Annotated in this window: 63 protein-coding genes (1 of these 63 cut by a window edge); 44 read left to right on the plus strand and 19 right to left on the minus strand. The window is 71.6% G+C overall.

Translation table 11 applies throughout. The annotated features are described in order from the left end of the window. Positions 1-1,204: 1,204 nt before the first annotated feature. Together ACFVS6_RS36035 and ACFVS6_RS36040 are read left to right on the plus strand one after the other, a co-directional pair. Positions 1,205-1,669 carry a replication/maintenance protein RepL gene (locus ACFVS6_RS36035; protein WP_389710763.1) on the plus strand — a complete coding sequence of 155 codons (465 nt, stop codon included), beginning with the start codon at positions 1,205-1,207 and terminating at the stop codon, positions 1,667-1,669. Next, complete coding sequence (locus ACFVS6_RS36040; protein WP_376343095.1) at positions 1,666-2,139, plus strand: helix-turn-helix transcriptional regulator; 474 nt, start codon at positions 1,666-1,668, stop codon at positions 2,137-2,139. Before ACFVS6_RS36035 ends, ACFVS6_RS36040 begins: the two co-directional genes overlap by 4 nt. A 364-nt stretch (positions 2,140-2,503) precedes the next feature. On the opposite strand, the gene ACFVS6_RS36045 is transcribed toward ACFVS6_RS36040, so the two are convergent. Beyond that, on the minus strand, positions 2,504-3,352 hold the full coding sequence (locus ACFVS6_RS36045) for a hypothetical protein (protein WP_389710764.1): 849 nt from the start codon (positions 3,350-3,352) through the stop codon (positions 2,504-2,506). A gap of 50 nt (positions 3,353-3,402) precedes the next feature. Between ACFVS6_RS36045 and ACFVS6_RS36050 the strand changes: the two genes are divergently transcribed. The 3 genes from ACFVS6_RS36050 to ACFVS6_RS36060 all read left to right on the plus strand — a co-directional run bounded on the left by ACFVS6_RS36050 (position 3,403) and on the right by ACFVS6_RS36060 (position 4,989). Beyond that, a complete protein-coding gene (locus tag ACFVS6_RS36050) occupies positions 3,403-3,966 on the plus strand; it encodes a hypothetical protein (protein WP_389710765.1) in 564 nt (187 codons plus the stop codon). 100 nt (positions 3,967-4,066) lie between these two features. Beyond that, positions 4,067-4,366: a hypothetical protein gene (locus tag ACFVS6_RS36055; RefSeq protein ID WP_389710766.1), complete on the plus strand. Its 300-nt coding sequence runs from the start codon at positions 4,067-4,069 to the stop codon at positions 4,364-4,366. A gap of 119 nt (positions 4,367-4,485) precedes the next feature. Continuing rightward, positions 4,486-4,989: a hypothetical protein gene (locus tag ACFVS6_RS36060; protein WP_389710767.1), complete on the plus strand. Its 504-nt coding sequence runs from the start codon at positions 4,486-4,488 to the stop codon at positions 4,987-4,989. Between the two features lie 109 nt (positions 4,990-5,098). On the opposite strand, the gene ACFVS6_RS36065 is transcribed toward ACFVS6_RS36060, so the two are convergent. From ACFVS6_RS36065 to ACFVS6_RS36120, 12 genes are all read right to left on the minus strand, one after another. Further along, positions 5,099-5,359 carry a hypothetical protein gene (locus ACFVS6_RS36065; protein WP_389710768.1) on the minus strand — a complete coding sequence of 87 codons (261 nt, stop codon included), beginning with the start codon at positions 5,357-5,359 and terminating at the stop codon, positions 5,099-5,101. Continuing rightward, the gene (locus ACFVS6_RS36070; RefSeq protein ID WP_389710825.1) at positions 5,356-5,661 is read right to left on the minus strand and encodes a DUF6247 family protein; all 306 of its coding nucleotides are present in this window, start codon (positions 5,659-5,661) and stop codon (positions 5,356-5,358) included. The genes ACFVS6_RS36065 and ACFVS6_RS36070 overlap by 4 nt, the downstream gene beginning before the upstream one ends. Before the next feature lie 77 nt (positions 5,662-5,738). Beyond that, on the minus strand, positions 5,739-6,221 hold the full coding sequence (locus ACFVS6_RS36075; protein ID WP_389710769.1) for a hypothetical protein: 483 nt from the start codon (positions 6,219-6,221) through the stop codon (positions 5,739-5,741). A gap of 14 nt (positions 6,222-6,235) precedes the next feature. Beyond that, complete coding sequence (gene tpg, locus ACFVS6_RS36080) at positions 6,236-6,790, minus strand: telomere-protecting terminal protein Tpg (protein WP_389710770.1); 555 nt, start codon at positions 6,788-6,790, stop codon at positions 6,236-6,238. Between the two features lie 3 nt (positions 6,791-6,793). Then, positions 6,794-8,911: a telomere-associated protein Tap gene (gene tap / locus ACFVS6_RS36085; RefSeq protein WP_389710771.1), complete on the minus strand. Its 2,118-nt coding sequence runs from the start codon at positions 8,909-8,911 to the stop codon at positions 6,794-6,796. 199 nt (positions 8,912-9,110) lie between these two features. After that, positions 9,111-9,914: a DciA family protein gene (locus ACFVS6_RS36090; protein ID WP_389710772.1), complete on the minus strand. Its 804-nt coding sequence runs from the start codon at positions 9,912-9,914 to the stop codon at positions 9,111-9,113. After that, positions 9,911-12,118: a hypothetical protein gene (locus ACFVS6_RS36095; RefSeq protein WP_389710773.1), complete on the minus strand. Its 2,208-nt coding sequence runs from the start codon at positions 12,116-12,118 to the stop codon at positions 9,911-9,913. Before ACFVS6_RS36095 ends, ACFVS6_RS36090 begins: the two co-directional genes overlap by 4 nt. A 983-nt stretch (positions 12,119-13,101) precedes the next feature. Beyond that, the gene (locus ACFVS6_RS36100) at positions 13,102-14,331 is read right to left on the minus strand and encodes an XRE family transcriptional regulator (protein ID WP_389710774.1); all 1,230 of its coding nucleotides are present in this window, start codon (positions 14,329-14,331) and stop codon (positions 13,102-13,104) included. Between the two features lie 198 nt (positions 14,332-14,529). Beyond that, entirely contained in the window at positions 14,530-14,682 is a 153-nt protein-coding gene (locus tag ACFVS6_RS36105) for a hypothetical protein (RefSeq protein WP_389710775.1), read from the minus strand. A 5-nt stretch (positions 14,683-14,687) separates the two neighbouring features. Further along, positions 14,688-15,014, minus strand: coding sequence for a hypothetical protein (locus ACFVS6_RS36110; protein WP_389710776.1), 327 nt, complete (start codon positions 15,012-15,014; stop codon positions 14,688-14,690). A gap of 79 nt (positions 15,015-15,093) precedes the next feature. Beyond that, complete coding sequence (locus ACFVS6_RS36115; protein ID WP_389710777.1) at positions 15,094-15,654, minus strand: UTRA domain-containing protein; 561 nt, start codon at positions 15,652-15,654, stop codon at positions 15,094-15,096. 81 nt (positions 15,655-15,735) lie between these two features. After that, on the minus strand, positions 15,736-16,545 hold the full coding sequence (locus tag ACFVS6_RS36120; RefSeq protein WP_389710778.1) for a GntR family transcriptional regulator: 810 nt from the start codon (positions 16,543-16,545) through the stop codon (positions 15,736-15,738). A gap of 500 nt (positions 16,546-17,045) precedes the next feature. On the opposite strand from ACFVS6_RS36120, the gene ACFVS6_RS36125 reads away from it, so the two are divergent. The 26 genes from ACFVS6_RS36125 to ACFVS6_RS36250 all read left to right on the plus strand — a co-directional run bounded on the left by ACFVS6_RS36125 (position 17,046) and on the right by ACFVS6_RS36250 (position 36,037). Continuing rightward, positions 17,046-17,891 (plus strand): hypothetical protein, encoded by an 846-nt coding sequence (locus tag ACFVS6_RS36125; protein WP_389710779.1) that lies wholly within the window; start codon positions 17,046-17,048, stop codon positions 17,889-17,891. A 169-nt stretch (positions 17,892-18,060) separates the two neighbouring features. Further along, a complete protein-coding gene (locus ACFVS6_RS36130; protein WP_389710780.1) occupies positions 18,061-18,339 on the plus strand; it encodes a hypothetical protein in 279 nt (92 codons plus the stop codon). 5 nt (positions 18,340-18,344) lie between these two features. Beyond that, entirely contained in the window at positions 18,345-18,614 is a 270-nt protein-coding gene (locus ACFVS6_RS36135; RefSeq protein WP_389710781.1) for a WhiB family transcriptional regulator, read from the plus strand. 285 nt (positions 18,615-18,899) lie between these two features. Continuing rightward, positions 18,900-19,094 carry a DUF5999 family protein gene (locus ACFVS6_RS36140; RefSeq protein ID WP_389710826.1) on the plus strand — a complete coding sequence of 65 codons (195 nt, stop codon included), beginning with the start codon at positions 18,900-18,902 and terminating at the stop codon, positions 19,092-19,094. 95 nt (positions 19,095-19,189) lie between these two features. After that, positions 19,190-19,366 carry a hypothetical protein gene (locus ACFVS6_RS36145; protein WP_389710782.1) on the plus strand — a complete coding sequence of 59 codons (177 nt, stop codon included), beginning with the start codon at positions 19,190-19,192 and terminating at the stop codon, positions 19,364-19,366. A gap of 185 nt (positions 19,367-19,551) precedes the next feature. After that, the gene (locus ACFVS6_RS36150) at positions 19,552-21,774 is read left to right on the plus strand and encodes a hypothetical protein (protein WP_389710783.1); all 2,223 of its coding nucleotides are present in this window, start codon (positions 19,552-19,554) and stop codon (positions 21,772-21,774) included. A 314-nt stretch (positions 21,775-22,088) separates the two neighbouring features. Next, positions 22,089-22,604, plus strand: coding sequence for a hypothetical protein (locus ACFVS6_RS36155; protein WP_389710784.1), 516 nt, complete (start codon positions 22,089-22,091; stop codon positions 22,602-22,604). A gap of 46 nt (positions 22,605-22,650) precedes the next feature. Then, a complete protein-coding gene (locus ACFVS6_RS36160) occupies positions 22,651-23,241 on the plus strand; it encodes a hypothetical protein (protein WP_389710785.1) in 591 nt (196 codons plus the stop codon). Between the two features lie 139 nt (positions 23,242-23,380). After that, positions 23,381-25,273 carry a hypothetical protein gene (locus ACFVS6_RS36165; RefSeq protein WP_389710786.1) on the plus strand — a complete coding sequence of 631 codons (1,893 nt, stop codon included), beginning with the start codon at positions 23,381-23,383 and terminating at the stop codon, positions 25,271-25,273. Positions 25,274-25,294: 21 nt separating this feature from the next. Further along, positions 25,295-25,675, plus strand: coding sequence for a hypothetical protein (locus tag ACFVS6_RS36170; protein ID WP_389710787.1), 381 nt, complete (start codon positions 25,295-25,297; stop codon positions 25,673-25,675). Positions 25,676-25,782: 107 nt separating this feature from the next. After that, positions 25,783-28,113: a hypothetical protein gene (locus ACFVS6_RS36175; protein ID WP_389710788.1), complete on the plus strand. Its 2,331-nt coding sequence runs from the start codon at positions 25,783-25,785 to the stop codon at positions 28,111-28,113. Between the two features lie 345 nt (positions 28,114-28,458). Further along, complete coding sequence (locus ACFVS6_RS36180) at positions 28,459-28,926, plus strand: RRQRL motif-containing zinc-binding protein (protein ID WP_389710789.1); 468 nt, start codon at positions 28,459-28,461, stop codon at positions 28,924-28,926. Between the two features lie 28 nt (positions 28,927-28,954). Next, a complete protein-coding gene (locus ACFVS6_RS36185) occupies positions 28,955-29,269 on the plus strand; it encodes a hypothetical protein (RefSeq protein ID WP_389710790.1) in 315 nt (104 codons plus the stop codon). A 111-nt stretch (positions 29,270-29,380) separates the two neighbouring features. Continuing rightward, the gene (locus ACFVS6_RS36190; protein WP_389710791.1) at positions 29,381-29,962 is read left to right on the plus strand and encodes a hypothetical protein; all 582 of its coding nucleotides are present in this window, start codon (positions 29,381-29,383) and stop codon (positions 29,960-29,962) included. Then, entirely contained in the window at positions 29,959-30,132 is a 174-nt protein-coding gene (locus ACFVS6_RS36195) for a pRL2-8 (RefSeq protein WP_389710792.1), read from the plus strand. The genes ACFVS6_RS36190 and ACFVS6_RS36195 overlap by 4 nt, the downstream gene beginning before the upstream one ends. Positions 30,133-30,226: 94 nt before the next feature. Then, entirely contained in the window at positions 30,227-31,189 is a 963-nt protein-coding gene (locus ACFVS6_RS36200) for an AAA family ATPase (protein WP_389710793.1), read from the plus strand. Positions 31,190-31,281: 92 nt separating this feature from the next. Next, complete coding sequence (locus tag ACFVS6_RS36205) at positions 31,282-32,127, plus strand: hypothetical protein (protein WP_389710794.1); 846 nt, start codon at positions 31,282-31,284, stop codon at positions 32,125-32,127. A gap of 89 nt (positions 32,128-32,216) precedes the next feature. Continuing rightward, entirely contained in the window at positions 32,217-32,492 is a 276-nt protein-coding gene (locus tag ACFVS6_RS36210; RefSeq protein ID WP_389710795.1) for a hypothetical protein, read from the plus strand. An 88-nt stretch (positions 32,493-32,580) separates the two neighbouring features. Then, a complete protein-coding gene (locus ACFVS6_RS36215) occupies positions 32,581-33,258 on the plus strand; it encodes a GGDEF domain-containing protein (protein WP_389710796.1) in 678 nt (225 codons plus the stop codon). Continuing rightward, complete coding sequence (locus tag ACFVS6_RS36220) at positions 33,255-33,695, plus strand: hypothetical protein (protein ID WP_389710797.1); 441 nt, start codon at positions 33,255-33,257, stop codon at positions 33,693-33,695. The genes ACFVS6_RS36215 and ACFVS6_RS36220 overlap by 4 nt, the downstream gene beginning before the upstream one ends. Beyond that, positions 33,692-33,970, plus strand: coding sequence for a hypothetical protein (locus ACFVS6_RS36225; RefSeq protein WP_389710798.1), 279 nt, complete (start codon positions 33,692-33,694; stop codon positions 33,968-33,970). Before ACFVS6_RS36220 ends, ACFVS6_RS36225 begins: the two co-directional genes overlap by 4 nt. 23 nt (positions 33,971-33,993) lie before the next feature. After that, positions 33,994-34,200, plus strand: coding sequence for a hypothetical protein (locus tag ACFVS6_RS36230; protein ID WP_389710799.1), 207 nt, complete (start codon positions 33,994-33,996; stop codon positions 34,198-34,200). Further along, positions 34,200-34,682, plus strand: a complete 483-nt coding sequence (locus ACFVS6_RS36235; RefSeq protein ID WP_389710800.1) for a hypothetical protein — start codon at positions 34,200-34,202, stop codon at positions 34,680-34,682. Before ACFVS6_RS36230 ends, ACFVS6_RS36235 begins: the two co-directional genes overlap by 1 nt. Further along, a complete protein-coding gene (locus tag ACFVS6_RS36240; RefSeq protein WP_389710827.1) occupies positions 34,682-34,861 on the plus strand; it encodes a hypothetical protein in 180 nt (59 codons plus the stop codon). Before ACFVS6_RS36235 ends, ACFVS6_RS36240 begins: the two co-directional genes overlap by 1 nt. Before the next feature lie 22 nt (positions 34,862-34,883). Beyond that, positions 34,884-35,348 (plus strand): NUDIX domain-containing protein, encoded by a 465-nt coding sequence (locus ACFVS6_RS36245; RefSeq protein ID WP_389710801.1) that lies wholly within the window; start codon positions 34,884-34,886, stop codon positions 35,346-35,348. Continuing rightward, a complete protein-coding gene (locus tag ACFVS6_RS36250) occupies positions 35,345-36,037 on the plus strand; it encodes a hypothetical protein (RefSeq protein WP_389710802.1) in 693 nt (230 codons plus the stop codon). The genes ACFVS6_RS36245 and ACFVS6_RS36250 overlap by 4 nt, the downstream gene beginning before the upstream one ends. A gap of 140 nt (positions 36,038-36,177) precedes the next feature. On the opposite strand, the gene ACFVS6_RS36255 is transcribed toward ACFVS6_RS36250, so the two are convergent. From ACFVS6_RS36255 to ACFVS6_RS36265, 3 genes are all read right to left on the minus strand, one after another. Continuing rightward, positions 36,178-37,086, minus strand: a complete 909-nt coding sequence (locus ACFVS6_RS36255) for a ParA family protein (RefSeq protein ID WP_389710803.1) — start codon at positions 37,084-37,086, stop codon at positions 36,178-36,180. A 43-nt stretch (positions 37,087-37,129) separates the two neighbouring features. Then, positions 37,130-38,629, minus strand: a complete 1,500-nt coding sequence (locus ACFVS6_RS36260; protein WP_389710804.1) for a ParB/RepB/Spo0J family partition protein — start codon at positions 38,627-38,629, stop codon at positions 37,130-37,132. Between the two features lie 112 nt (positions 38,630-38,741). Further along, entirely contained in the window at positions 38,742-39,047 is a 306-nt protein-coding gene (locus tag ACFVS6_RS36265; RefSeq protein WP_389710805.1) for a hypothetical protein, read from the minus strand. Between the two features lie 333 nt (positions 39,048-39,380). Between ACFVS6_RS36265 and mobF the strand changes: the two genes are divergently transcribed. Together mobF and ACFVS6_RS36275 are read left to right on the plus strand one after the other, a co-directional pair. Next, the gene (mobF, locus tag ACFVS6_RS36270; protein WP_389710806.1) at positions 39,381-41,285 is read left to right on the plus strand and encodes a MobF family relaxase; all 1,905 of its coding nucleotides are present in this window, start codon (positions 39,381-39,383) and stop codon (positions 41,283-41,285) included. Positions 41,286-41,409: 124 nt separating this feature from the next. Further along, positions 41,410-41,607, plus strand: a complete 198-nt coding sequence (locus ACFVS6_RS36275; protein WP_389710807.1) for a hypothetical protein — start codon at positions 41,410-41,412, stop codon at positions 41,605-41,607. Between the two features lie 1,086 nt (positions 41,608-42,693). Here the strand turns inward: ACFVS6_RS36275 and ACFVS6_RS36280 are convergent. Next, positions 42,694-43,125 carry a hypothetical protein gene (locus ACFVS6_RS36280; RefSeq protein WP_389710808.1) on the minus strand — a complete coding sequence of 144 codons (432 nt, stop codon included), beginning with the start codon at positions 43,123-43,125 and terminating at the stop codon, positions 42,694-42,696. A gap of 706 nt (positions 43,126-43,831) precedes the next feature. Between ACFVS6_RS36280 and ACFVS6_RS36285 the strand changes: the two genes are divergently transcribed. The 5 genes from ACFVS6_RS36285 (at position 43,832) to ACFVS6_RS36305 (ending at position 47,727) form a co-directional block, all read left to right on the plus strand. Continuing rightward, positions 43,832-45,229 (plus strand): replication-relaxation family protein, encoded by a 1,398-nt coding sequence (locus tag ACFVS6_RS36285; RefSeq protein WP_389710809.1) that lies wholly within the window; start codon positions 43,832-43,834, stop codon positions 45,227-45,229. 130 nt (positions 45,230-45,359) lie between these two features. Next, on the plus strand, positions 45,360-46,022 hold the full coding sequence (locus ACFVS6_RS36290; RefSeq protein ID WP_389710810.1) for a DUF402 domain-containing protein: 663 nt from the start codon (positions 45,360-45,362) through the stop codon (positions 46,020-46,022). Between the two features lie 322 nt (positions 46,023-46,344). Then, entirely contained in the window at positions 46,345-46,629 is a 285-nt protein-coding gene (locus tag ACFVS6_RS36295; RefSeq protein WP_389710811.1) for a hypothetical protein, read from the plus strand. Positions 46,630-46,738: 109 nt separating this feature from the next. After that, positions 46,739-47,041 carry a hypothetical protein gene (locus tag ACFVS6_RS36300; RefSeq protein ID WP_389710812.1) on the plus strand — a complete coding sequence of 101 codons (303 nt, stop codon included), beginning with the start codon at positions 46,739-46,741 and terminating at the stop codon, positions 47,039-47,041. A gap of 74 nt (positions 47,042-47,115) precedes the next feature. Further along, on the plus strand, positions 47,116-47,727 hold the full coding sequence (locus ACFVS6_RS36305) for a hypothetical protein (RefSeq protein WP_389710813.1): 612 nt from the start codon (positions 47,116-47,118) through the stop codon (positions 47,725-47,727). 10 nt (positions 47,728-47,737) lie between these two features. Here ACFVS6_RS36305 and ACFVS6_RS36310 read toward each other — a convergent pair whose 3' ends face one another. Then, positions 47,738-48,259: a DUF6233 domain-containing protein gene (locus ACFVS6_RS36310; protein ID WP_389710828.1), complete on the minus strand. Its 522-nt coding sequence runs from the start codon at positions 48,257-48,259 to the stop codon at positions 47,738-47,740. A gap of 107 nt (positions 48,260-48,366) precedes the next feature. Next, positions 48,367-48,987 carry a hypothetical protein gene (locus tag ACFVS6_RS36315; RefSeq protein WP_389710814.1) on the minus strand — a complete coding sequence of 207 codons (621 nt, stop codon included), beginning with the start codon at positions 48,985-48,987 and terminating at the stop codon, positions 48,367-48,369. Positions 48,988-49,202: 215 nt separating this feature from the next. Between ACFVS6_RS36315 and ACFVS6_RS36320 the strand changes: the two genes are divergently transcribed. The 6 genes from ACFVS6_RS36320 to ACFVS6_RS36345 form a co-directional block, all read left to right on the plus strand. Further along, the gene (locus ACFVS6_RS36320) at positions 49,203-51,059 is read left to right on the plus strand and encodes a pRL2-11 (RefSeq protein WP_389710815.1); all 1,857 of its coding nucleotides are present in this window, start codon (positions 49,203-49,205) and stop codon (positions 51,057-51,059) included. 133 nt (positions 51,060-51,192) lie between these two features. Continuing rightward, positions 51,193-52,005: a hypothetical protein gene (locus ACFVS6_RS36325; protein ID WP_389710816.1), complete on the plus strand. Its 813-nt coding sequence runs from the start codon at positions 51,193-51,195 to the stop codon at positions 52,003-52,005. Positions 52,006-52,228: 223 nt separating this feature from the next. After that, positions 52,229-52,483 (plus strand): hypothetical protein, encoded by a 255-nt coding sequence (locus ACFVS6_RS36330; RefSeq protein WP_389710817.1) that lies wholly within the window; start codon positions 52,229-52,231, stop codon positions 52,481-52,483. After that, entirely contained in the window at positions 52,452-52,979 is a 528-nt protein-coding gene (locus tag ACFVS6_RS36335) for a DUF6879 family protein (RefSeq protein WP_389710818.1), read from the plus strand. Before ACFVS6_RS36330 ends, ACFVS6_RS36335 begins: the two co-directional genes overlap by 32 nt. A gap of 32 nt (positions 52,980-53,011) precedes the next feature. Further along, a complete protein-coding gene (locus tag ACFVS6_RS36340; RefSeq protein ID WP_389710819.1) occupies positions 53,012-53,857 on the plus strand; it encodes a helix-turn-helix domain-containing protein in 846 nt (281 codons plus the stop codon). Positions 53,858-53,957: 100 nt separating this feature from the next. Beyond that, positions 53,958-54,040: the start of a hypothetical protein gene (locus ACFVS6_RS36345; protein WP_389710820.1), read on the plus strand. 106 nt of this gene lie beyond the right edge of the window; 83 of the gene's 189 nt are visible here — the first part of the coding sequence; its start codon is at positions 53,958-53,960; the stop codon falls past the right edge of the window.

Raw genomic sequence — 54,040 nt, forward strand, 5'->3', positions numbered from 1 at the left:
GCGGGATACGGGGCGGCAAGCCGCCCCGTAGAGCGCGAATTGCGCAAGCGCAATTCGGATTCCCGCGCAAGCGCGGGAATGGAATTCCGCGAGCGGAATTCCCGAAGGGAATGCAATTCGCGCAAGCGCGAATTGCAGGCGACCGCGCAAGCGCGATCACCCAGGCTGGCTACGAGGGGAGGTGCATCACGTGCGGGACTGTGTAGCGTTTGGGGTTACTACCCACCACCCCCGCAATGAGGGTGACGGACCGTCGGCCCGATCGGGTGCCGGCCCCACCGCAGTGACGGGCTCCGCTACGCTCCACCCTGACCACCCCTCACCCTCGAAATGGGCCGCTTACGTTCACCAATACCCCGCCAGCATACATGCCAATCCGCGATGGCGGAACGGATCGGGGCGGCGCATCACCCGAGCGAGCGAACACACAGCCAACGTGATGCATCAAGCGATGCGGCTGTGTAGCGTTTGGGCTCAGGCTGCACCACCCCGGGCCCCGCCCAAAAACTCACCGAATGAATTTAGATTGCGCGGCCCTGAATAGCTTAGCCACAGAACGGAAGCCCGATATGGGAATGCCGAGATTCGGCATGCGGAGGTACATGAGCCGTTCGGCCGCCAGGCCGTACGGCGGAACCCCCACCGGCACCGGCCACGCCTGCATGCTTTTGAGCGTCACGGCCGGTACAAACCGAGACGCAGCTCCGTTGGTGCCGCCTACGGTCCGCACCCGGTCCGCGGAGCCGCACGCGAAGCCGCCTCAGCCCCGTCCAGGAGCCGACGCGCAGCAGCTGGCGGGCCGCCGGCGGATCGGTCCGCGGCCTCCCCCGCCGGGCCGCAGCCTCGCTGCTGCGTGGAGCGGCTGGAGGGTGCAGCGCAGCCCGTAGGGGGCGCGCCTCTAAAGATCAGATAGACGCGAACCCCTGACCTGCGGAAACGCGAAAGTTATATGCCGCAGCACGCATAGATCTCGGTCGTTCGACCCGAGATCTATGCGCCCTAGCCGACTAGATCTCTCCTGGCTAGAGACACGCCCACGGCATGCATGGATCTCCTGCATAACATCGCAGATCTGCTATGTTATGCGGCATCAACGATCATGAAGGAGGGGCCCGTGGCCCAGCCCTTGCGGCGCAGCGCACAGGCGCCGGCGAAGACGTCTCGGCTGGCCCCTGCACCGCCTCCGTCCGATGCTGTCAACGGCATGGAGTCCGCGAACCTGCTGCTGAAGCGGTTCGAGCAGCTTGCCGAGGGCGGGACCTTTACCAAGGACGCTCCCCGTCGGCCGTACGTCTTCTACGGCACCCAGCACCTGAGCATGTCCCAGGTGATCGAGGACAACCTGTGGAAGTTCAAGCTCTCCGGGATGTCCCGCGACGTCCTGGACCACATGAAGACCAACCACGACGCCGAGGCCCTGGTGGAGATGACCCAGAGCGAGCTCGCCGGGAAGTTCGGCGTCTCGCAGTCGAAGGTCTCCCGGGCGATCACTCAGCTCAGCCACCACAACTTCACCTGGAAGGAGCGCCGGGGCGTCTACCGCCTCCACCCGCTCTACGCTTACCGGTGGGGCAGCGACAAGCAGCGGCGGCTGGTGAGGTCGCTCGGAAAGACGCTGCTGGCCCACGAGATCGTCATCCCGACTGTGAGGAACGAGGCCACGCGATGAGCTCCGCCCCTGTCCCTGGTTTCCACAACCCGGAGATCTTCGAGGTCCTGCCGAACGCCTGCCTGTCGCCGACGGCCCGCGATGTCTTCGACGTCCTGACCGCCCGCCAAGAGCCCGGCGGCGTGGTCCGCATCCGGCAGCAGGACATCGCCGAACGGCTCGGACTGACCCAGTCCGTTGTCTCTCGCGCAATCGGTCAGCTGCGGGACAAGGGCATCCTCAGCGAGCGCCAGCGCAAAGGCGAGGTATTGATCCACCCGCTGCTGGCCGGCTACGAGTCGCTGGCCCACATGGTCAACCACCTCAAGGCCCCCGACACGTTCGTGTGGCCGCTGAACTTCCCCACCGGCGACATCCGGCCCCCGCGGGCCCGAGACGCCCGCACGGGCACCGGCTTCGATCCAGACCCGGACGGCGGCGAGGACGCGCCTGCCCCCGAAGCCCGCCCCACTCTCCGGCTAGCCGGCTGAACCGCCGCCGCACATCGCGCACCACCACGGCGCCCCCCGACCGGGAGGGCGCCGTCGCCGTTTCCGGCCGGGCGCACCCGGGCCGGTAGCAGCAGGTGAACCGGACCGTTCCAGATTTCTGGAACAGCCTGCTGCTCTCCCTTGCTCGCAGAGCAGCACGACGGTGCTGCACGCAGCAGATGTCGCCGCTGCACCGGCGGGGCCTGCCTGCTACCCGTGCAGCACCCTTGTCCCGCCCGGCCCATGTAAATGCTGCGCTGCACCCCGAACACGGCCGTGCTGCACCCGACGTCCACCACCAGGAGCACGAGCAGCACCGAGCAGCAGCACGTGCAGCACGGAGCAGCAGCACCAGGAGCAGCGGCTACAGCACGGTGCCGGACAGGGCCCGGCGGTCCCCGGACATGGCGTAGCGGCGGGCCGCGAGGTCGTGGTCGAGGGGCTCGCCGATCTGGTCGCACAGCAGGGCCAGGACGTCGGCGGCCTCGGTGTCGGAGAGGTACGCCGGGGCGACTTCGAGCATCAGCTCCCCGATCGCATGGCTACTGGCGGCGAGGTCGTCGACGACCTGGCGCAGCGCGGCGACGGTCGGGTCCGCCGGCGGACCGGGCGGCCGCGGTGGCGGGGCGGTGCGGACGTCGCGGACGGCTTGGCGGACCACGGCGCGCACCGTGGCGGTGTCGAGGGCCTGGAGGCCGCTGTGGGCGAGCGCGGCAAGTCGGCGGGTGATGATCTCCGCGACGGTGTCCGTACGGCCGGAGACGGCGATCAGGGCCCGCTGGGAGAGGCCGTAGTCGAGCGTGGCCGCGGCGCCGGGGGCGGTGTCTCGCGTGCGAGACGTCTCGGGGCCGGCGGTGACCGCGCCGTGGATCGCGGTGAGCGCGCGGGCTACGTCGAGGAGCCGGTACGCCTGGGCGTGGCTGATGCCGAACTCCGCGGCGCAGTACGACTCCCAGCTGCGGTGCCCCAGGGGGAGCCAGACGCGGGCGGCGTGCGCGTCGTGCACCCGGGCGGCGAGGACCGCCACGGAGCGCCGGACGTCGTCCATCGCCTCGCGCAGCCCGGCCGTCATCTCCTGGGCGCGGGCCTCGCTCAGCGGCGGCCGCGCCGGTTCGGCGCCGTGCTCCTGGTCCTCGTGCTGCTCGCCCACAAATCCATCGTCCTCCGGGTCGGCGAGCAGCACCAGGGCGTGCGGGAGCACGGACGCGGGCACAGGCCGGCGCCCCGGCGGTACGCAGGCCGGGCGGGATCGTTGGGCCCGGTATGGAGCTGCCGGAGCGGGTCGAGGTGCTGTCGGACGCGGCGTGCGAGGTGTGGGAGGCCGTGGCCAAGGACGGGTGGTCGCCGTCGGCGACGTCGGACACGCTGGCCACCGTGGACGCCTTGGTCGACGCGCTCGCCCGGCTCGGGCCGGAGTTCGCCGAGGTGCTGGCACCCGCGCTCGCCGCGACCGTGGCGGCCCGCGCCCTCTTGGCGGGGTGCGAGGACGGCCAGGAGGTCACCGGCCTGCGGGGCGCGCCCCGGACGGTGGCGGGTCCGGCGTCGGCGGGGCGGCACACCGTTCCAGAATTCTGGATCGCCCGGAACATGGTGGTGGCGGAGCAGCTGTGGTGGGGCGAGCAGGAAGGCCGGGGCGGGCCGCTCGCGGACATGTTCGCCGCGCTGCCGCCCCGCGCCATGGAGGAGGCGGTCACCCGGCGCTTGGACGGCGAGGTCTGGCCGGAGGTGCTGGAGGACCTGACCCGCCGCCACGCAGGCCGTACGGGCCCGTCTCACAGGCTCACAGGCTCACAGCTCACCCCGTCTACCTGGGGAAACGGCCTATGAGTCTCCTAGCCTCACAGCGTGACCCCGAGTGCGGGGCGGGTCTGTCACGCTGATCCGCGACGGCGGGCGCGGGCCCGCCGCACGACGCGGAGGGGGCCCGGTGGCGGGGATCGAGCGGAAGCCGGCGGAGGTACGGATACCGAAGACGGCGCTGGACGCCTTCGCCGTGGCCATGAGCGTGCGCACCGTGGCGATGCGGAAGTGGCCGAACGACGGCCTGGAGTGGATGTACCCGGTGGGCACGTGGGAGGACGAGCACCTGGAGGTGGCGCTCCTGCCCGGCGGCGAAGAGGTGTGGCTGCGGATGTCCACTGACCGCTCCAGCGTCGCCGTGTGGACCATCGAGCAATGGTGGGCCTTCTCCGGGGAGCTGCCCGGCGCGACGCCGCCGCCGGCCTGAGCCGCGGATCGGCCGGCGCACGGACGGCGGAGGCCGGCGTGGCCCCGGCGGGCCCGGATCGTTGAGCACCCGGCCGCCCGGCGGGGTACTGGCCGCCGGAGCGACGCGAGCGAGGACCGATGCCGAAGAAGCCCCACGATCCGACGTACGGGTTCGACGCGGAGACGAACACGGTCCGGGTCGATCAGCACGACCTGGCGCGGCTGCTGCTGATGTTCCGCAAGGTGATGCGCGAGCAGCCGCCCGGCAAGTGGAAGCACATGCACGACTACGACCTGTCCTTCGAGCGCCTCGCGGACGCGGTCGACGCCAGCTCGGAGCTCCGGTACGGCAAGCGCTGGACGGGGCCTGATGTGCGGATGCGCTGCACCACGACCGAGGCGGTGTACACCTGGCCAGAGGGCGCCCCGTACGACGGGGAGGGAACGTTCACCTGGATGGTGCCGGGCTACGGCTCGCACGCCACCAAGGACGAATCCTTCCGGGGCGTCACGCACAAGGCGCTGTGCGGGTTCAGCTGGGCGAAGGGCGACCGGCCGCGCCGCGTGGAGGGCCTGCCGGAGTGCCCGGAGTGCCGGCGCGAAGTGGAGCTCGGTGCCGATCGGCCCCGCGGCGCCTGGTGACAACGTCGTTGTCGCCGGGTGGCTACTGGTGGATACGGCCGTGGCTACGATCGGAAACGCCCTGACCCCGGCAGTTGCGATGCCGGGGTCAGGGCGTTGTCGCGGGTGGCTATCCGAGCCAGGTGATGGTGAGGACGGACAGGCGGCGCAGGGGCCGGTTCACCCAGTAGGTGAGGGAGAGCTGGCCGACGGAGGCGTAGCGGACGTCTTCGCCTTCGGGGTCGTCGGCGTTGAACTGCCGGAACCCCCAGGGGTCGGCTGAGGCGGCGTCCAGGACGTCCCAGACGGTGTCCTCTGCGTGCTCGGGGAGCGCGTCGAGGACCTTGGCGGCCGGGGCGGAGAAGCGGACCGCGTACGGCTGTGCGGTCACCGGCGCCTGCCGCGGAGCTCCGCCATGTCGATGAAGTCGCTGTCGTCGTAGCCGGAGGCGACGAACGCGTCGACGGCGGGGGCGGAGGCGATGAGGCCCTGCCACTCCTGGACGACCTCGTAGAGGCCGCCGAGGGAGAACGTGCGGCGTGATTCCTCGAGCGCGGCCGCCCACTGCCGCTCGAAGGCCGGCACCCAGGAGTCGGCGCGCGCGTCGGCGCGCAGCTGGGCGAGGAGTTCGGCCGGCGCCCCGGGCGCGGGGGCGTAGGTGGTGACGGGGGCGTGGTCGGGCTGCGCGCTCATCTGGTCCTCCCGGCGGGTCGTCACCTCACCGTACGCGCGCCGGGTGGCCGTGGATGCGGTCATGGACAGATCCCCTTCTACCGGGTGCTCTGCACGACGATGTGGCCGAAGCCGAACCCGGGCCGGCTGGTGGCGTAGCGGAAGCCGGTCAGGATGGCGCCGAGGGCGGTGTCCATCGCGGAGCGGACTACCTCGTAGCGGACGACGGCCTCGTGGTCCGTGCGGTCGGCTTCGACCATGTCGAGCGCCGCGCGGTCGAGGCGGGCGTTGGGCAGCCAGTCCACGACGACCTGGGCGTCGTCGTTGATGTAGACCACGACGCCGCCCTGGTCCTCGTCGGTGAGCGGCTGGGGCGGAGCGACGTGCAGGCCGGCGGCGGCCAGGTCGAGCCGTACCTGTTCGAGGAGCAGCTCGGGGGTGAGAGGAGGAAGCCCGTCGGCCAGGTCGAGGAGGGTGGCCGCTTCCTCCTCCTGGCGCTGGTAGTCGTCGGCGGCCTGACGGTTCGCGTTCCGTTCGGCGTCGTTCTTCGGGTCCGGATACGGGTAATTGATGCTTGGCATAAAGGGCTCCGAATTCAGTATTCGAGATCGAGGTAGTCGATGTCGTTGATGGCGACGTCCGACAGTCCCATGGCGCGCCCGCCATTGTCCTGGAAATAGACTTCCTTAAACCCTTCGGCGATGATCCCACGCATCTCCTGGTCGCTGGCCCCGGTGTCGCGGGCGTCGAACAGTCGCTGGGCGTACGTCGCGGGGAGCTTGACGGTGAGGCGGCGGAAGCGGCCGTCGTCGGTCGATCCCTCCGAGGAGTGGTAGCCGAAGCGGGCCCGGGTCTCCACCGTGATCCCGCTGGCGGCGGCCTTCTTGTGCCGGCGCTTGCGCACCTGGGGCTGCCAGCGGGAGCGGACGGCGTTGTCGATTTTCGAGGCGATGTCCTTGGGCGGGTTCCTGCGGGCGCCGCGCCGGTAGCGGTTGACGGAGTCGGCGGTGATGCCGAGCTCCGCCGCCACGGCCTTCGCGGTCCCCAGCTGCTTGAGCAGGAAGTTGATGCGGCCCGGGAGGGTCTTGGGCGGCTCGCGGGTGAAGCCTTCCCGGTCGGCCCGCTCGATGGCGTCCTCGATCTCCCCCACCGTCTACTCCCCTTCGTCCAGGACGGCGTCGCCGCCCTTGATGTGCCGGGCCGGGTTGAGGCCCTTCTCCATGAGATCGACGGCCCAGGCCATCTCCTGGACGCCTTCGAGCTTCGCCCGGCCCGGGGTGGGGCCGAGGATGAAGGCGCCGGGCTGCGGCTTGCCGGACGCCGCGTACGGGAGGAAGTCCAGCGGGCTGGCGCTGGGGGCCGGGTAGACGACGCAGTCCGACAGCACGGCCAGCGGGTACAGACCGGTCATCTTCGCCATGTTCGCCAGCTTGCGGTGCATGTTGACGCGCGCCTTGCTGATGACGGCGGCCCGGATGTCCGGGCGCCAGGTCGGCCGCATCATGGCCGGCCACGGCTCGCCGTCCTTGTGGCCCTTGCCCTGCGGGTTCTCGAACAGCTTCCCGATGCCGCCCTTGATCGTGCCCTTCACCGCGGCGAGCACGGCGGTCAGCACCGGGTCGACCTGCTTGTGCTGCTCCATCGCCGCCAGGAACTCGGCGTCGGTGAGGTCCTTGGTGACGCCCATGTCGGCGAGGGTGTCGACGTAGGCATCCTTGAGCCGGTCGTGCCACGGGTCGAGGTACGCGCCGGTCTCGCGCCGCAGGTACGCCTCCAGGATCTCGACGTTGTAGCCGAGCTCCTGGGCGTAGGCGACGGTGTGAGTCTGGTACCAGGCCGGTCCCGTCGGGCGGGTGCCGTCCGGCGTGAACGGTGAGGGCAGGCGCGGGTCGATCTCCACGTGGGAGAGGTCGACCAGCCACGAGCCGGGGATCTTGGGGTTGAACTTGGGGCCGACGAAGTGGTCCGGGGCCGACAGGCCGACCACGAGTCGGGCGGCGGCCGCGAGGAACGCCGTGTTCAGGTCGAGGCCCACCGCGTACGGGAGCAGGCACTCCTCGTCGGTGAGCGTCTCCACCGGCCGCACCCACTGGAACGCCTCCTCCCGGAGGAAGCCGCCCTTCCAGCCGATGTGGAAGACGGCGGGGTGCTCGATCTGGCCCTCCGGCGGGGCGGGGTCCATCGGCTCCGTGCCCAGCGAGCCGGGGTTGTGGCCGGAGATCCAGTTGCCGGTCTCCTCGTCGCGCACCGGGCGGGTGGGCGGGCGCAGTGCGGTCATCAGCTCCAGGCCGGAGACGGCGGTGCTGCCGCGCGGGGTGGACACCCGCTGGGCGTAGAGGCCGAGGACCTGGGCGATGTCGGCCGGCTCCATGTCCGCGACGCCGGGCCAGGAGCGGGCATCGAGCGCGTCCCAGGGCAGGATCGCGAGCTGCACGCACTGACGCTGGGCACCCTGCGCCTTGCGGTAGATGCGGGCCCAGGGGCCGAAGCCGCGCTGGGTGAGCTGCCACTTCGCCTTGAGGACCTGCTTGACGACCGGGTGGTCCTCCTCCAGGCGCAGTCCGCGGCGGTCCTCCAGGCGCTCGGGGAGTCCGAGCTTCACGGCGGCCGTGGCGGTGAGGACGATCAGGGGGTCGGCGTCCTTGCCGTTGCGGTGCAGCTTCGGCGCGCCGAGGCCGGCCTCGCGCAGCGTCCACTCCACCAGCTCCACGACCGTGGTCGCCGGGCAGTCGAGCACGATGCCGCCGACGCCGTACGCGGAGCCGTCGCCATCAAGCACGGCCAGCGGACCGTTGGGGAACCGCGGGTCCAGCGCGGGCGCGGGCTTGGCTGCCTTCTTCGCGGCGGGGCGGCGCGAGGTGGTCGCGGGGCGGGCGGCCGGGCGCTCCGGCGTGGCCGGGGCGGCGGGCGCCTCCACCGGCGCGGCGACCTCCGGGTCGGGCGCGGCCGGGCCGGTGAACGTCTCCGGCACCGACTGCGGCACGGCCACCGGGGCCGGTGCCGAGGCGGAGGGAGCTCCGTGGGCGGGGTACTTCGCCGCCCACCCGTTCAGCAGCCGCTGGTACGCCTCCAGGCGCGGCGACTTCGGCTCGGAGCGGCCGTTCTCGTAGTTCTTGACCGTCTGCACGGTCGATTTCAGCGCGGTCGCGAGGCGGGCCTGGGTGATGCCGGCGGCCTCACGCAGACGGGCGCGTTCCGCCGGGGGCGGGAGCTGCGGCTCCTCCTCCAGCAGGGCGTCGATGTTCGCGAACAGCTCTTCCTCGGATGCCATGTGGATCTCCTTTCGTGCCCTCACCCTAGCACTGTTTACCCTAGCGTTTAACCCATTTTTTTAACCCGTTCGGATTCTTTGGACGGGCGGGAAATGGACGGTTCGGAGGGGTAGCCGCAGGCCCTGGCTCACACCTGACAGCCTCATCGCGCACCGTCTCCACCTGCGAAAACACCGTGTGAGGCTCGTAGGTGGAGCGTCACGCTGTCTGCTCCAGGCGGCGCGGCGTAGGCACGGTGCGACCGGCCTTCTCGGCTCGGGCCCGGCGCAGCGCGGCGGCCTCGGTCACCGCGGCCTGGCGGCGCCGCTGGAGGCGGGCCTGCTCGATCGGGGCCGGCGCATCGTCGGCGAGGACGTCGGGCTCAGGAAACGCCCGGCGCGACAGCTCGCGCATCGCCCTCGTCTGCCGCTCCACCGCGGCCGCGATGCCCAGATCCACCCGGGACGGCGGCGCGGCCTGGCGGTGCGCCTCGATCGCGAGGCGGTACCCGTCCGGCGGCGGCCGGCGCTCCACCGAAACGGCGGGCACGTCGGGCTCCGGTGCGACATCGGCGCGGTCGGGCATCGGCACGGCGCCGGGCGGCAGGATCCGCAGGGCGCTCACGACCTGACGGCCCGCTGCCTTGTTGGCGGCCGCGATGACGCGGGTCTGCTCCAGGCGGGCCTTCGTCGCCCACGCGGACGTCTCCGGGCACACGGTGAGCCGGCCGGAGTCCACGTCGAACCCGACAGCCACAACGTGCCCGGCGAGCTCCGGCGCGATGGCCGCCCACCGCTCCCGCAGGGTGGCGCCGGCGGCCGGGAGCTCCCAGGCCCGTTCGGTAACCAGCACGCCGATCGCCGCGCCCAGGCCCATCGGCTCGCGCCCGTCGCGCCGCACCGTCGTGCCGGTCCGCGGCTTCCTCTTCGCCTTCTGGCCGCTGCCGTTCTTCCGGGCCTGCTCCATCGCGGCCCGCAGCGCGACCCGGGCCAGGTCGACCCCGGACACCTCGCCGCCGCTCACGCCTGCCCCCAGGTGGAGTAGCCGAGGCCCAGGTGCCCGAGCCGGGAGTGGTGGTGCGCCTGGTCGACCACCTGGTTGCTGAACAGGCGCCTGGCCGACGGCTCGCCGTAGCGGTCGATGTGGTCGAAGACGACCTGGTGGTCCTTCATCCCGCGCACCCGCCAGTCCCGCACCTGGTCGGGAGTCAGGTCCTCGAGGACCAGCTCCTGGTCCTCGTCGACGTCGGCGGTCTCCAGGCCCGGGGCAGGGACTGCAGCGGCCGAGCGCGGCGCGGGCAGGACGACCGGAGCCACCGGCGCGGCCGGGACGACGTCCTCGGGCTGCGCGGCCGCCGCGGCTTCGGCGCGGGCCTGAGCTGCGGCGGCCTGCCGGGCCCGGTGCTGCTCCCACTCGTACGCCTTCGCCCACGCCCTGGCCGTCACGTCCTGGTGCAGCTGCTGCGCGGTTGCCGCCCGCCGCTCCGCCTCCGAGGCGCCGGGCATCGCGGCGTCGACGGCGGCCGCGACCGCGCGGCGCTGGTCGCGGCGGTCTTCGTGCTTCTCCGCGCAGCGCGGGCAGTCCCGGCCGGAGTCGAGCAGCACCCGGTCGTCGCACCGCACGTCGCCGCACTGCTGACGCTGGGGCAGGGCCAGGCCGATCAGCCAGCCCACCGGGTCCGCGATCGGCTTGCCCAGCCGCATCTGGGTCTCCAGGTGCCGGGCGAGCCGGTCGGCGAGGACCTGCGGAGCGTCCGTACGGCCGGCGAACCCGACCACCCGCTCCAGCTCGCTGCGCGCGGCGGCCTCCACCAGGCGGCGGGCGGCGGGACGCTCCAGGCGCGCCCAGACCAGGTCGACCGGAGCCAGGACGGCCCGCAGGTCCTCCGGCGGCAGAGCCACCCTCCCCCGCTGCTGCCTGCCCTGACCTCCGCCGCCCACGACCCGCACCGGAGCACCGGCCACCGGCCCGCGGCCGCCGTTCCCGCCCTTGCCGACCGGGGACTTCTCCTGCTGTTCCCCGCGCAGCGGGCCGCCGTCCTCGCGCACGCACGCGCGGTCCGGCAGATCACCGGACCCACCACGGCCTTCGCCGGAAAAACCACCAGAGAGAGCGAGGGGAGAGACGGGAGTAACCAGGTGAGGGTGATCAGTGTGAAGGGCTGCCGCAACGTCGGGGTCTGCAACATCCGCCACATCCGTCACCCGCACACCGCTGACCTGCGACTCTTCGTCCAGCTCCGGCGCCTCACCAGCCCTTGCCGCAACGTCGGGGTCTGAAAACTCGGGCTCCGGGGCCTGCGCACGGTCCTCCTGGACGGCGTCGGCGACCGTACGGCCATGCGCGGCGGCGACCGCCGGCACCATCAGCCGCGACCGGCTCCGCAGGCCCGAGCCCGTCCGCAGACGCACCCGCAGCACCAGCTCCCGGTCCTCCAGGCGCTCCAGCACCCGCTCGCCCGCCGACGCCGTGCACCCCAGCAGCCGGGCCACCGTCGCCGCCGCGCGGCCGCGCTTGGTGTCCACCGTTCCGCCGCACTGCCGCACCCGACCGGTCTCCCGCGCCTCCAGCACCAGCAGCAGCAGCGCGAGGCGGTCCGTCGCCGCGCCCCGACCGGTACGCGTACCGATCAGCCCGGCCGGAGTGACCCGGCCGTCCCGGTGCGTCCAGCCCGGACCCATCACGGCCTCCAGCAGCCGCCACAGGGTGGCGTACTCCTTCTTCGCCAGGTTCAGCGGGTGCCCGACGACGTCCTGCGCCGCCCACAGCGGCAGCACCTTGCACTCCAGGCCGTCGTCCTGCCCGTACTCGCCCGGCGCCGTCTCCACGGAGACCACGCCCGAGCGGCGCAGCACCGGCAGCACATCGGAGGCCGTGTACGACGCGGACGCCCCGATCCACCGGCCCAGCTCGGAGGTGCGGATCTCCACCACACCGGTCTCCGACGGCGTACGCGACGCCAGCACCAGCACCGCCAGGCGCGCCGCGTCCGACGCCCCGGCCAGGCCGGCCGTGTCCAGCAGCATCCGCACCGCGCCACCCAGACGGGCGCGCGCGTCCGGACCGAGCGACAGCGGATGACCCGCCGCCCGCTCCGGGACCGGCCCGGCCGGGACGGACCGCAGCCGACGCCGCGAGCTCCCGCCCGGCGGGACGTCGACGGAGTTGTCGACGACGTCCCAGAAGTCGTGGTCCACCGCGGCGGCCGACGCCGCCCCCGCGCTCACAGGGACATCCCCGAGGTCAGCGGGGCGGCCGACCCGGGGCCGAGTGTGTGACAGTTGGGGGGTGTGATGTACGTCACAATCCCGCCAGGGGGGACACCGCAACCTGCGGGAATCACCCCAGAGGGGGTAGGGGCCTGGTCGTGGTCGACCTGACAAGTGGACCGGAGCTCGTGCACTATGGCGATACCAGCCTTCATATGGATCAACGCGGACGGCCCCCTGGCAGGGGCTCGACTCGATGGCTCGTGTGATGGGCGAAGGCCAGCGGCGGATCTCCTTCCTCTCGGTGGTTTTCGAACTGGTGTTTCGAAGCCCTTGGCGGGGCCTCGGAACGTGAAGCGGCACTTCGGTGTTGCTGACCGCGAAGCCCCTTGGCGGGGGCCCGCGGGTACTGCTGGACCTGGGAAGGGCCCTTGTGGTCCTGGCTAGGGACCGGTGCAGTGGCCCTGATAAGGGGCCGGGACAAAATGAGCGGCTTGATAAGCCGCGGCTCAGGACCGGTGACAGCCGGGACCTGAGCGGACCGCTCTGGTGGCGAATCCAGGCGGTAGACGGGCCGCGCGGGGCCGAAGAGGATGGCTAGTCCACTTCTTCTTGGCGCGCGCGGCCGATGGCCGGCTAGGTCATCCCAACCCCCTGAATGCGGAGGCTGGCGTCAGCATGCCCAGGCGCGCACCCGATGGCGTGATCGCGATGGAGGAACGGCGAAGCTGCGCGTGTAGTTCCGCGTCGGCGGGTAACGTTCATCCCGCGAGCACCTCCCATCAAGGTGTGTCGCCCAACGAGGCTCAGCCCCGTTCGAGATGCCCCAGCAGACCATGCCCGGTCGCTGGGGTTCTCGTCGTTATGGATCACTGCTGGGCACAGCCTAACCGCACGACCGGACAGAACTGCGGGACGAATTCGAGAAGCGTCCGAGGTGCCCGGAATGCCGCGCCCGCCTGACGGGAAGCGCGAAGCAATTTGCCCGCCACACGGGAAACTCATTGGCCACCCCGCAGTTCACGGAGATGGGTGACGAACTCCTGCGCCTCGGACGCGTGTCCGTAGTGCGTCTGGAGCGCCTGCCCGAGGTCAGCGGCCACCATCGCGAGGCTGGGCAGCGACTTCCGCTCCCCGGCCAGGGCTCGCTCCCCGTAGGCGAGCGCGGTGTCCAGGTCACCCTCGCGCGCGGCGACCACCCCGAGCGTGACGCGGGCCTCCGCGATCCGCATGGGCGACCGCTCCGTCCCGTCGAAATCCGTACCCGCCCGGATGACCTCGTGGGCCAGCTGCTCCGCGAGGCGGTTCTCGGCGGACTTCCTGTATGCGTCCATGCGGTAGAAGTCGTATTTCGCGGGGTCGACCACAAAGTGATTCTCGATGTTCTCGGGGTACGGCAGGAGTTCGAGGATCTGGCGTCCCTTGTCGAGCGCGACCTCGGTCTGCGACCGGTCGCCCAACCGGGCCCATGCCTTGGCCTGCTGCGCGTACAGCTGCGCGGCGACGCTCTCGGTGGGTGCCACGGCGATGCCGGCCTCCGCGGCCGCGATGACGCCGCGGTAGTCACCCCGGGTCAGCGCGAACCACGCCCTCATCTCGTGCGCCCAGCCCTGCACGCTCAGCTCCCCGGCCTCCTGACCGAGCATCAGCGCGGCCTGCCGGGTGGCCTCCGCGTCGCGGGGCCGGCCGGAGTCGTACTCGACACAGCCCACCAGGAGCGACAGCTTCCCGGCGAGCGCGATGATCTCGCGGTGCTGCGCCAGGCTGACCCGCTGGTGCTGGAGGCCGACGACGCGGGCCAGCCACGCCTTGCCCTCCAGGAGCAGCTGGCCGGCGGGCAGGTACGCGTACTCGCAGCACAGCCGATCCGCCGTGATCCGCAGCGCGTCCAGAGTCGCCACGTCCACGTCCGACGCCCGCAGCCGCGCGATGATGTCCACGGTGTCCATACCGCTGACCTGCAAGATTTCTGCGCGTCCGTCGCGGCGGGACTTCTCCGGGAAGAACGCGCCGGTCGTCGTGCCGAAGGTCTGCGCGATGGCGGACCTGTACTTCACGGGCTGAGCGTCCCCCGCTTCCCAGCGCTTCCACTGCCTGAGCAGGTCCTGCTCGCTCACGACCTGGTCGTCGGGGAGCCGGACCATCAGCGCACGGACGGCGTCGGCCTGCGACCAGTCCCTTGCCGCGCGCTCTTCGACCATCCGGCGTGCCCAGTCGGGACGCTCATCCATCGCCGTTCCCCTTCGCCGTACGGTCCAGCGGCGCAGCCTGCTCGACAGGGTGATGCCCGAGCGGAGGCCGGCCCTTCTGCGGGCGAGCATGGCACGGCCCCTTGATCGCGCGGAGGTGACAAGTGCCGGTGACATTCCAGATGTCACCGGCAGTCGTCACTTTGCGCAGCGTCTCAAGGGGCGCACGGTGTGTGCCGTTCACACGAGTCGATCCATGTCCCACGGGGAGGCGAACGGCGCATGCTGAGTTCCGTCCAGCGGTGGCGAATCGAAGAAGCGCGGAGTGCGGTAGGTGCTCCACGGCTCCTCCTTCGCAGCGGTCATGGTGATCGGAATCAGCGGCTTTCGCATGCGTTCTACGGAGCGATCTCCGAGGCGGCGCGTCGGGCCTGGAGCACGTACGCGTATGCCGTCCCAAGGTGCCCGTACATGCTGCTGTCGTCTCCCGCGAGGGCCGACGCTGCCGATTCGGCGGCGCGCTCCAACTGGCGAGCGACGGAGGCCGGGATGCCTGCGGAGGCGAACTCCCGCAACGCCTCCGCCACCTCCGTGAGGCCGACGCCCTCGGGAAGGCCGCTCGACCCTTCGACACCCGCGAGTGCGGGAATCCACCCCGTGTCTGTATCCAGGGAGCTGCGGAGTTCTTCCACCAGCTCGGGGGCCGTGAGGCGCTGCTCGTTCATTCGGGGGTCCGTTTCCAGCAGTCCAGAAGGGCCAGCGGCGGCGCCCCGGCGGGACCGGGACGCCGATCGCAAAGGGGTGTCAGGCGAGCGGAGCGGCGTAGCGCAGCTTCCAGCCCTTCCCCAGAACGTGCTGGGTGACCTCGACAACGCGGCCATCAGCCGTCGCACCGATGTGGTTGATGGTCAGGACCTCCGCGCCCTCCGGCAGACCGAGGCGGGTGGCTTCCTCCGGGGTCGCCTCGCGAAGCTCGATGTCCTCGGTGGCGGCGTCGCCCTGGTCGTACCCGGCTTCCTTCATCCGGCTGATGATGCCCCCGACGCCGGTCTCCACCTGCTCGATGCCCGCGGCCTCCGCGACGTCGGCCGGGATGTACGTGGTGACGAGCTGGATGACGCGCTCACCGTCGAACATCTCGCGAGCCCGCACGACGACGTCGCCGTCGACGCCCAGGAGCTCCGCGACATCCGCCGGCGCGGCGGCGCGGCTGACGGTTACCTCCGTGCGGGGGCTGCGGCCGGACCGGCGCAGCTCAGCGTCGAACGCGCCGCGGGCGCCGTTCTCCTCGCGCTGGTCGGTGGTGTAACGGGTGCGTGCGTCCCGCAGAATCAGGCCGCTGTCGTCGATTCGGTTGCTGGCCATGTGCTGAATGCTCCTCGCTGGTGGGGTTATGGATCTTTGTTCCGCTCCGACGCTGACCACGTCAGCGTGGATGCTCGCTGGTCAGCCGGTGCCCGGCGTGTCGATGGCCCACTCGTAGGAGAGCCGCCATTTGGACCGAGGCAGAACGTGCAGGCAGATTTCGACGATCCGCCCCTCGGCCGTCAGCCCCTGGTGGGTGATCTCCAAGACGGCCTGCTCGGCCGGGATGCCGAGGGCTTTGGCCTCTTCGGGAGTCGGGGAACGTACCTCGATCTCCTCCCGCAGACGGATCTGCTTGAATCCGGCCTCTGCCATACGGGACTTGCTGCCCCCTACGCCGGGCGCCTTTTCGGCGAGCGCCGGACAGGCGTCTATGACGTCTGGGGGAAACCAGGAAGTCGCCACTTGGACGACTTCCATCGCTTCGGTGTTGCCAGGCAGGCATACGGACATGAGCCGCTCGCGCTTGACGGTCTTTGCCCTGTGGTGCATCTCGAAGATGTCGCTGACTTTCTTCGGCGGTACGTCCTTGGCGATGGTGACGACGTTCTTGAAGTCGAACCCCTTCGCCCTCATCTCAGCCTCGAACGCGCCGACGGCGCCCCCAGCCTCGCGGAAGCCGGGCTGGTATCGACTGGTTCGGTCCGACACGATCTTGTCGATGACCAGCGAGACGTAGGTTCCCTTGCCGCGGCGGGAGAAGACCAACCCCTCGTCTTCGAGCAGGCCGTAGACATCGCGCGCGGTCTGGTAGGCGACGCCGTGTTCCTGCTGGAGCTGAGGCACGCCAGGCAGGCGCGACCCAGGTGCGAGTGTGCCTCGCTCGATTCTGTCTCGAATCTCGGACGCGATCCGTTCGACCTTCCCGGGCTCCTTCTGCGTGGTAGCCACTGCTCCCCCTCTCGTCCGCATCGTGCGGTCGGCGAATCTCGCCGACCGGTCCGCACAGCATCGCATGTCTAGTTGTTTCTCGAAAGCTGGGGCGCGACACGGATTAAGAAGGCTAGAGAAACACCAGGTCAGAGGTGGTCTAGGAAACTGCTTAGCTAGACAGGTTGACCCAGGCGCAATAGTGCTGTTCTATCGAGATGCGCCAGCGAGCGGTGAGTAGCCGCTTGCAGGGCGTAGCCGGTGTTGTTCCTGTACGTCCGGACAGCGCCACCTGAACTACCGCAGCAGATCGCCACTTCGGTGGCCGGAGTCCAAAGCCCCAGCCGCCTCGGTGGCCGGAGCCCGAGGCACCTCTAACTCCTCCGCCCATGATCTGCGGCGAGTACCACCCCGCAGCGCTGATGCGTTGTCTGTCCCTCAGGACGCCGGCTTGCCGTGCGGCCTGGAGGGCGGAGAGAGCACCTGCGACGCACCCCTGTCACTCCGTAGAAGGAGCCCTCATGCTCACGCGAACCCGTGACCTCACCACCCAGAAGCGTCCGCGCCGGGCCCGGTCCCGCGCCATCAGCACCCTCCCCCCGCTGGTCGTCTCCACCCTCAAGCCGCACGAGGTCGACCTCGCCTACTCCACGCTGGTCTGCCCCACCTGCCGCACCTGGGTGCCGATCAGTACGCCGCACAGCTCGCGGCCCAAGCTGGTCCCCCACCACACGGAGAAGGCCGGCACCGACGACCCGATCCGCTGCCCCGGAAGCCACCGCCTGGTCACCGTCAACCTCACCGTCGACCAGTGGTTCCAGCGGCTGGAAGAGGGCCTGACCCAGACGAACGGACGACGCTCCACCCGCGTGATCCGCAAGCCGAAGACCGGTTCGACCCCCGCCGTCATGCAGATCGTCGGCGGCACCGTCGACGACAAGACGGCTCGCAAGCTGGACGAAGCCCACGTCCGCGGCTGCTCCACCTGCTCCGTCAAGGACGACAAGGGCAACCTCCTGCGCGCCGCCGACCTCACCGCCCGGTGCACCGACGGCCGCCGCCTCGCCCAGTTTGCCGCGCACACCAAGCGCCTCGCCCCCGCCCGCCGCGCGGCGCAGCTGGACCGCGAGGACTGGTACGACCGCCGGGCGTGGGGCCTGCGCCTGCTGCGCGAGCAGCAGTGGCAGAACGTCTCCGAGCCGGTCGCCGATGCCGACCTCCGGCGCGTCCGCGACACCTTGGCCGCGCTGATCCAGACGCTCAACCCGCGCAAGGCCGACGCCCCGCAGCTCACCGACTGGGAGCGCGCCGACCTGATGAGCGCGATCACGCTCCTGGCGACACAGGAAGAGCAGCTCACCCGGTAGCACCGCGACGAACGCCCACGGCCCCGGCCGCCCCCTCTACTGCGGGGCGGCCGGGGCCGTGGCTGCTCGTACAGCAGTCAACTCCCCCACGGGGGGAGCATCGCGACAAGCCCCGGGGGCCTAATCCCGGCGCTGTCTTGCAGGTCACCTTCTGGAGAGGACGACCCACATGCAGATCAGCATGGCACGCTCCCTGATGCCGCCCGCACCGCGAGCCGGAAAGTTCGACGACATGGAGCGCGAGGACACCGACCTCGGCCCCGAGCGCGACGAGACCGACTCCTTCCACTCGCTCGTGCGGCACCTCGTCGCCGACGGCGACCGCCGCGCCCTCCAGGCCGGCCGCCGTGCGCGCCGGGTCCTCACCGACATGGTGGCGACCGGATACACCCGTCCCTCGCTCCTCACCCGCACGGCCGAGACGGCCTCCAGCGGACAGGGGCGGTGACCGGCATGGACTGGCGACACCACGCGATCTGCCGCGACGAGGCAGACCCGGAGCTGTTCTTCCCCATCGGCAACACCGGCCCGGCGCTCCTGCAGATCGAGGAAGCCAAGGCCGTCTGCCGCCGCTGCCCGGTCATGGAGCACTGCCTCCAGTGGGCGCTGGAGTCCGGCGAGGACACCGGCGTCTGGGGCGGCCTGTCCGAGGACGAGCGGCGCGCGATGAAGCGCCGCGCCGCCCGCAACCGCCTCCAGGCGGGTAAGCGGGCGGCGGCATGACGGACGCCGACCAGAAGCGCCTGAACGAATGGCGCCGCCAGACCGAAGAAGAGCACGACTTCGGCCGGCGCGCTCACGGCTGACCGGCCCGCCCCACAGGACGCCAACCGAACTTCTTTCCCGCACCACGCCGCTCCACCAGGTCGGCCGCCCGCACCACGGGCGGCCGGCCTTCCGCACGCCTCCAGCCCGGGAGACTCTCGGGCCCGCACCCCCGCAGGAGAGCCCATGCGTAGCAGCACCCAGTTCGACACCGCGCCGACCGGCACCACGCTGCCGGACTCGCTGTGCACGCACACCCCGAAGTGCCCGACGGCCGACAGCCCGGACCGCGAGGCCGCGCACGTCGTGGCGGCCCACCCGGAGCAGGGCTGGAGCCTGCTGTGCAACGGCCTGGTGATCTTCGACGACACCGGCGAGCTGCTGCCCGACGGCCAGATCATCGCCCCGCACCGCCCCCTCGCCGCGGCCACGGCCTGACGGCTGCCTGATCCGCCCGCACCGCCCGCCGCACCCCGGCGGCCGGGACGGGCGGTGACTGGGAGCCGGAGAGTCCGGACCACGAAGGGATGACCATGCGCGGAGATCGCATCACGCTCACCAACGACATCGAGGCCCTCGGCACCCGGCACTCCGCCGGAGAGCAGGGAACCGTCGAGGCGATGCACACCGGCGGCTACCTGACCGTCCGCATGGACGACGGCCGCACCAACTTCCCCAGCCAGGACGAGGTGACCACCGACCCGCGGTGAACGGACGAAGGACAGCAGTTCGTTGCCCGTCCGGCCCTGACCGCCTGCCCCACGCAGGCGGTCCTCCGAGTCCCCGGCATTTGAGCTGCCGGGGCCTCGGAGGACCTGGTCACGACCCTACCGACCGACACCGACCCGCGGTGCCCCTTCGTACGAAGGCGCCACAACGTAAGAGAGGACACCCCGTGGCCAAGACCGCCACCCGCCGTAGGCGCCAGCCCGCCCCGGCCGCGAAGCCCCGTGCCACCGGGCGCACCAAGGCGCCGGCGGCCCCGGCCGCCATCCCCGCCCAGGCCGCCGCCCCCGAGGAGCCGCTGGTGCACCCGGAGGCCGACCCGGTCCTGGCCGACGCCGCCGACCGCGCCGCCGACATCCGGGACCGGGCCGCCGACGTCATCGACCTCGCGCGTGAGGAGGCCGCCGCCCTCCAGGCGGAAGCCGAGAGCGCGGCCGCGCGTACCGTCGCCGCCACGCACGAGCAGGTCACCGTGCTGATGACCGAGGCGCAGACCCGCGCCGCGGGCATCACCGCCGATGCCGACCAGGAGGCCACCGCCCACCGCGCGGCGGCGAAGAAGGACCTGGAGGCGGCGCGCGGCGAGGCCGACCGGCTTCTGACGGAGGCCCGTGACCGTGCCAAGACCCTGGTGACGGAGGCCCGCGCGCAGGTCGTCGACCTCACCGAGCTGGCCGCCACCGACCGCGAAGCGACCGGCAAGGCGGTCGCCGAACTGCGCCGCCTGGCGGAGGCCGACCTCACCGAGATCAGCACCCTGGTCGACCAGCGCCGCATCGAGGCCGGCCAGATCCTCGCCCGCGCCCAGGAGCAGGCCGACGCCCTGGTCGCCGCCGCGCAGCGGGAGGTCGACCAGGCCCGCGAGCGGTTCGCCCAGCTCGCGGCGGCGGCAGCCGAGCAGTACGACGGCCGCCGCGCGGAGGCGGAGGCGCTGTACGCGGACGCGGTCAAGGCCGCCGACGACCGGCGCCGCGAGGCTGACGACCGGGTCGCTGCCGCGCACACCGAGGCGGAGGCGGCCCGCACCGAGCTGCGTACGAAGCTGCGCGCGCTCACCGACGAGTTCGACGTGGAGGCCGCCGCCAAGCGCAAGGTCCTCGCGGATGAACTCGCCGGGCTGAAGGCGGCGTGCGACAAGCAGCGCGAGCGCCTGCGGGATGAGGCCAAGACCGTCGCGGTGCAGCTGCGCGAGGCCGCCCAGAAGGAGGCCGACCGCATCACAGGCGAGGCGGAGCGCAAGGCGAAGGCCGTCACCGACCGCGCCGCGGCCGACGAGTCCCGCGCCCGCCGACTGCTCGAGGAGGCCAGGGAGGCGAAGAAGGCCGCGTCCCGCTGGAACGGCTGGCAGCAGAACATCAGCCGCAAGGCGTGGAAGACCGCGCCGTGGGTCGCGCTCGCCGCCGGCGTCGGGCTCGCCGCCTCCGGCGAGTACGAGCTGGCGACCATGGTCGGCATCCACCACTACGTCGCTCCGCTGCTGCCCGTCAGCATCGACGTCTACTGCGTCACCGCGTTCCGGGCCAAGAAGGACATCCCGTACGCGCTGCTGCTGATGGCGTCGGCGAACGTGACGTACCACCTGTCCGAGCAGGCCGAGATCGTCAAGCCCGGCCAGTCGGCGCCGTGGCCGCTGACGACCTTCGTGGTGCTGATCTTCGTGGCGGTCATCTGGCGCGTCCACACCCTCATGCACGACGACGGTACGGACGGCCACGGCAACAAGGCCGCCGAGGGCGGCCGTACCGGTACGGACAGCGGAACCGGAATGCCCGCCCGTACAGGTACGCACCGGCGTACCGACGCGACGGACGCCGCATCGTCCGGCCGTACAGAGGGCGCGAGCCACGACCTGTACGCCGCGCACAATACGGTTCAGCCGGACGGCTCGGGCGCGGGATGGGACGGTACGGACCCTGTACGCCCCGCCTCGCACCCGCCGCACGAAGGTGAGGCCGAAGCGCCGGTGACCAGGCCGTACAGCGACCGTACAGGCGGCGTACACACCACCCCCGAAGGGGCCGCGCGTACAGGTACGGCGACGCTGGGGCGTACTGGGACGGCCAGCGCGGCCGTACAGGGACGCACCGGCGCCATCAGCGCCCGTACGCAGCCCGGCGGAGAAGGCGTTCCGGGGGCCCGTACAGGGACGGCTGCCGCGTCTTCTCCCGCAACCGGAACGGGCAGTACGGCGGGTGCGGAGCGTCCCGGTACGCCTGTACGGACGGACGAAGAGCTCCTGCCGCTCGTACAGCAGCTCCCCCGCGGCGAGGACGGGTTCGTGACCCTCTACCAGGCCCGCACCAAGCTCTCCGTCAACAACGACCGCGCGGTGCGCCTGCTCTCCAAGGCCGGCCTGCTGCGCCCCGAGGACGCGGACAAGCACCTGGCCTGATCCGCCGTCGCATCCCTGCCGTTCATGGTCGCCCCCGGCCCGTGCCCACGCTCCCGAGCGTGAGCGCGGACCGGGGGCGGCCACGGCCGGCAGGCCGCTCGCCCGCACCCCGCCCCGAGCGCGGGCACAGCGGGCCAGGCACAACCGAGCACCACTCACCCCGCGCCACACCACATCCGTCTCCCCCGCACTGAGCTCGGGCCGCCCCGAGCAGCTGGAGATCGCGACGCGGTTCAGGCGCACGAAGGCCCCCCGTTGAAGCGTGATCAGCGGGGGGCCTCGGTCTGTCTGTTCACGCAAGAAAGGAGCACAGCATGGCACCCACGACGACCGGGCCCGCCCCGAAGTCCGGGCGCTTCCCCCGTACGACGACCCCGCCGGCGCCCGCGCTGGCACCCCCCACGGTGATCCCGCCGGCCCTGGAGATCTGGGCGCCCGACCCCCCGACCTGGGGCCAGCGGCTGATCCCCAAGGGGGTCCGGTCCACGATGGCTGACCTGGGGCTCTGGCAGGAGCCGCGCCCCCTGCGGCCCTCGTTCCACCTGGTCCAGGTGATCGAAGTTCTCACCCGCTACGGCTGGTGCCAGTCCTTCGACTTCTCCCCCACCGGACGGATGTGCATCCGGGGTGCCCAGACCTTCCTGGAATCCACCGGACACGTCACCGCGATCGACCGGGGAAAGGCCGTGAATTACCTCCAGACCCAATTGGCACGTCAGGGCGTGAACATGCGGTTCTGGGAATGGAACGACCTTTCCCACAACACCTTCCGGGGTGTGGAGGCCACCATCTCGGCGGCCTCCGACATGGCGCGTAGAAACGGAGACTAAAATGACGCCGGACGAAGAGAGGGCATTCGAAGGAATTCAGGCCGGAATGACAGCCGGAATGACCTTCGGGAACAGCGCTCCGGACGCCTCGCCGTACGCCGATGAAGGGCCGTACGGAACCCCGGTCGCACAGCACAAGAAGGCCGGTCTGACCCGCCGGGGAAAGGTCGCCATCGCGGTGGCCGGTGTGGCGATCGTCGGCGGCGGAACCATCTGGTTCCAGGTCCATTCGGCGGCCGTCGCGAAGGACGAGAAGGAGGCCGCCGCCCTCCAGGTCCAGATGAAGAAGCTGGAACTGGAGGAAATGAGGATCCGGAACGAGCAGGCCAGTACCGACAAGAAGGCCGCCACTGACTCCGCCGACAAGCTCCAGGCGGCCGTCGACAAGTGCGTGAAGGACTCCTCCGGCCAGATCGGCAAGGGGTACGGAGCGCCGTCCAGGAGCGCCGTCGTGGCGGACTGCAAGCAGCAGTACGAGACGGCCGACGGGTCCGGGATGCAGGCCGCCGGCAGCGCCCAGGCCGCCGGGAACGAGGGGGGCGGCGGGATCAACTCGCCCGCCCTGCTGGGTCTCGTCGCCGGTGGCGGCCTGGCCATCGCCGTGTTCGCACGCAAGGGCAAGAAGGCCGACGCGTAGTCACGCACGGTGATTAATTACTCCCTCCCTCCTGGCGGAGAGCGCCGCAATCGGACTCCCATGGTCCGGAGGATCGGCCGCTCTCCGCTGGGAGGTAAGGAGTAAGGAACCACCGGCGACCACAGAGAGTGAGGAAAACATGGCGACCGATACGGCGCCCCCGGTCCCCGTGGGACCCCCCGAGCCGCCCGCTGCGCCGGCCGCCAGCACCGCTCCGGCACCCGCCGCGGACACCGGCATCATGGCCGCGCTGATGGCCGCGGTGGAGCCCGCCCGACCGGTCACCGCGACCGCCGGTGCCCGGCCGGACGGTGACGACCCGGCCGCGAAGGCGGACGCCGACGGCGTGGTGGACCGCTCCTCCCCGGGCGTCACCAGTGAGCAGTTCAAGGCCCCTGAGGACCTGACCGGGGCCGGATCGGACGCGGCCGGTGCCCGGCACAAAGAGGGGGTGTTCAAAACTCTGATCCGGGCGGGCGCGACCCGCTGGGCAAAGGGCGGCGGGACCGCGAACAAACGCCTCGACCTGGAGAAAGCCAGGGCCGGGGCGCACCAGGTGAAAGAGGCCCGGACCACTACGGTCATGAAATCGCCTGGGCTTCCCACCCGAAACGGCTCCGGAGGGTCCGGTGGCGGGGGCCGTAATTCCGGCGGAAGCAGCGGCGGGAATTCGGGCCGGAGTTCCACCGGGAACGGTTCCACGGGTACCGGACGTGGCGGATCCGGTGGTGCCACCGGAGGCGGCGGGCGCGGCTCGTCCGGCTCGAATGGGAGCGGCGGATCCGGCGGCGGGCGCGGCACCAGCGGAAACGGTGGCGGCGGTTCGCCGAAGGACACCGGCCCCAAGGGTGCGAAGGACTCCGGAGGCAAAGGGAAGGACGGCTCTTCGGGAAACGCGGGAGCCGGTGGAAAGGCTGGCAAGGACGGAAAGTCCGGTGCCTCCGGAAGCGGCGGCGGATCGACGTCGGGCGGTTCGTCCGGCGGCAGTTCCGGCACCTCGAAGGACAAGGCCGACAAGGGCAAGGGCGAGAAGGTCGACCTGAAGAAGGGCGGCGGCAGCGGCCAGGGCTCGGGCGGCTCCTCGGGGAGCAGCGGCGGATCCGGGAAGAGCGGCTCCTCCGGGAGCGGCGGGCGATCCGGTTCGAGCGGCTCCTCCGGGAAGGGCGGCGGCTCGGGTTCGAGTGGCTCCTCCGGGAGCGCCGGCGGCTCCGGCAAGAACGGCGCGGCGGCCGGCCACGGCTCGAACGGGGCCGACACCCGGACCCCGCTCCAGCGTTCGCGGGAGGTCGGTCACGGCGACGGCTCCGCGGTCCGCAACGCGGTCGACCACGTGAAGGCGTACGCCAAGGGCACGAAGGACGGCTACCAGGACAAGCGGGAGGAGAACGGCAAGGAGCACGAGCGGCTGGACCAGGCGCACGCCGACCACAAGGCGAAGCAGCAGGAACCGAAGCAGGACGACCCGAAGCAGCAGGGAACGACGGTCACAGGGCCTGGCGGCCGGACGATCGTCATCGCCCCGCCGGAGACAGGAGACGACGGAGTGAGCACGGACGTGAAGCCCCTGCTGGTCAAGCAGATCGACGCGAACACGCTGACCCTGGGCACGGACGGTGCCCGTGGGACGGTCAGCCGGAAGGAGCTGCGCAACTTCAAGCAGTACGAGCGGAAGCTGGAGGCCAAGGAGACCCACCTGATCAAGGTGGCCGACGCGTGCAAGTCGCTCGAGGCCGCGGCGGAGGACGAGGCGAAGGACTGCCAGCAGCTGGCCGACCAGGCCAAGGCCGTCGCCGGTGGCGAGAAGCTGGCCGCGACGCTGTCGAAGCTGGCCGACGCGGCGAAGGCCCAGGCGACCGAGGCCGCCGAACTCCACAAGCGCGCGCAGCGGGCGGCGGAGATGTGCAAGGTCGTCCTGACCAACATCGGGACCCGGTACGCGCCGCTCTACAAGGCCGTCGTGGACTCCGACGAGACCAAGCCCGCCGAGCTGCGCTTCTACAACGACAAGGGCTCCTACGCGCCCGCCGCGTAGCAACAGGAGGGACAGAAAATCATGGCGGAGCTGACGTACAAGGTCCTGGTCCGAAAGACGCAGGCCAAGGAGAAGGCCCTGGCCCGCAACGCGGAGGGCGTCAAGAAGGCCGCAGACACCATCAAGGAGCTGGCCGACGACACCGCCTCCGACGCGGACGCGCTCGGCGCCAAGAGCGTGGACCGCGACTCCCTGGCGGAGTGCCAGGAGCTCGCGAAAATCATCCGCGGCGTGTCGGAGGCCGCGATCGACTACGCGTCGAAGACGTCCGACACCGCGAAGGCCGCGAAGGCCGCGGGCGACCAGGCCCGCACCACCCACGCCGGGTTCCAGGAGGCGTTCGACCGCTCCGACGTGACCGACCTGGAGAAGGTCAGCCGCGACTGGTTCGAGCAGGAGTAGCACCACCACCACCACACCACCACCGGCGCGGCCGGCCCCCGGGGCTCACACCCTGCGGGCCGGCCGCGCTTTTGCCGATCCCTCAGTACCCAGACAGGAGTAGCCCGATGTCCACCCTCACCAAGACCGTGCCGAACGCGGAGCCTGCGGAGCGCGCCGCCGCTGCGCTCCAGATCGCCCTCCCCGTCGGGGTGGGCATCCTGGCCCCCTACCTGGACCCGAACGCGGCGGCCTACGTCGGGGCCGGCTTCCTGGCCGGTGCGACGTTCGCCAGCGCCAACTACATGAACCGCCTGGGCCGCTGGGCCAACCAGCTCCCCGGGATCGACATCGCGCGGGCGCACCGCGACACCATGGGGATCTCCACGATCACCACCGGCATGGGCCTGGCCCTGGGCCAGCTGGGCGGCGCCGAGGCGTCCGAGGCGCTGATGGCCGGTGTCTTCGAGCCGACCACCATTCCCGGGATCCTGTCGCTGGGCTGGTGGGCCGCGGTCGCCTTCACCGGCTGGCGCCTGCGCCGCGTCTTCGGCAGGCAGAAGATCGAGGTCCCGGCGCAGCCGACGACGCAGGCCGCCCCGGCCAATACCGGCGGTCCGGCCGCGGTGTCCCTGGCCGACAAGATGATCGCGGCCTGGGGGCGGGTGATCAGCGACCCGAAGAACGGCCGCCACCGCAACCAGATCCTCTCCGACGTCGTGATCTACGCCGACCGCTGGGAAGGCCGGATCACCGCGGCACTCGGAGACTCCGTCAACGTGTCGAAAGAGGCCGTCTCCAGCCTCTTCGGCCGCACGGTCGACGACATCCACCTGAAGGTGGGCGCGCACTCCGGGGAAGCGCTCATCACCGTCTGGTACACCCAGCGCCCGGAGCTGGACCCCTCCACGCTCCAGGGCGCCTGGAAGCGGGTCCAGGCGCGGGTCCTGCCCAAGACCCACCTGGAAGAGGTCGGCGAGGACGTGAACACCGGCGGCCAGGTCGCGCGCGTCGTCGCCGACGACGACCTGGACGCGCTCCCCCGCGTCGTCAACCTCGGAGAGCTGGCCGGAGCGCTGCGCCGCTCCATCGACCTCGTCTCCTACGAGCCCGGACGGCGCGACCCGAGGCGCGCGATCATCCGCATCATGGACCACAACCCGCTGGAGGCCGGCCACGACTTCCAGGGCCTGGACTCCCTGGTGGCCACCCCGGGCGGCTGGGTCAACATCGGGAAGATCGTGAGCGGGTTCCCCGCGAAACTCCAGCTGTTCGACCCGAAGCTGGGCGCCCTGCACGTCGTGATCGCCGGCACCACCGGCTCCGGCAAGGGCGGCACGGGCCAGATGATCAGCCTGGCCTACCACGCCAACCGCATGGCCCAGATCTACGGCGACCCCAAGGGAGCATCCAACCCCGCGATCCCGAAGATGGCCGCCTACAGCGGCCTGACCAAGTACGGCGCCCTGGGCGCCATGCGGCTGTCCTGGTGGGTCCTCCAGCACCGGATCGAAGAGGCCGCCCGCCTGGACCTGAAGAACTTCGAGCCGTCCGCGATGCGGCCGTACTGCGCCACGATCCTGGACGAGGCCGCCCAGATGCTGGCCCCGGGAGCAGAGAACCGCAAGGAGGCCGTCAAGATCGTCAAGGACGGTGCCTCGCTGACCCGCTCCATGGGCATGCCCTGGGTCCTGATCAACCAGACCGTCAACCTGGACCAGCTGGGCGGCGAGCAGGCCATCCGCGCCAACCTCCTGGCCGGCGGGACCTGGATCATCCTGCGCACGGACAGCGACCAGGTGAACCTGGGCGACCTTCCCCCCGGCTTCGACGGGCTGGACCCCTCGCTCATCCCGCCGGTGTGGGTGGAGGAGGACGACGCCCTGGTGTACGACGCGACCATGGCGGAGTCGGACCCGCGCCGCACCTTCGGCCTGGGCTACGTCGCCGCGCCGGGCGGGCGCGCGGGCATGATGCGCGTCGACACCCTGGAAGACGCCACCGAGCACATCCGGCCGGAGAACATCATGGCCCCGGTCGACGTGCCCTGGTGGGGCGACCAGGCGCGCATGGAGGAGCTGGCCATGACGCCCATCCCCGGCTTCGAGGAGAAGGACGCCGAGGGCGGGACCGGCGAAGCCGGAATGTCGTTCGCCGGCGTCGACCTCCCGAAGGCCAAGGAGCTCACCTCGGAGGAGAAGGTCCTGGCCGCCCTCCGCGACGAGTCCGACCCCATGTACGTCGACATGCTCGACCAGGGCGACGACATCGACCCCGACGACGTCGACTACGTGGAACGGGGCCAGCTCCAGGCCGCCTGCGGGGTCGCCGAGTCGACCTTCGCGAACGTGCTGAACAAGCTGGAGAAGGCCGGGAAGATCCACCGGGTCAAGGACGGCAAGAACTCCAGGGTCGCCCTGGGCCCCCGGCCGAACGAGAGCGGCGAAGAGGCCGCCTGACCGCTGCCCCACAACGGCGCGCATCCCCCACAGGAGGCGCGCCGTGGCAGTCCCCACTCGTCCGCACCGAAGGAAATCCGACCCGACGCTCTGCCCGGCCCTCGCCCATCCCGCCTTCGCGCCGGGCGAGGACCGGACAGGCCGCCCGGCCGCACGCCTCACCCCTCCCGCCCCGCCGACGGTCGCCCCGCCGGCGGGGCGCAGCACTGCCCGCCATCAACCCTGTTGGAGGACACCCGTGCTCATCCCCCGCCCGCGCCGCCGCATCGGCCGACCCCGCCCGCAGCGCCCCGGCCCCCGCTACCCACAGCGCCCCGCCCGGCTCCCCGGCACCTGGAGCCGGTGATGCCGCGCCGCCGAACGAGGCGCCGCCGCCGCGAGGTGACCCGGGTGCTGCGCGAGGACGCGGCGCTGCCGGAGTTCGACCGCGGCACGGTGCCCGAAGGGCTCGTGACCAGACGGGTATTACGGGACATGCAGCTGAGTCCCGGCGGCAACGAGGGCCCGGTCGCGATCCTGCGGTGCAGGCTGTGCGCGACCCGCCCGCAGTGGTCCTGCCGACACCCGACCCGGGGCTTCCTGCTCCGCGTCGACCTGGCGGTGCCCAAGCGCACGCCGACGCTCGCTCAGGAGTGGGCCCTGGACAAGGCGATGGCAGCTCGCCAGACCTGCGGCCACTGCGGGAGGCGCTTCTACTTCTGCCTCCCGCTGCGCACCCAGGGCTGCTGCGACCCCTGCGCCCGCGGCTACGAGCCCAGCCCCGACACCTACCTCGCCTCCACGGCCCCGGTCGTCCACCGGCTGGCCGCCTGACCAACGAACCCCTCGAAGGAGAGTCACCGTGGCTCGTCCACCCCTTCGCCCGGCCCCGACCCTGCGCGCCCGAACCGCCGTGCTGGTCGCGGCCGCCGTGCTCGTCACGGTCGCCGCGGCCGCCGTCCTCGAGTCCGGCCACTGGCGGCTGTACGCCGACTGGCACCGCATCGAGCTCAAGCCCCGCCCCCGCCGCTCCTGCCCCGACTGCCGGGGCGCGGGCGGCTGGTGGACCGGCGGCCCGTTCCCGGAGACAGAGGCGTGCGGCTGCTGGTCCGACCGGCGCGAGCTCCGCGTCCGGCTCCTGCCCGTCCCGGCCTGGCCGGACGGGCCGCCGTTCTGAACGACCCGACCCCGGCCGGTGTGGCCGGGGCCGGACCTCGGGCGGCCGCGCATCGGCAAAGGGCCGGCCACCCGCTCCCTCACCCGCAAGCGAGATCAGGAGACCTCCAGCATGCCCCGTCACCTCACCACCGAGCGCCTCGCCCTCTTCGGCACCCTGCTGGCCACCTTCGGTGAGCTCCACCCCGCCTGTGATCACTGGGTCCAGGGCTCGAAGACGGCGTCGCGGAAGCGGCTGTACGGCGAGGACCTGGTCCACGCCGACGGCTCCCCCGCCACCGAGGACTCCAGCCGCCCGACCATGACCACCACCACGCTCGGCAGGCGTGCCGTGGCCTCCCATGTCGCCTCGTACACCGCCGTGCAGCTCGGGGCGACCATCGCGATCACCCGGGCGTTCGGCTACCGCGTCACCCCGGCCGCGCTGCTCGCCGGCGCGGCCATCAACGCCTCGACGCATGCCGCGATCGACCGCGGTGCTGTTCTGCTGTGGCTCGCGAAGAAGACCAAGAAGACCGGCTACATCGAGCACTGCCAGGCGGTCCGCCTCGACGACGAGGGCGCGGTCACCAAAGAGATCACCGGGCCGGGCAGTTCGTGGATGGAGCTGGACGCGGCGCTCCACCGCGCAATCGGGATCGGCGCCGCCGCCGTCACCGTCTGGCTCACCACCCGCCCCGGCGCCCGCCAGTGACCCGCGCGAACACCAAGGCGGAGAGCCCGCCCCGGGGGCAGTGCACGCAGTGCTGGTTCCACGCGTACGCCGGGCGTCAGGCCCACGCCGGGCTCGGCCCGCGTGAGGACTGCCCGCAGTGCGTGGACCACATGACCAACGGCCACCCCGACCACATGATCGTCCGCTGACGGCGCTGCGGGCAGCAGCCGCTCTGCTCACCGACCATGCCGGGCAGCGCCTCATCCGGGCTGCCCGGCACCCTCACTTGCTAGGAGAATCCGCATGACCGTGATGCCGTTCTACCCGCCGATGCCCGAGCACAGCGTCGTGGTCCTCATTGGCCCCTCCGGCGCCGGGAAGTCCACGCTGGCGGGCACCTGGCCCGCCTCGCAGGTCCTGTCCCTGGACGCGCTGCGCGAGGTCGTCAGCGACGACGCGGGCGACCAGGACGCGACCGGCGACGCGGTTGCTGCCCTGCACCTGCTCCTGGAGGCGAGGATGCGCCGCCGGCTGTTCACGGTCGTCGACGCAACCAACGTCACGGCCGCGGCCAGGAAGCCGCTGGTCGCCGCCGCCAAGCGCCACGACATGCTCCCCATCGCGGTCCTGCTCACCACGCCCGGCAGCGTCTGCATTCAGCGGCAGGTCCCGCGGCCCGCCAACCGCACGGTGCCGGAAGAGGTCGTCGCCCAGCAGCACGACGACATGTTCGCCGCACGCCGCACCCTGAAGTCCGAGGGCTTCCCCGAGATCGTCTACTCCGACAGCCTTGGCCGCCTGCTGCCCTACCTGGAGCGCCTGAGCGAGACCCGGCAGGCCGACCTCGGACTGGACGGTGGCGACGGCCTCGGCGCCCTGAACCTCGTACGCCGCACCTTCGGCGAGGAGATCCTGCCGCTGTGGCAGTGGAAGCCGGGCTCGAACGTGGCCGGCGGCGACCGCGTCGCGGAGATCCGCCTCGGCCAGCAGCACCTCACCCTCGCCCTGCGCACCGACGTGGACGGCGAGGGCGACATCGGCTTCGACGTGATGGTGCCCTGCCCGCACGACGACGACTGCACCTGCCCCGCCTGGGCGCCCGCCTACAGCATCACCTGCCTGTTCCGGGCGCTGAACGGCGACCTGGACGACGACGAGGACATCGTCTGCACCACCCACGGCTCGAACACCGACGAGGACCAGGAGGACGACCCCGAGGGCCGCGCCGACCTCGAAGCGCAGTACGCGGACGCGATCCGCGAGTGAGCCGCGCCGCCGACGCTTCGCCGAACAACCCCACCCCGCAGGGCGCCGGGCACACCCGGCGCCCCGCACCATCTCCGGAAGGGCACCCCGCCATGGGCATCACGATCACGAACACGTACGGCACCGCGCACCACGTCAGCGACACCAACCCGGCCCACGTCACCAGCTGCGACCGCTACCGGTTACCGCTCGTCGGCACCATCGCCCCGGGAAACCCCGGCTACGAGGACATGGTCGACATCCTCAAGGACAACGGCCACGACACCCGCCCCGACGGCTACGGCCTGATCTTCCTGGAGTCCGAGGAATTCAGCGCCACGTACTTCGGTTCGATCGCCCAGATCGAGCAGTACCAGCGCGAGAACACCGCTGGCACCGCGACCTTCGACGCCTCACAGGGCGTCATGTACGCCCAGTGGCCCCACGGCAAGGGCTGGGAGACCTTCCTCCCCCGCACCTTCTGGAACGTGGCCGCGCGCGGCGCCATCGCGGACGGCGTCGGCCTGGTCACCGCCTTCGCACACACCGAGATCCCGGGCGCCGAGGTCATCGTCTACGAGTTCGAAGGCAAGTGGCTCCCCGACAGCGAGCCGCAGCAGCTGATCACCTACCACTGCACCGGCTGCCACATGGACACCTTCCACGACTGCGGGCACGTCCACGAGAACACCGGCCCCAGCAGCCGCCGCTGGGCCGCCCGCCAGGCCCGCCAGCACCTCATCAGCGCCCACCGGCACGGCGTCGGCGACAAGAACAGCGACTGCCGCCCCAACAAGGGCGAGATGCTGCGCGCCGTGAACGCGGCCGCCCGCGAGATGTGGGGCACCACGGGCAACGCCCTCCCGGACACCGACGACGCCTACTGCGCGACCAAGGGTCCCTGCTCGATCATCCGCGAGCTGCGCGCCGGAGTCCGACCGCCCACCTACCGCGCCTGACGGACGCTCCGTGCCGCCCCGGCCTCTGCGCACGACGGAGGCCGGGGCGGTCGCGGTGGTCCCCCAAGCACGGAAAGGAGCTGGACGTCATGCGCCGATACGAGGTCGACGTCCCGATACATCACGCAACGGACCAGGAGCGGCGAGGTCTTCACGTCTTCACCGGCTACGCCGCCGGAGAGGACGAGGCCCTGGCCGCCGCGCGCAACGCCTACGACCGGGCCGTGCAGCACATGTCCGCCGGCCGCCCGGCCCCCGACGACTCCAGCAACGGATGGGCCGCGCGCGGCCTGCGTCCCGACTGGGTCCTGGACTGGCACAAGGCCACCACCACGGCGTGGGTCAGCCCCAACAGCCTGATGTGAATTCGCCCCGGGACAGGCGCTCTAGGCGTGGAAACCGTCGCCTGCCCCGGGTTCCCCATCCCGTACGAGACGAGAGGGAGACACCAGTATGGACTCCGTCCTGCACACCACGGGCCGAATCGGCCCACGCACCCTCCTGATCACCGCCGCAGCCGTCCCGCTGACCGGCTGGGCCGTCCACGCGACGGTGCTGCTCAAGCAGATCGCCGCCAAGGAGAAGGACCCGTTGACGGGCCTGCTGCGCCGCGACGCCTACACCGCCCGCGCCCGTCGGGTCCTGGCCCGCCACGGCGACGACACGGTGCTGGTCATGGTCGACGCCGACCACTTCAAGCAGATCAACGACACGATGGGCCACCCGGCCGGGGATGCCGTCCTCGCCGCGTTCGGGGCCCGGCTCACCGCGTGGGCGGGCCCGCGCGCGTCCGTCGGCAGGCTCGGGGGCGATGAGTTCGCCGTGGTCCTGGAGCTGAAGGCCGGCCGCCGCGCGCAGCGCCTGGAGCAGCTGGTGCGGATGCTGCACTCGCCGGTCGCCCTGGACGACGGCCGCACCGTCGACGTCGCCGCCTCGGTCGGCGCCGCGGCCCCGGCCTCGGTCGGCTCCCGCGACCTGACCGTGTTGCAGAGGGCCGCCGACGCCGCCCTGTACGACGGCAAGCACTCCGGCCGCGCCGTCCTCGCCACGCGGCAGCACGCCACGGTGCCGTCCATCAACGGCCGCCGCGCCGGCCGTCCGGGCACGGCGGTGTGGGGGCGGGCCGCATGAGCGCCGCGACCCTGCCCGAAGGCGACTGGATCCGCGGCATCAGCATCCGGCAGCCGTACGCGGCCTGCATCCTCGCCGGTGCCAAGACGGTGGAGAACAGGCCCGCCCGGTGGCGGACCGGCTGGGTGCTGCTGCACACGAGCCGGACCGTCGACCGGGCCGCCCTGCGCGTCCCGCTGATCGGCCGCACGATCCGCGACCGCGAGCTGGTCACCGGCGTGGTCGTCGGCGTCGCCCGGATCACCGACTGCCACCAGGACCTCGAGGAAGCGCCGCTCTGTTCGGAGTGGGCGCACCCGGGCGCCTGGCACCTGGTGCTCGACGACGTCCAGGAGCTCCCCCTGCCCGTCCCCGCGCGCGGACAGGTTGTCCCGTGGAAGCCGAAGCCGGACCTGCTGGAGCGCGTGTTCCAGCAGCTGCCCGACTTCCGGCCGTGACCACCCGGGGCAAGAGGAAGCCGCCGTTCGAGCCGGGCCTGGTCCCGGCTCCCGGCGCGCTCCTGGAATGGCGCGACAGCCAGCACTTCGACCGCTGGCAGGACCGCCCCTGCGTGCTGTGCGAACAGCCCACGCCGATGCGCTCCCACTCCGGGGAGCCCGTCCACAAAGCGTGCGCTGAGGAATGGATCGCCGCGAACCCCGTTGAGGCCCGCCTCGGCCGGTTCGCCTCCGACACCCAGCCCAAGAGCACCCAGCGCGCCACCCACGCCTGAACCCCTCCCCCTCGGAGGTCCCCATGAGCAGCACCGACCGCGACGTCGACCACGCTCTCGCCTACCCCGAGCCGCCGGCCTCCCCGCTCTGGCACCGCCACGGCGCCGCGAAGGCCCGGCCCCTCACCCCCGCGCAGCAGAAGCGCAACGCCGAGCTCCTGGTGCTCGCGCAGCGCACCCCCCGACCCCGCTCCCCTCGCCCCACCCAGACCCTTGCGGAGGCCAGCTGATGGACACCACGCACTGCGCCGTCGACGGCTGGGTCGACGCGATCCCGGCCCCCGGCCCGCACGGCACCGCCTCGTTCGACCTGACCGTTCGTCCCGTCGACGCGGACACCCTCCCCGAGGACGCCCCCGACACCGTCGTCTCCTGCACCGCCAAGGACGCCGGGATCGTCCACGAGCTGCTGACCCGCATACAGCCCAGCGACCTGCTGCGCGTCACCGGCACCCTGGTTCAGCCGTCGGCGCCCGGCGAGCCCGCCCGGCTCACCGTGGACGTCCTGGAGGTCCTCGACACCGCGCTGGTCCCCGTCCTGGGCGAGATGGTCATCGACCGGTACGGCAACTACTTCGTGATCTTCGACGGTGACACCGACACGGTGCCCGTCTTCACCGCGTGCGGGCAGTGGGTCGGCCTGGCCGACAACCCCGACGCCATCACCACCCTCATCGACATCCACGAGCGCGTACACGGCGGCGATGCGTGATGGCGACCGCCGCGCAGCCCCGCACCGTCCTGGAACGCTTCCCCGCCGGCCACCCCCGCGGCTCCTGGCCCGCCGACGAATACGCCGCCGCCCAGCGCGCCCAGGGCACCGACGCCCACGTCGTGATGGACCTCGGCAGCGACCAGTTCCTCGTCGTCACCGACACCACCACCCGATAGCCCGACCAGCTGAGAGGCGCACATGACCGAGACCGAGACTGAGACGTTCGAGACCATCCGCTACACCGCCGACGTCGTCGTCCTGACGCCCGGCGGCGACATCCTGCTGATCGAGCGCGACTGGCCCCCGTTCGAAGGCCACTGGGCTTGCGCCGGTGGACACGTCGACCCGGGGGAGACGAGCCGCCAGGCCGCCGCTCGGGAGCTCGCTGAGGAGACCGGGGTCCGCGTAGCCGCCGGCGACCTGCGCCAGATCGGCGTCTTCGACCAGCCCGGCCGCGACCCGCGCGGCCGGTACGTCACCGTCGCGTACCTGGCCACCGTCCCCGCCGACACCCCGATCATCGCCGGGGACGACGCCCGCACCGCCCGCTGGTGGCCCGTAAACGGCCTGCCGGACCGGCTGGCGTTCGACCACGCGCAGATCCTGAGCGCGGCCCTGACCCTCACGGCCCACCTCACCCCGGAGCAGGAGTCCACCCGATGAAGCGACCCTCCCTCTTCCGCCGCTGCGGGAACGCGCCCGGCGCCCTGAGCCCCGAGGACCAGGCCGTCGTCGACCAGTTCCGCGCGACGCTCACCGCCCTGCGCAATCCCGAGCCCTGGACGCCCGGCAGCGCCCGGGACATCGCCGTACGGGTCGGCCCGTTCATCGAGCGCGCCCACACCCGGCCCGGCGACGACCACGGCCCCGACCTGATCGCCGTCGCCCTGGTCCACCCCGACACCCCGCACGCCGGCGCCTACCTCCACGGCCGCCAGCTCGGCTACGCCAACCGCGGCTGGCTGCGCTGCGAGACGACGTCGATCCCCGGCTTCTGGCAGCCCGGCTACACGATGCTCACCCACGCCGCCGCCGGCCTGACCCTGCCCGACGACATCGGCATGCAACCCGCGCACTACGCCCTCTACATCGAGGCCCGCAAGCGCGACGACAGCCTGGACGGCTACACCCTGCTGCGCCTCGGGCCGTACACCCAGACCCGGCACGCCCAGCAGGACCACGACCGGATCACTGCCGCGCTTGACGGGCGGGAGACCACCCTCGTGCCCGGCTATCGCGTCGGCGTGCGGTACGCGCCGTTCGACGTCAGCGACCACCAGTTGTTCGCCGACCCGTACGAGGCCGACGCCGTCGCCCTCCTGGACGCCGCCGTCGCGGGAGTGAGCGCGTGACCGCCCGAGGCCGATGCACGCCTGCCTCCTGACCCCGACCACCACGAAGGCCCGTACCCCCTGCGGATGCCGCAGGGGGTACGGGCCTTCGTGCGTTTCCGGGCCTAGCTGATAGCTACTTTCCCGCGTGAAAGTAGCTATCAGCGGTGCGGAAAGCCCAGAGCTGTCGCGACTTTCGCGTAGTCCTGAGCCGGTCGGGAGTTCGGCGAGAGGATCGGCACCGCGCACTCGTTGCGGTAGATCTTGGTCGCGACGCCGGACCAGTGCACTGGCGGCAGCAGTATGTCGCCGTACTCCTCCTTGAGCTCGTTGAACGTCTCCCAGTGCTCCTCGGTCCCGAACGATGCTGTGGGAGCGGCGCAGGCCATCACGTACTTCATCTGCGGCCGGATCCCCCGCCGCTGGTACATGCGGCGTTCGCTGATCTCCTTGAGCTTCTTCTCCAGCCGGACCAGCGCGTCGGCCTCCTTGTAGGTGCACAGCACCGGCGGGATCACCGCGCCTTCGGTCTCGTCGTCCAGGAGCACGAGGGCCGTGACCGTCAGGCGGCCGTACGTGGCCGGCGGGTCGATGAGGACGACGTCGACGTCGAACTCCTCCGCCAGGTCGTCCAAGCCGTCCTTGAGCCAGAAGACGTTCCCGTCCTCAGCGTTGAGGATCCGCTCCGCGTCGTCGATGTCTGGGTGATCGAGGTCGCCGGGAGCGATCCAGACGTTCGGGATCTCGGTGAACGAGTCGTCCCCGTCGCCGTCCGGATCGGTACGGTACCGGGCCTGGACGATGATGTCCTTGAGCTGCGCCTTGTCCGCCATCACGTCGGTGAGGCTCTTCTGCCCCGGCTTGAACACACGACGTCCCAGCACCCGGGTGGCGTTGCACTGCGGGTCCAGGTCGATGACGAGGACGCGGTAGCCGCGCAGGCCCAGCTGCACGGCGAGGGCCGTGGTGGTGGACGTCTTGGCCGTGCCGCCGGCCTTGAGGGCGAAGATGAACACCTTGTAGGCGCGCCTGACGTTCTGCGCCCTGGTCTTCGCGAGTGTGCTGGTCATCTGGTCTCCGTGGAGGCTGAGCCATCCTGTCGGGGGCGGGCGGTCACTGTTTCCCGCGTGAAAGTAGCTCCACCTGCTGCTGCTCCCACTCGCTGAGCTGGTACGAAGCGCGGCTGGTGGCGAGGAACTGAATGTGCGCGACGTCGCGAGCGTCCCACGCCCGGTCCGGCTGAGCGGCCCGTACTTCGTCGGCGGCCAGGCCGATGGCGAAGGCGGCACGGTGCATCAGGCCGGAGTCCTCGGACGCGGCGACGGCCGTGAAGTAGTCGGCGGGACGCTTCTTGCTGGACGGCCCCTTCTTGAGCTCCACCAGCCACCCGTGGGCCTTCGCCGCGGCCTGCTTCCACTCGTTCGGGTTGAGCACCATGGTGACGAGCCGGGCGTTCGACTCCGCCCCCTTCGCGAATCGCTCCTCAGCGAGCAGCAGCCGGCACGCCAAGTCCCGCTGGTCCGCCGCAGCCTTGCGGAGCACCTCGGGATCGACGGGCGGCGAGACCGGCGAAGCGGCGGCCGCGGCTCCATCGGTCGTGTCGATGACCGCGACGGCGGCCGGTGCGCCAGCGGTCTTGCTCTGCGCCGCCTCACCGCCTTCGCTGGGAGCCGTCACCGGCTTCGGCGCCTCACCGGGAGGGGCCTGGTTCTCCCCCGCCTGGGTGGTGCTCTCCTCTCGCGGTTCCGGCACGGCCACTGGGGCGACGAGCGACTTTCCCGCGTGAAACTGCTGCTGCCCCTCCAAGGCCACCCGGTTCTTGGCGGCCTCCACGGACAGCTTCTCGTCCCGCATCAGTTGCCAGCCGCGCAGCTGGAGGGAGTGCGCCTCCGGGGAGTCCTTCTTCCCGTCGGCGCCCTTGAGGATCGAGAGCGAGTAGCCAGCGCGCATCGACAGGTCACCGACGTGAATAGCCTGCTGGACTTCTTCGGGGAGCTTGAGGAGCGCGAGGTACTTCGACACCGTCCCCGCGGCGGATCCGGCCCGCTCGACGACCTCGTCGAAGCTGAGGGCCCGGTCCTCGTCCTCGTGGACGCGCTGACGCAGCAGGTCGATCGCCAGGGCCTGCTCGATCGGCGACAGCCCGGAGCGGCTGTTGTTCTCGGAGACCAGCTCTTCCTCGACGCGGCGGTTCCGGGCGATGTCATCACGGAGGACCGCAGGCATGACGCGCCCTGTCGCGAGCGCAGCGGCGTGCCGTCGGTGACCAGGCCCGAGGATGAAGGTCCGGTCGGGGTGCTTCACCCTGGAAGCCCACTGCGGATAGAACTCCATGAAGACCTTGGTGTGCATCACGATGCCCGGCGTGTGGACACCGCGCTCGCCTACGTCCGCGATCATCGAGTCCATGTCGCGCAGCTCAAGGCGCATGTTCATCGGGTTGGGCGAGATGGTCTCCGGATCGAGCTCCAGGAGCTCGCCGTCCTCGGGAGGCAAGGCGTGGATGTCCTGGCTGCCCGTAAGGCCGGCCTTCTCGCGGTCGGCTCGCAGAGTGCCGCTACCGCCGCCCTCGCCCTTCTTCGCACGCTTCGGCCGAGGCAGCGGCGTCGTCATCTTGTCCTCCGGGGTGGTGCAACCTGTCGGACCGAACCCTAGCGGGCAGCGTCCCCGGCCTCAGCCAGACCGGATCGGTTTCCCGCGTGAAAGTAGCTGAGCGGACCCCAGGTCAGGGGCCGGTGAGGATGTTGTGGGTGCCAATGCGACGCCAGATGACATGGGGTGTGCCAGGACGTACTGCGGCCCCGTATTCCCACGTTGCGCGTCCTGCGGGGCCGGCGCCCATGGACCAGGTGAGCTCGTAGACGTGGGGGAATCCACTGACTTGCTTGATGCGAAGGCCGGCGCGGAAGCGTCCGTCGGCGCGCAGGTCGTGCACGAAGGCGCTGACGGCCCGGCAGAAACGCTGCCGCTGTTCGGGGGTGAGGCGGCGCAGGTCGTTGTCGAATCGGGTCTTGGTCTCGTAGGTGGGCACGTCGGTCCTCCAGGCGGCAAGAAGCCCCCGGCTTTCGTTGCCGGGGGCGGAGAGTGGGTGACGCGGGGCAGGAGTGCGGCGTCCTTGGCCGCTGAGTGGGGGAGAGGTACGCAGTAGGGCGCTCGTTGACGTTGGAGTCGTCTACTTGCGGTTTTCGTGGTGTGTGGGGCGGGTGTGGCGGGGTGGCCGCGCAGCATTTACATGGCTCCGCCGGGCGGGCGCGGTGCCTTCGGAAATGCCCGCTGGGCGGGATCGGCCGTGAACTTCCGGTGAACTGTCCCGCCCCACGGGATCGCTCTTTTCCGCAGGTCAGAGCCGGTGTCCCCTGTGGGGATGCTGAGTGTCGCGAAGGTCCAAAGGCGTAACGCGTGGCGTTACTACGTGCGGGGAGTTGCCTTCGGGGATGGTCGCCGCCCGGTCGGCCTGTCCCTCAAGGACGCCCAGGAGATGGCCGGTCTCCCGCCGGGGCGGTGGTTGGGCCGCGGTCTGGCCGCGCTCGGGCTCACCGAGGGCTCGGAGGTCTCCGAGCGGCAGATGGAGCTCGCCTTCGGGCAGGGCCGCCACCCCGATGCCGACCGCATCGAGCAGCACCTCCTGGACGACGGCGCCGACGCGGCCACCGCCCGGCGGGCGACCGTGCTCGGGCAGCCGATCGAGGAGATCGAGGCCCGCAAGCAGACCCCGCTGCTTGCCCTGGACTTCACCTTCCGCCCGCAGGCGTCCCTGCACGTGCTGTGGGCGCTGGGAGACGCCCACACCCGCCGGGTCATCGAGCGGGCGCACGAGCGGGCCATCGCCAGGGTGCTGCGCTGGCTCGAGGACGAGGTCGCGGAAACGAGGTGGTCCTCCGGCCGCGGCCGCGCGAAAACGCCGGCCCTCGTGGTCGCGGCCTTCCGGCACAACGACAACCGGGATGGCTTCCCGCTCCTGCACGAGCACTGTCTGATCCTCAACCGTGTGCAGCGCCTGGACGCTGACGGTGATCCGGTGTGGGGCGCGCTGGACACGGTTCGGCTCTACCGCCATGTGGTGGCCGCCGGAACGCTGTACACCCTCGCGATCACGACCGAGGTCTGCGAGGAGCTGGGTCTGGCGACCGTGCCCCGGGAGGTGACGCCGGGCCTGCGCCCCGTCATGGAGATAGCCGGTGTCGACTCCCAGCTCATCGACTGGTCGGCCACCCGCCGCCAGCAGATCGAGGACGCCCTGGAGGGCCTGACCTACAAATACGTGCAGAAGCACGGACGGCTGCCCGGCGAGAAGGCCCGCGAGGGTCTCGGGTGGTGGGCGGCGCAGGAGACCCGCCGTGAGAAGAAGACCCCACGCCCGCTGGAGCAGCTGCTTGCGTGGTGGAAGGCGTCCGCGCTCCTGAAGTTCGGCCAGCAGATGGTCGACGGGCTTCTGCAACGCTGCCGCGCGGCGGGGGCGGCAATCCGCGCCCGGGTGGACCCGCACGTCGACGTCGTCCTCGCCGCCGTCGACGTCGCCGCGGTCGTCTTCACCGTGCGCGGCCGGTTCGCCCGCCGCCACGTCTTGGCCGAAGCGCGCCGGCACCTGCTGGAGACCCTGCGCGGCCGCGAGTTCACACGCGGCCTGGACGACTACATCGCCAGCCGCGCCCTGTCCGACCACGGCCGCCAGACCACCGTTCCCCAGCCCGGCCGCCGGGCCCCGGCCGCCGACCAGATCTTCTACACCGCCGACTTCCCCGAGCCCGACCCCTGGTTCATCGCGGGCACCGACGGCAAGCCGCCCCGGGAGTCGTCCCGCTACGAGCGGGCCCGGGTCGCCAGCCTCGCCGTACGCAACGCGATCCGCGCCACCCGCACCACGGCCCCCGGGCAGGACGACGCCCCGACCGCGACGTCGGCCGCCGCGCACACCGGCGAGCAGCACCACGACCCGGCATCAGCCCCACCGCACGCCGTCGACCACCCCGGCCGGGACGCCGCCCTCACCCCGGCGCAGCGGGCCGCCGCCATCCACGCCCACCAGCAGGCCGCGATGCCCGAGGAGTACCTGGAGGGCCGCACGACCGACGCGGCGACGTGGCTGCGCACACCGAAGAACCTGGATCGGCTCGCCGCCATCACCCACGCCACCAACGCCCGCCGCCGCGCCTACGAGGACAAGAAGCCCCCGGCCGCGCCCGACGTCCCGGACGACGGCCGCCGCCAGGAGCACGAGCAGCAGAACCAGCAGCCCGGTCACGGCCAGGGCCCCGGTCCCCGGCCGTGACCGCCCGACGGGACGCAGCCCGAAGCCACCGCGCCAGCACCCGGCACGCACCCAGCACCCCGGCCGCGGAGACATCAGGGCGCGGCGAGAGTACGGGGACCGCCCCCGTGAACGAGGAGGAACCATGGTCGACCTGATCCTGATACAGCTCTCGCCGAAGCAGCGGGAGCGCCTGGAGCACCTCGCCGACGCCAGCCGGCTGCGAACGGCGCCGTACCCGTCGCCGAAGCCGCGGCCCGTCCGGCGCCGCTCCCGGCAGTACCCCGGAGGCCGGCCGAACCCGTGGCGCACCGCCCGCCTTCGCCGCCGCTACTTCTGGTGAGTGGACACGGTGGACCCCACCGCGCACCCGGTGGGCGCGATGGACGGTGTGACGCCGGGGGAGTGGAGCCCACCGTCGGGATCCACTTGAGGGGAGTGGAGTCCACCGCGGAGTGCACCGGGGGGGAGCGGGCTCCACCGCGACATCGGGTGGACTCCACTCCGGTGCACCCGGCAGGTGGGAGGTGCGGGACATCGAGGCATCCGGTGCGCGCACCCGCTCCGGCGGTGCGCACCGTGCGGTGACGATGAACGGCATCGTGCGCACCGGTGCGCGCACCGACGATGTCGCCCACCGCCGGGCACCGCACCGGTGCGCATCGCGGTGCGCTCACGGAGGTGACGGTGCGCGCACCGGTGGGCCCTGGTGCGCGCACCACATCCTCGGTACGCGCACCCAGCGCACCGCCTGTCCGGGCCGGTGCGCACCACTTGGCCGCCCCACCGAAGCGCGCCCACCGGACCCACCCCCGCACCCGTTCCGTGTGATCTGCCGCACAGATGGGACGCGCATAACGTGCATATGGGATTTCGGCAGGACCGAAGTCAAGGGGGTGTGTGATATGGGGACTTCGCTCGATCCGGGCCCTCGTCGCAGCAGCCCGCGCACCGCCCGGACCGCGCCGCACGCGCCATGAGGCGTACGACCAGGCCGTGGTGCGCGCACCTGCCGGCCCGCCCGTACGGGCCGGTGCGCGCACCGACCGCACCACGATGCGCACCCCCACTTCCGGCGATGCGCACCACCGCACCCGAGGTGCGCGGCGGGCGCACCACCGGCCCGGGAGTGGACGCCATCGTGCGGAGTGGAGCGCACCCGATGGCCGCCACCGCATCCGATGTCCGCACGATGCACCGCATCCGATGCACGACATCGCGGTGGGAGTGCCCTGCATCGCCTCGGGAGTGCACGACATCGCGAGGGGGAGTGCCCGGCATCCGATGCTGTGCACCGGATGCCGGGCCAGTCCGGGAGGGTGCATCGTTCCTTGACCGCGTTCGCTACCTGCGACATCCCGCCCGAACAGGACAGCGCCCGGGGAGGAGAAATCTCCGTCCCCGGGCGCCGTCCCGGATCCTGCTGAGCTCAGGACGCCGCGGCCGCCGGCCACCGGGCGGCGTCGCCGCGGACGTCGGCGAGGAACTGGCTCACCTGATCGACCTCCTGCATGATTTCGATCAGGAACCCGGCCGCGATCCACGCGGTGTGCGCCCCGGCGCCGCTCGCGAGGCACCACCGCTTGAGGTACCGGCTCGCCACCGTCACCAGCTTGTCCATGACGTACGCGGACTCGCAGTCGGCGTGCTCGTCGGGCACGACGGTGATGTAGTCGGCCAGCAGCAGCGCACCGAACTCACCGATCAGCCGGGCCAGCTCGGGGCCGTCGGCGTGGAACGCCGCGAGCGCGGCCTTCTCCTCCTCGCTGCCCTGCTCCTGCCAGACCAGCTCCACGTAGTCGGCGGCCTTCCGGATCTGCTCCGGGGCGAGCTGGGGCAGCTGCGGCGACGTCGTCTCCATGACGAATCCCTTCCTGTACGGGCCGCGCGCCTGCTGCGTCCGGCCTGCTGGTCACAGCCTCGGAGCCAGGGCCTGTGGACAGAGGAACGGTGCGCACCGTCGCGTGGCCGGGCGGTGTGGCGTCGGCCACGGGCAAATCGGTTGCGCAAGCCCCAACGCGCCGAAAGCGGACGCCGGTCGGGTGGAGTGCCGGACGGCGGGCAAGGGGTGATCGAGCAGGGTGGCATCTGTCCCGCACGCGAGACAGATGCGCGTGGGACGGATGAACCACTGCCCACCCCGGCCCGGCCGGGAGGATCGAGGACCTCGTGCCCGCACCCGCCCCTGCGCTGTCCCCGGCCGTCCCTTCCCGCAGCGGCGCCAGCAGGGCACGATGGAGTCCTGCACGCCGCGAGAGTGCCGCCCCGTGGGAGGCGTCCGTGACCGGCTCGCAGCGGTGGGCAAGCCCCGGTGAGCTCCTGCCGCCGCCGCTTGCGTTCCCACTGCCGAACCCACTTCCGTGCCCAACGTCCGGCCGTTCGGCGTTTCCCCTTGTCAGAGCCGGTTTTCGTACCCTTCCCGGATTGTCACAACCCTCTTCTCTACTCCTGAACCTGGAAGGAAAGGCTGGGGAGGAGATCATCGGGTCCGGGGGGCGGCCGCCAGCGGCGGCCGGGATCACGCCGTCGGCCGCGGTGCGGCCTGTGCTGTGGGGAGGGCGATCCTGATGGCGGGGAAGAGGAAGACGAACGAGGCGGGATCGACCAACGACCTGCGCGCGGATGTGCTGTCCGTGCTCGGAGTGCTCAAGGTCGCGACCGCCGATCAGATACAGCGCCTCGCCTCGCCGCACCTGAGCTACCGCCACACGCTCAAGGAGACGCCGGCCAAGCGGAAGGAAGCGCGGACCGCCTCCCATCGCGGGGCGGCGACCGATTTGCGGCGCCACGGCCTGGTCGTCGACGGCGGCCGTACCCGGGGCAACGAGGAGGTCCGCATCCTCACCGCGGCCGGGCTGGCCGCCGCCGCGATCGACCTGGATCGGGAGCCGGAGGAGATGGGCGGCATGCCCAAGGGCGCCGGCCGCTCGGGGGCTTCGCACCCGATGACGGTGAACGAGACGGTCATCGCGCTGATCCGCCCGAAGCCCGACCTCGACCTGGTCGTCGGGGAGCCGGCCGAAGCGGTCGCCGCCGCGCAGGCCGCCGTCGAAGCACCGGACGGGATCGGCTCCCTCACTTCGTACGCCACCGAGGTCGCGCTCCCGGTGAAGGGAACCTGGAAGAACCCCGCGGTCGGCAGCGCGCGGGCCGACGTCGTCGTGACCGCTCCCGGTGACGGGGTGCCGCTGCTGTTCATCGAGGCGGACAACTGCACCGAGGAAGCGGTCCTCATCGCCGCGAAGTTCGACAAGTACCTGCGGTTCTTCCGCCGGCTGGAGAAGGACACCGACGGCGAAGAGAAGCCGATGTGGCGCACCCGCTGGTCCGCGCCTGCCTGGGAGGGCTACGAGCGGGTGCACCCGCCGGTCCTGCTCGTCTTCCACGAGGTCGGCAAGCGCTCCGCGAAGAAGCAGATGGAGAAGGTCGCCGACCTCACCCGCTCCCACTGGCAGGGCCGGTGGTACGCCGATGGCGGCTACCACTCCTACGACGGGTGCATCCCCATCGTGGCGACCACCCTGGAGCGGCTGCGCGAGCACGGCCCGGCCGGGCCCGCGTTCTGGCGTTACGGCCGCGACCGCCTGGAGCCGCTGCACGACGCGATCGGCAACCATCGCCGGGACGTCTACATGGCCCGCCGCCGCGCGGCCGCCCGAGAAGAGGAGCGACACCGCGAGGAAGAGCGAACCGCGGCGCGGGAGGCGGCGCGGCCGGCGTGCGCGGACTGCGGGGCGAAGTTCACGGACGACCGGTGGCGAGCGGTCGGGTACACCCGCGACCCCGAGTCGCATAAGGACCTGTGCGAGGACTGCCAGAGCCGGGCCGTCGTGGCAGAGCAGTGGGCCGAAGCCGACGAACGTGCGCGCCAGGAGCAGCTTCGTCAGCAGGCGGAGGAAGCCGGACGTGCGGCGGCGGAAGCGCCCGTCGCGAAGCCCCGCGGCTTGTTCGGGCGTCGCCGGTAGGCGCGGGCAAGCCTAAGGGCACCCTGGGCAAGCCACCCTCGGATGGTGGCTTGCCCACCCCGGCCGGGATGGGCTGAGGTGGGCAAGCCGGGCCGGGCGGCTCGGCCCGGGGCCGGAGAAGGGAACCGTGGTGCGCGGATTCGAGACGGGCCAGACGGTCGTACGGCGCGATGTCCACCGCTCGGGCCGGGTGTGGAGCGAGCTGGCGCTGCGGGTTGTCGACGACACCGGCGAGGCGCTGGTGACCGCGTGCGTGCCCGGGGCGCAGGCGCGGTGGCCCGCTCTGTACGCGCAGGCCCGTGCGGAGGGGGACCGCGCGGTGCGTACGGAGGCGTTCGACGCGATGGCGGCGGGGGAGTGGGAGCTGGCGGCCGGGGTGTGGCAGGAGACTGACCTGCTGCTGTGGAAGCCGCCCGCGGCCTGGTTCAGCGTCAACGCCTTCTTCGTCCCAGACGGGGACGGGCGCAGGCTGCGGAACTGGTACGTCAACTTTGAGCACCCCACCCGCCGCACCGAGGCCGGCTTCGACACCCTCGACCTCACCGTGGACCTGGTCGTCGCGCCGGACCTGACCGGCTGGGAGTGGAAGGACGAAGACGAGTACGCGCACGTGCGCAGGCTCGGCATCGTCTCCGACATCGAGCACCGGGCCGTCGACGCCGCCCGCGGTGAGGTCCTGGCGATGCTCGCCGCACGCTCCGGCGTCTTCGCGCAGGCGGAGCGGTGGGCGTCCTGGCGGTGGGAGCCGGCCTGGCCCACGCCGTGTCTGCCCCGGCCGGTGGCGGTGACGTAGCGGGGTTGCACCGGAAGGGGGCTGGAGGGTTGCTTGCAGAGGTGCACGAGGAGGTGCACCGGAGGTGTGACCGTGGGTGGGACCCCCACTTTTTCGATCTTGAGCGTTATGCCTGGTCAGACCCGGTGGGCAAGCCTGTCCGCGCCGACGACACCTCTTTACCACGCGATAGCCGTGGGGTAGAGGTCTCCTTCGTTGCCCGGGGCCGGCGGCCAGTACGAGACGCTAACGAACCCGGTGCTCTACGTTCCCGCCCGCTCGGTCCCGCGACCGCGTCTCCACCCGGGAGACCACGCGCGACCGGGCGGAAAGGAACGTCACCATGACCCTCATCGAGCCCGGCTTGTCCGTACGCGACGGCTTCGCGGAGGGACCGCTCGCGGATGCCGCGCTGTCCCGCGCGGCCCGCGCCGCGCAGCTCTTCGACGAGCTCCAGGAGCAGGCGCCCACACTGACCGACGGCCAGCTGCGCGACGGCGTGCACCGAGCGCTGCGCCGCTACACCCGGGAGCAGCCGCCCGCCTGCCAGGTCGACAGCTACACCGCGCTGATCCGCTGCGGGGTGCGCATCGACTGGTCCGTACCCGAGCGTCTGCCCTGCGCCTGACGCCCGCCGGGCGGGAGGGCACCTGCGGCCTCTCCCGTCCGGCGGGAGGGTCCGGACTTTCTGGCTCCGCCGGCCTTCCGCTGTCGGCGGTGGCTGGGAGGCTGGCCGGATGAACGCCGATGACGAGCAGCTGCTGCGTGGCCGGGTGTACGGCCACGACCACGACGACCCCGACCCGGGGCCGCTGCCGCACCAGACGTACGCCGTCCTGGTCGGCGGGCCGCTGGACGGGCTGCTGCTCGACATCACCGGCTGGCGGCCGGAAGAGGTGGACGACGGGGTCGCCCTGATGACCGAGCTGGGGCGGTGGCCCGGCGGCCGGGCGCTGTACGACCCGCTCCCCGGTGCCCCCTGCCCGATCGCCGGGCCGGGTGTGGTGTGCCGCTTCCACTACTCCGGTGACACGCCCTGACCGGCGCGAGAGCGCGCCCACCATATTGAGCATCCCGCCCACGAAGGGACGGGCGTGGCGATAGCGTCCGGCCCATGACCACCACCGACTTGATCGCGGCCCTGGCGCTGGGCGTTGCGATCGTCGCCGCGATTACTGCCATCGGCTCCTGGAAGACGGCACGCAACTCCAACGGGGCCGCGCAGACTCTGTCCCGGATCGAGCAGCAGCGCCTGCACACCGATCTCACCCCCGTTTTCCGCTGCACGGTCGTGGCCAACGCGGCCCGTTCAAGCGCCATGCTGTGGGTCCATCTCGAAGGCCCGCCCGGCTTGCTGTCCCACGGCACCATCGAGATCACCGCGTCGCTGCGCAACGACAACCCGCACCGCGGCGACGCACCTCAACTCGCGGGCACCCCGACGCACGAAGAGGTCCGCGCCCACATCTGGGGGCCGTGGAAGTTCAGCGCGGACGGCCGCGACGACACCGGCCGGACGGTCGACCCGCAGCAGCTGGCGATCGGTGAGTGGACGCGATACGGCCTGACCCCCACCACCCCGCCGCCGTGGTCGACGACCACCACGGACGCCTGGCACCGTGACTACGCGAACGAGCCGGTGCGCCTGAGCATCACGGCCAGGTCCAAGGGCAGCGAGTGGACCGTGCCGTTGGAAGTTCCCGTCACCATCGAGACCCCAGCCTGACCACGACAGGTCAGGAGTCGCCGATGTGGTCGAAGCCGCGCAGCATCGGCGTCAGCTCCTGCGCGCACCCGCACAGCGTGCACAGCCGGGTCCCCGGGTTCTCCGCGACGTCCAGGGCGTGCTGCACATCGAGCAGCGGCGCGTCATGTGGTGCTTCCTCGCAGTCCGGGGCGTGCAGCACACCCCGGGCCGGGCCCCGGCCCGTACGGACCTTCGCCAGGACCCAGCCCGAAGGGCGGCGCTCCCCGAGGACCTCGCGGACCGACGACGTCGGCGGCGCCGGTGGAAGCGGCTCGGTGGGGACCTGGTCGTAGTCGACGCCGTCGACCGGGCGCACGTGCTCGGGCGCCCGGACCCACACCCGGTACTCCGCCGCCTCCACACCGCCGTCCTCAAGGTCCCGGTACGAGGGCAGGCCCACGAGGTACAGCCAGCCGGTCTCGGTCTGCCGCCGCCTCCACAGCCGCGCCACGACCTCCTGCTCCGGGTGTCCGAGCAGCGGGTCGGCGGGCAGCACGACCCGCACCGGCACCGGCTGGGCTGCGTCGTTGGAGGGCGAGGTCACGGCCCCACCGTAAGCAGCCGGGCCCGCCTCGTCCCACCGCAGGACGGGGCGGGCCGGGCGCTTGGCCTACTGCGTCAGCGGCGCTTCATGCCGATCCCGGAGGCGACGTCCTCGGACAGGCTCTCGTACGGCAGGCCGGCCTTCTCCACGATGGCGACCAGGACCTCGTGCCGGGCGTAGTGCGCGGCGTCGGTCAGCCCGGCCTCCAGGCGGGCCAGGCGGCGGGTGAAGCGCTCCATGTCGACCGTGCCGCCCTCGCGCATCGCCTTCCAGACGCGCGCGTACTTCGCCGCCCAGTCCTCCAGGGTGGCGCGGTCGCCGTCGAAGAAGCCGTCGTCGTCCAGCTGCCCGCGCATCCCGATGCTCATCGGCCGCCGCCGGTGATGCCGGGCGGCGGAGGGCCGCTGGTACGCCCAGATCTCCGCGCCGCTGCCGCCGGAGTCGACCACGAGCGATCCGGCCAGCAGGTCGAAGGCGTCCTCGATGGCGGCCGCGGCCTTGTCGATGTCGCTCGCCGGCCGCCCGCTTACGAGCTGGACGTGCCCGACCCAGCCGTCCGCGTGCTCCAGCACATCAAGCACCGCGCCGGGCAGCGGCCCGCCGGGCGAGGCGATCTCACGGCCCCAGGTCTCCTGCACGTCCGTGTCCCGCTGGCCCAACTGCGCCCGCCTGCGCCGCTGTTCGTGCTCGGTCATCGGTCCCTCTTCCCCTAGATCAGTCCTGCATCTCCTGTTGTACCGGGCGCGGCCCACAGGCGGGGCGGCTGCGGATTCTCAGGCCGGAAAGGCATCCACAGATCGCAGGTCAGGGCCCACTTTTCGCCGGGCTCTGTCCACAGGGGCGCCGCTTTACGGTCGTGTCCGCTTCCGGGTGTGAAGTGCCGGGACGCAGATCGAAAGGGCACGACCACATGGCGCAGACGAAGTTCGACAAGCAGATAGAAGCGGTGGCCGAGGCCGTGGCGTTCGGCATCGGCCGGTTCCTGGGCGGCCGGCCGATGGACGGGGTGAAGCGGACCGACGCGACGTTCTGGCGTGCGGGCACCCGGGTCCTGCCGAAGGTCGAAGGCCACGTCTCCCGGTCGTCCTACCGGGCCGGGTGGAAGCGCCTGACCTTCCGCATCAGCACGCTCGCCGCACTCGGCGCGGGCGGCTACCAGGCTGGGTGGGTCCACCAGGACGCCACCCAGGAGATCTGGGACAACCCCGGGCCCGCACTCGCTGCGCTGGAGCAGCCCGGGATCGCCGCCGCGTCGACCGCCGCCGTCGGGACCGCCGCCTACCTCGCCCTCACCCGCAAGCGCCGGGAGCTGCTGCGGGAGTGGGTGCTCCCGCTCCACGAAGCCCTCGCAATGCCGCTGCGCCTCCCGGAGCAGACCGACCCCCGCCGCTACCTCCACATCCCCCGCAACTTCTCCGAGGACGACGCGGTGATCCGCGTGGACGTCCCCGGCCGCCTGGACTTCTCCAAGGACACGGTCGTCGACATCATCACCACCAAGCTCGCCCTGGAGGGCGTCACCTTCTCCTGGCACCTGGCGGGCCGCGAGACGTACGTGACGGTCAAGAAGACCCGCAAGCCCCCGGCCAAGGCCGCCTTCAAGGACCCCAAGGTCCGCGAGATTGTGGCCGCCGCGAAGGAGTCCGCGCCCGTCATCGGGATCGGCTCCGCCGGACGGGTCGTCACCGTCGACCTGGATGCGGAGTCCCCGCACATCCTCGTCAACGCGAGCACGGGCGGCGGCAAGTCGGTGACCCTGCGGTGCATCGCCTGCCAGATGCTTCACCACGGCTCGCTCGTGTTCGTCCTGGACGCCAAGCGGTTCTCCCACCCGTGGGCGCGTGGCCTGCCCGGCGTCACCTACTGCGCCGATATCGCCGATATCCACGACCAGCTCATCGCGCTCGGTATGGAAGGCCGGCGCCGTACCCGCATCGCCGAAAACCTGGGCATCGACGCAGACCCCAAGGACATCGGGCCGCGGCTGCTGATCCTCCTCGAAGAGGTCAACGCGACGATGAAGCAGCTGGCCCGCTACTGGGAGAAGACCCGCGAGTCCGGCGACCCGAAGGTCTCCCCGGCCGTCGACGCGCTCAACGAGATCCTCTACATGGGCCGCCAGCTGCGCATGCACGTCCTCCTGGTCGCGCAGTCCGCGACCGCCCGCGCCCTCGGCGGGCCCGAGGTCCGCGAGCAGTTCTCCACCCGCATCCTCGCCCGCTACAGCGTCAACGCCTGGCGCATGCTCGCGCCGGAGGTCCACCCGGCGCCGAAGTCGACCAAGCACCAGGGGCGCGCCCAGGTCGTTTCCGGCGGGTCCGCGCGGGAGACGCAGATCCTGTTCTTCACCGAGGCCGAAGCCCGCGAGTGGGCCACCACCGGCAAGCCGGCCCCGGCCGCAGCCGACGTCCGGCCGGGCCCGGTGCAGCTGCAGAAGCCGCCCGCCGACGAGCTCGCCGACACCTTGTCCACGCCCGCCCCCGAACTGCCGCCCGCCGCCGACCCGGGCGGTCCTACGGCCCCCACGGCGCCGTCGGCGGCCGCGGCCCCGGCCGACGACGACCAGGCGGTGGGGCTGCGCCAGGCCGCCGAGCACCACCTGCCCGGCATCACCCTGGCCGCGCTGCGCTTCGCCCGTGCCAACGACCCGGCCTTCCCCGACCCGGCCGACAAGCGCGGTGCCGAACTCCTCTACCGCGTCGGCGACCTCAAGAGGTGGGCCCGCAACCGGCCCCGCGGTGCCACCGGCACCACCGATCTCGACTGACCCCGCGAGGGCCGGGTCGGAAATCCGACCCGGACGTCCACCGATCCGGACCTGTCCGCTTTCGCCGACACGATCCCCCCAGCCCTGGAGAACACCCGGTTCACCAGGCACCACAGAACAGGAACACCGCACCATGAAGAAGACCGCGCTTCCGAAGATGCTCAGCTTCTCCGCCCCCGACCTGCGCGAGCAGATAGAGGCGCTGCCCGAGGGGACCGCCCTCATCGGCATCAGCACCAACGGCCGCGCCATCGCCGTCGACCTGACCGGCGAAGCCCCGCACGTTCTCGTCTGCACCTCCAGCGGCGGCGGCAGCACCACCGTGCTGCGCTCCCTGACCGCCCAGTTCCTCCACCAGGGCGCGCACGCCCTGGTCCTCGACCCCAGGCGGATCTCCCACCTGTGGGCCAAGGGCCTGCCGACCGTGACCCACCGCGGGAACGTCGCCGGCATCCACGACGCCCTGGTCGGCCTCGGAGAGGAACTGGCGCGCCGCCTCGACCTCGACGACAGCGAGCTGGACGCCGCGCCCCGGCTCATCGTCTCGGTCGACAGCGCCTACAGCGCGCTGCGCCAGCTCACCCGTTACTGGGAGACGTTCCGGAGCAAGGACGACCCGCACATGTCCCCGGCCGTCACCGCCCTCGAGGCCGCGCTGTGGACCGGACGCGCCGCCCGCGTTCACGTCATCCTCGACGGCATGCCCGCCCCCAGCGTCCTCGGGGCGGCGCCGCACGAGCTGTTCGGCACGGTGATCCTGGCCCGGGTCACGGCCAGCACCTGGCAGCGCCTCGCCCCCCTCGCCGGCCCCGCGCCGAAGCCGAGCAAGCACTCGGGCCGCGGCCACGTCGTCCAGCATGACGAGGTTCACGAGACGCAGGCGATCCGGATGACCGACGCCGACGTCGTCACCTGGCTCACCGACCCGGACGACAACCAGAGCTGACCGAACGCCGGACACACCACGGGCCCCGGGGGATCAGCCATGACATCCCCGGGGCCCGGAATGGGTTCGCGCTGTCCAACGACCTCGCGCCCCCAGCGTCACGCGGGTGCCAGCTGCGGCTCCCCCAGTACCGCGGCGACGTACAGGCGCCCTTGACGCCGGATCCGGCCTACGGGACGGTCATTGCGCAACAACCCGCAACTGGCTTTCACCGGAGGCGATCATGGGGCTACTTTTCTTCGGCACAGACCCGAACTCGGGCGGAGGGAACTGCCCGGCGGTGTGGGTGGACACCGAAGCTGCGGAGGGGCCGGAGCTGGTGTTGCAGGGCAAGTTCGCCGACGCGGCGACCCGGGCCGCGTGCAGCCAGGACAGTCCGCCGGCGGAAGACGAGGGCGTCATCCGGCTCTCCGCGCGGATGATCGACCAGATCAGGAAGGCATGCGATGCCGCAGAAGCCGCCGGCCCCCAGCTTTGAGGACCTGCTCGACTCCGCCCAACGGCACGCCCTGCACCTGGAGCTACGCGACGCCTACGCCGTGGGGGAGGAGCGGGAGGTCTACGACACCTTCCTGCGAGACGGGAGCGTCCCCGCGTACGACTCGGCGTACTGGAGCGGGTGGCTGCCGCTGGTGGAACGGACCGTCGCCCGCGGAGTGAAGGTCCGCCGGGCCCGGATCGTCTCCGAGCCCGTCACCGACTACATCCGCTTCGAGCACGCCATCACCGACGCCAACCTCCAGGCCGGAGAGGACGTCCGCTGGCTGCCCCGCCGCCGCGCCTCCACCCTCGCCCTGCCCGGCAACGACTTCTGGCTCATCGACGACCAGGTCGTGCGCTTCAACGTCTTCTCCGGCGACGGCGAGGCCGTGGAGCCCGACCACACCGAGGACCCGCAGGCCATCAAGCTGTGCGCGGAGGCGTTCCGTACGGTGTGGGAGCTGGCTACCCCGCACGCCGACTACCGCATCTGATCTGACCCACGCACCTCAAGGGCCGCCACCACATGACCTCTCCTTCGTCCAGCGCCCAGTCGGCCCGCGAGGCGCTCGCCGTGCGGCTGGCGCACCTGCGCAAGGACGCCGGCCTCACCGGGAAGGAACTCTCCGCCCGGTGCGGCTGGCATCCGGCGAAGACGACCAGGATCCAGAAGGGCGATGCCCTGCCCTCGGACGCGGACATCCGCACCTGGTGTTCGGCGTGCGGCGCCGACGACCAGGCGCCGGACCTCATCGCCACCGCCCGCGCCGTCGACTCGATGTACATGGAGTGGCGTCGCCTGCACCGCAACGGGATGCGCCAGGTCCAGCAGGACTGGTACGACCTGCACGAGCAGACCCGGATCTGCCGCGTCTACCTCTCCAACGTGCCGCCCGGATTCCTCCAGACCCCGGCGTTCGCGACCGCCCTCATGAACCAGATCACCCGCTTCCAGGGCACCCCCGACGACGTCGCCGAAGCCGTCGCCGCCCGCGTCGCCCGCTCCCGCTTCCTCTACGAGGGAGGGCACCGCTACGTCGTCCTCATGGAGGAGTCGGTCCTGCGCTTCCGCACCGCCGACCCCGAGGCGATGCGCGGCCAGCTGCGCCACCTCCTGACGGTGATGCCGCTCGCGTCCCTCTCGCTGGGGATCATCCCGTTCACCGCGCAGCGCACCGTCTGGCCGCTGGAGGCGTTCTACGTCCACGACGACACCAGCGCCGTGGTGGAGACGCTCACGGCGGAGATCAAGGTGACCCAGCCGCGTGAGCTCGCCGACTACCTCAAGGCGTTCGCCGGCCTCGCGGAGATGGCCGTCTACGGCGACGACGCCCGCGCCCTCATCCAGGCCGCGATGGACGCCCTGGAGTGAACTTCCGCAATTTCCCGCAATCTCGTTGAGGAACGACCGGCGGTCTCCGTAGCGTCGAACGACACCGACGCGACGCACCCCAGCAACGGAGGCGGTGCCCATGAGCGCACCCACGTCCCCAGGCCCCGCACAACAAGGCCCCGGCCTCCAACCGCCCGACTACGGCCGGCCTTCCCCGGCGCT

This window comes from Streptomyces sp. NPDC057939, assembly GCF_042887545.1.
Lineage (GTDB): Bacteria > Actinomycetota > Actinomycetes > Streptomycetales > Streptomycetaceae > Streptomyces.

Excerpts from the sequence above, each read along its gene's own strand:
- ACFVS6_RS36035 (WP_389710763.1), top strand. The coding sequence starts at position 1,205 with ATGGAGTCCGCGAACCTGCTGCTGAAGCGGTTCGAGCAGCTTGCCGAG.
- ACFVS6_RS36040 (WP_376343095.1), top strand. The coding sequence starts at position 1,666 with ATGAGCTCCGCCCCTGTCCCTGGTTTCCACAACCCGGAGATCTTCGAG.
- ACFVS6_RS36050 (WP_389710765.1), top strand. The coding sequence starts at position 3,403 with ATGGAGCTGCCGGAGCGGGTCGAGGTGCTGTCGGACGCGGCGTGCGAG.
- ACFVS6_RS36060 (WP_389710767.1), top strand. The coding sequence starts at position 4,486 with ATGCCGAAGAAGCCCCACGATCCGACGTACGGGTTCGACGCGGAGACG.
- ACFVS6_RS36070 (WP_389710825.1), bottom strand. The coding sequence starts at position 5,661 with ATGAGCGCGCAGCCCGACCACGCCCCCGTCACCACCTACGCCCCCGCG.
- ACFVS6_RS36075 (WP_389710769.1), bottom strand. The coding sequence starts at position 6,221 with ATGCCAAGCATCAATTACCCGTATCCGGACCCGAAGAACGACGCCGAA.
- tap (WP_389710771.1), bottom strand. The coding sequence starts at position 8,911 with ATGGCATCCGAGGAAGAGCTGTTCGCGAACATCGACGCCCTGCTGGAG.
- ACFVS6_RS36100 (WP_389710774.1), bottom strand. The coding sequence starts at position 14,331 with ATGGATGAGCGTCCCGACTGGGCACGCCGGATGGTCGAAGAGCGCGCG.
- ACFVS6_RS36105 (WP_389710775.1), bottom strand. The coding sequence starts at position 14,682 with ATGCGAAAGCCGCTGATTCCGATCACCATGACCGCTGCGAAGGAGGAG.
- ACFVS6_RS36110 (WP_389710776.1), bottom strand. The coding sequence starts at position 15,014 with ATGAACGAGCAGCGCCTCACGGCCCCCGAGCTGGTGGAAGAACTCCGC.
- ACFVS6_RS36115 (WP_389710777.1), bottom strand. The coding sequence starts at position 15,654 with ATGGCCAGCAACCGAATCGACGACAGCGGCCTGATTCTGCGGGACGCA.
- ACFVS6_RS36125 (WP_389710779.1), top strand. The coding sequence starts at position 17,046 with ATGCTCACGCGAACCCGTGACCTCACCACCCAGAAGCGTCCGCGCCGG.
- ACFVS6_RS36130 (WP_389710780.1), top strand. The coding sequence starts at position 18,061 with ATGCAGATCAGCATGGCACGCTCCCTGATGCCGCCCGCACCGCGAGCC.
- ACFVS6_RS36135 (WP_389710781.1), top strand. The coding sequence starts at position 18,345 with ATGGACTGGCGACACCACGCGATCTGCCGCGACGAGGCAGACCCGGAG.
- ACFVS6_RS36145 (WP_389710782.1), top strand. The coding sequence starts at position 19,190 with ATGCGCGGAGATCGCATCACGCTCACCAACGACATCGAGGCCCTCGGC.
- ACFVS6_RS36155 (WP_389710784.1), top strand. The coding sequence starts at position 22,089 with ATGGCACCCACGACGACCGGGCCCGCCCCGAAGTCCGGGCGCTTCCCC.
- ACFVS6_RS36160 (WP_389710785.1), top strand. The coding sequence starts at position 22,651 with ATGACAGCCGGAATGACCTTCGGGAACAGCGCTCCGGACGCCTCGCCG.
- ACFVS6_RS36165 (WP_389710786.1), top strand. The coding sequence starts at position 23,381 with ATGGCGACCGATACGGCGCCCCCGGTCCCCGTGGGACCCCCCGAGCCG.
- ACFVS6_RS36170 (WP_389710787.1), top strand. The coding sequence starts at position 25,295 with ATGGCGGAGCTGACGTACAAGGTCCTGGTCCGAAAGACGCAGGCCAAG.
- ACFVS6_RS36175 (WP_389710788.1), top strand. The coding sequence starts at position 25,783 with ATGTCCACCCTCACCAAGACCGTGCCGAACGCGGAGCCTGCGGAGCGC.
- ACFVS6_RS36180 (WP_389710789.1), top strand. The coding sequence starts at position 28,459 with ATGCCGCGCCGCCGAACGAGGCGCCGCCGCCGCGAGGTGACCCGGGTG.
- ACFVS6_RS36190 (WP_389710791.1), top strand. The coding sequence starts at position 29,381 with ATGCCCCGTCACCTCACCACCGAGCGCCTCGCCCTCTTCGGCACCCTG.
- ACFVS6_RS36200 (WP_389710793.1), top strand. The coding sequence starts at position 30,227 with ATGACCGTGATGCCGTTCTACCCGCCGATGCCCGAGCACAGCGTCGTG.
- ACFVS6_RS36205 (WP_389710794.1), top strand. The coding sequence starts at position 31,282 with ATGGGCATCACGATCACGAACACGTACGGCACCGCGCACCACGTCAGC.
- ACFVS6_RS36210 (WP_389710795.1), top strand. The coding sequence starts at position 32,217 with ATGCGCCGATACGAGGTCGACGTCCCGATACATCACGCAACGGACCAG.
- ACFVS6_RS36215 (WP_389710796.1), top strand. The coding sequence starts at position 32,581 with ATGGACTCCGTCCTGCACACCACGGGCCGAATCGGCCCACGCACCCTC.
- ACFVS6_RS36220 (WP_389710797.1), top strand. The coding sequence starts at position 33,255 with ATGAGCGCCGCGACCCTGCCCGAAGGCGACTGGATCCGCGGCATCAGC.
- ACFVS6_RS36230 (WP_389710799.1), top strand. The coding sequence starts at position 33,994 with ATGAGCAGCACCGACCGCGACGTCGACCACGCTCTCGCCTACCCCGAG.
- ACFVS6_RS36235 (WP_389710800.1), top strand. The coding sequence starts at position 34,200 with ATGGACACCACGCACTGCGCCGTCGACGGCTGGGTCGACGCGATCCCG.
- ACFVS6_RS36240 (WP_389710827.1), top strand. The coding sequence starts at position 34,682 with ATGGCGACCGCCGCGCAGCCCCGCACCGTCCTGGAACGCTTCCCCGCC.
- ACFVS6_RS36245 (WP_389710801.1), top strand. The coding sequence starts at position 34,884 with ATGACCGAGACCGAGACTGAGACGTTCGAGACCATCCGCTACACCGCC.
- ACFVS6_RS36250 (WP_389710802.1), top strand. The coding sequence starts at position 35,345 with ATGAAGCGACCCTCCCTCTTCCGCCGCTGCGGGAACGCGCCCGGCGCC.
- ACFVS6_RS36255 (WP_389710803.1), bottom strand. The coding sequence starts at position 37,086 with ATGACCAGCACACTCGCGAAGACCAGGGCGCAGAACGTCAGGCGCGCC.
- ACFVS6_RS36260 (WP_389710804.1), bottom strand. The coding sequence starts at position 38,629 with ATGACGACGCCGCTGCCTCGGCCGAAGCGTGCGAAGAAGGGCGAGGGC.
- mobF (WP_389710806.1), top strand. The coding sequence starts at position 39,381 with ATGCTGAGTGTCGCGAAGGTCCAAAGGCGTAACGCGTGGCGTTACTAC.
- ACFVS6_RS36275 (WP_389710807.1), top strand. The coding sequence starts at position 41,410 with ATGGTCGACCTGATCCTGATACAGCTCTCGCCGAAGCAGCGGGAGCGC.
- ACFVS6_RS36280 (WP_389710808.1), bottom strand. The coding sequence starts at position 43,125 with ATGGAGACGACGTCGCCGCAGCTGCCCCAGCTCGCCCCGGAGCAGATC.
- ACFVS6_RS36285 (WP_389710809.1), top strand. The coding sequence starts at position 43,832 with ATGGCGGGGAAGAGGAAGACGAACGAGGCGGGATCGACCAACGACCTG.
- ACFVS6_RS36295 (WP_389710811.1), top strand. The coding sequence starts at position 46,345 with ATGACCCTCATCGAGCCCGGCTTGTCCGTACGCGACGGCTTCGCGGAG.
- ACFVS6_RS36300 (WP_389710812.1), top strand. The coding sequence starts at position 46,739 with ATGAACGCCGATGACGAGCAGCTGCTGCGTGGCCGGGTGTACGGCCAC.
- ACFVS6_RS36305 (WP_389710813.1), top strand. The coding sequence starts at position 47,116 with ATGACCACCACCGACTTGATCGCGGCCCTGGCGCTGGGCGTTGCGATC.
- ACFVS6_RS36315 (WP_389710814.1), bottom strand. The coding sequence starts at position 48,987 with ATGACCGAGCACGAACAGCGGCGCAGGCGGGCGCAGTTGGGCCAGCGG.
- ACFVS6_RS36320 (WP_389710815.1), top strand. The coding sequence starts at position 49,203 with ATGGCGCAGACGAAGTTCGACAAGCAGATAGAAGCGGTGGCCGAGGCC.
- ACFVS6_RS36325 (WP_389710816.1), top strand. The coding sequence starts at position 51,193 with ATGAAGAAGACCGCGCTTCCGAAGATGCTCAGCTTCTCCGCCCCCGAC.
- ACFVS6_RS36330 (WP_389710817.1), top strand. The coding sequence starts at position 52,229 with ATGGGGCTACTTTTCTTCGGCACAGACCCGAACTCGGGCGGAGGGAAC.
- ACFVS6_RS36335 (WP_389710818.1), top strand. The coding sequence starts at position 52,452 with ATGCCGCAGAAGCCGCCGGCCCCCAGCTTTGAGGACCTGCTCGACTCC.
- ACFVS6_RS36340 (WP_389710819.1), top strand. The coding sequence starts at position 53,012 with ATGACCTCTCCTTCGTCCAGCGCCCAGTCGGCCCGCGAGGCGCTCGCC.